Below are 57,671 nucleotides of genomic sequence, written 5' to 3' on the forward strand. Positions count from 1 at the left end.
CTGCCGCAAAAAGCCATAGCTGGTCAACACATCACAGCATCGGTACTGGACGCGAACCGTACTGGTGAAAGCGGCATAGAGCTTGGTTTTAACGGCGTCAGACTGTCCACTGATGCGTCCGGGAAGGTAACATTTATGGTGCCGGAGGATGCTGTGCCTGGCAATTCTCTCTCAGTGGCTATGGTGGGCAATTCACAAGCGCGACCGGTGCAAGTAGAGGTGCTGCAGCCGTTGTCCACTTCCTCGCAACAAGAACCTCCAAGCATCGAACGAGCATCGAATATGGTATCAAGCAATGGAACCGTTGTTCTCGACGGCCATAACTTTGACGGTATCGCAGACCACAATCAGGTCATGATTGATGAGACCACCGAATGCAAAGTAACTGCCGCTTCTCCAGTGCAGTTGAAGGCAACAGTTCCTACAACAGTAGCGCCAGGTATCCACTTCGCGACAGTCCACTTGAGAGGAACGAAAAGCAATCCGGGGCGTTTCGATCTCGTCACCGCAGAGGTCCGTCCCGACAAGAAGGAAGCCGACAAGGAGCAAGAGACCACCCTGACCGTAAAAGTGTTAGGCACCACTAATCAAGTTCAGGTACGCCTGACCAATCAGACTCCGGATGTAATTAAGATTTCCAAAGGAAACGACCTGCATTTGACCACCTCCGGCGGCGATGACAACTCCGCAAATGTGGAGGTGCAGCGTCTGCGCAAAGGTTCGTATCGTGTGGACGCAGTTATAGAGCAGTAGGACACTGTTTGTAGTACGATCCCTGGCAGCCAAAAATGGCTTGAGCTGGGTAATAACTGCCGTGACCAAACCATCCAAAACAGAATCAACGCCGACCGACACAGCAAGCGGCAAGTCAAAAGCAGCGAAGACGAAAGAAACGATTTCATTTTTGTCTACCGCCGTACCTTTACTTGGATTGATAGGGACAGCGTTTGTGTGGGCGGCGGCGAATTTTTACGTCGGAACGGTCGATGTCAAACCAGCCGATGATTACCAGGAAATCACGATACAGGTTTTCGATCAGAAAGGAGGCGAGAAAGAGTTCCACACGCCGCACTTCTTGATCGAACCAGGCAAATATCACATGTCCATCAATCTGGACAAGAAAGGGGCACAGCACGTCGACGCGGAAGTGAAGCTCGGCGCGACTTCTGTGATACGAGTAGCAGCCGCTCCTAAACCCGCCGAAAGCGACAAAGACACAGACAAGGATGGCCGCAAACACTGGTGGCAAATTTGGAAGAAATCGAACGACAAAACTGAAGCGTCAAAGGAGCCGAGCGCAACGGTTGAAAAGCCTGGCGCAAGCAACTCTGATTCGAACCAACAAACCCAAAACACAGAGAAGTAATAATGACTGCCAGCGCTAGAAACAGCGACAAAACACTGCTCACCACAAAGTCTGAAGAATTCTCTCGAGAGATCGCAGCAGTGATTCCTGGAGGTAATGACAGTCCCTTCAGAGGGTTCGAAGAAGTGGGCGGGCACACCATTTTCTTCAACCGAGCCCTGGGTTCGAAACTTTACGACATCGACGGCAACACATACTTCGATTACCTGGGAGCCTGGGGTCCGGCAATACTCGGACACTGCGTTCCAGAGGTTGTAGCGGCCTGTCAGTCGGCGATCGCACATGGCGCCGTATTTGGTGCGCCACACGAATTAGAACTGGAGATGGCGAAACTGGTCATCGATACCATTCCATCAATCGAAAAAGTCCGATTTGTCAATTCCGGAACCGAAGCGGTAATGAGTGCGGTTCGCCTTGCCAGAGGCTTCACAAAGAAAGACAAAATCGTCATGTTCGAGGGCGGATATCACGGACATAGCGACGCAACTCTGTGCTCTCAAGGTCACCAGTCTAGTGCTGGAGTGCCGTCATCAACTGCACAGGAAACACTGCTGGCTACATTCAATGATTTTGAATCGGTGCGGCAGGTGTTCGCAAAGCATCGCGGTGAGCTCGCAGCCTTAGTTGTAGAACCTGTATGCGGCTCAATGGGTGTGATTCCCCCAAACCCGGGCTTCCTCGAAAAAGTTGATCGATTATGCAAGCAAGAAGGCATACTCTTCATTTGCGATGAGGTTCTAACCGGTCTGCGCGTAGCCCGCGGCGGAGCGCAGTCGCTTTACGAAATCAAACCGGATCTCACCTGCCTTGGAAAAGCTCTGGGCGGCGGAATGCCCATTGGCGCCTACGGCGGCTCCGCAGAGATAATGGAGCAGTTGCTTCCAAATGGCGATGTCTACCAGGCTGGTACGTTTTCGGGCAATCCTGTCACCATGGCCGGTGGCATAGCAACTTTAAAATTACTGGCTGATCCTCTCGTGTATAAAACCCTGGAATCACGCACGGCACAACTTTTCGAAGGATTACAGAATCACATAAACAGGAAGTCGCTACCGATACAGTTGCAACGGGTCGGCTCGATGTTCGGCATCATATTCGCAGCAAAACCAGTGAGAAATTGGCAAGATCACCTGAGCATAGACGCCAGGGCGTTCGCTCAGTTCTTTCACAAAGTGTTATCACAAGGGGTGTATCTGCCCCCATCATCAGTAGACGCAGCATGCGTCTCTGCCGCACACTCGGAAGATGACATCGAAGAAACCGTTCGAATAATGTGCGCGCAACTGTAAGGATTGCATGCCCGCGGTCGGTTAGGAGTGCGGTGCCCGCGAGACGCGGGCGCTCCATCAGGACTACGATGCCCGCGAGACGCGGGCGCTCCATCAGGACTACGATGCCCGCGAGACGCGGGCGCTCCATTAGGACTACGGTGCCCGCGGGACGCGGGCGCTCCATTAGGACAAGGATGGGGCTAGCGGATTGGCAGGAATCGTCCGATTGCGGACATCAGTTTCGCAACGGCGCCCTGGTCTACTGTCTCGCCGGCGACACGAAGCCTTTCATACTTGTCGACGAGCTTGCGAAATTCGGCATCACGCTTGCTGAACTGCGCATTCAGTTCATGGTAGCTGAGACTGATTGCCACATATTCCTCATGACGCTTGGTGTAAAGTCGGTCGAACGAGTTCATCAAATGAGCCAACGCCTCAGCGTCCAGCAGTCCTTTGTTGGTGTAGGTCTGCAGCATCTGTTCTGCTTGAGTGAACAAGCCTTCTTCGGTTAGCAATTCGCCCATTATAGTTGCCCCACTGTTACTTCAGTCCGTAATGCATCATGCTCCAGGTCTTGATAGTAGCTCATCACATTTGCAAGACCACGTTTCAAACGTGCGTCGTCAGCAGAGAGTCGTTGCAAGTCTCGGCTGAGTCGCACTCTAGCCACAGCCAATTCTTGAACACGCACTTTCTGCAATGACAAAATCTGAGGTAAATACTGTTTGTACAAATTGAGATTGCGCTGAACCAGAGCCGAGTAGCGATCTTCAAGAACGGAAGGTTCTGCGCTGGCGGAGTTCTCTCTGCGGAAATAAAGCGGCTGCTTGATCTGCTTGAAGTTGAAACCCTTTTGCAGCGCATCCAACAAGAATTGACGCTCCTGGTCGCTGTCCAGATTTTCGCGATAACCCTCTACAGCATCAAACACGCTTCTCTTATAGATGAAGGTATTACATACGGTGCTGCGGCTGAGAATTTGAGGGATCTCGAGTTCCGGATAAACAATGGCATCGGCGCCGCCAAAAATGCGAATTGCGGTGCAAACTCCGTCATCATTGCTGTCGAGCAGATACTTGACTGTCTCGCTCACATACTGTGGCGCCAGGAGGTCTGCCGCATCAAGGGTCAAAATATACTCACCAGACGAGCGTACGATACCCGCATTACGGGCAACAGAACTGCCCTTTCTCGACTCCAATTTGAAAACGAGCAACTTCGGATGACGAAGCCCTCGCAACAACTGAATGGCGCTCACCCCGGGCGAACAATCATCAACAACAATGATCTCGACATTCGCGTAAGTCTGCGCGATCACGCTTTCAACAGCGTCGCGCAAAAACTCCGGCTGATCAAAGTAAGGAATAACAACCGAAACAGTAGGTTGTGCAGTCATGTGTCACCTCAATCTAAAACGTCGAACGCATTTTGAAGAGATCTGAGAACGTTTCCCAAATCACGGAGAACTTGCCTCCAGATGCGCCTTGCGATAATCGTGGAAGATGGTCTATCGGAATCTCAACTACCTTAAAGCCGGCCCGCTCCGCTCGAATGCAGAGTTCAGCATCAACAAAAGGTGTGTGTGATCTCAGAATGACTTTGTCCAAAATCGATCTACGAAACAGCTTTATTGAATTCACATCAGTATGACGGTGACCGTAGAGAAAGCGCAAGAGAGTGTTGTAGATATGCGATTGGAATTTACGACGAGCCGGGTCGTTTCTTTTTACTCTTAAACCGATTACAAAATCATTTTTCTCAAGCCCTTTGGCCATTGCAAGGAGCTCTTTAGGAGCGTACTGATAGTCACCGGGCAGGGAAAAGATCAGATCTTTGCTGCCGGAGAGATATAGCTCTCGAATAGTCGCTCCGAAGCCTTTATTGACTTTATGATTAAGCACTTTTATACGACGGTTTCTGCTGGCAGCACCGTCGACAATAGCCTGTGTGTTATCTGTACTGCCGTCGTTGATGACAATAATTTCGTAATCGCGACAGACCTCGCGCAGTAAAGCGTCGGAATCTTCAATCAGGCGCCCAATCGTAGTTTCATCGTTGTATGCAGGTATCACCAGTGATACCGAAGTAAGCAGCCGGGCAACCGAAGATGAATATTTGAGCAAAGCAGATCTTGCCATGGTTTTTTCCGTTTGTCTCTGCTAGCAGCGCGGTCGGAACCGTTCCACTATCTCGCTTGTGTGGCTCGCTCTAACTGAACGCCAGCGGCAGCAGTTGAGGGTTGAGCGCAAAAATCACGAATGCCCTTGATCACTTCATCAATTTGTTCGTCGGTCAGTTCGGGGAACATCGGCAAGCTCAGAATTCTCTTCGCCAACCGTTCGGTAACAGGAAGGTCACCAGGTTTATAACCTAAATAGCTGTAGGCTTTCTGCGTATGTGCAGGAATCGGATAGTGAATCAGACACTGGATGCCACGATCCAGCAGATAAGATTGCAAGTCGTCTCGATGAGGCGTCTGAATAACGTACAAATGATATACGTGTGTGCTGTCGCTGTTTTCAGCAGGGGTCACAACCACGTCTTTCAGGGCGTCTGTGTACCGTTTTGCGATTTCACGACGACGATCATTCCATTCCAGAACAAATGGTATTTGTGCTGAAAGAATGGCAGCTTGCATCTCGTCAAGACGGCTGTTGATACCGACTATGTCGTGATGGTAGCGCTTCGACTGTCCGTAATTTCGCAACATGACGAGTCGATCGAAGTTTTCGCGCGATTTCGTCGAGACAGCGCCGCCGTCGCCGAACGCACCGAGATTTTTGCTGGGATAGAAGCTGAAAGCTCCAAAATCGCCTATTGTGCCGGCGATCTTACCTTTGTAGGTGGCACCTGTAGCCTGCGCCACATCTTCGACGACGACTAGCTTGTGCTTGGCAGCAATCGTCATGATGGCGTCCATATCGACGACCTGACCATAGAGATGCACAGGAATAATCGCTTTCGTTTTAGCGGTTATCTTGGATTCAGCGTCAGCGACGTCCATAACATAGGAAGCTGGGTCCAGATCAACGAACACGGGCGTTGCACCTGTCATCGAAATCGCGGATATCGTTGGTACAGCAGTGTGGGCGACTACGAGTACCTCATCACCAGGGCCCACGTCGCATGCGGCCAACGCAAGATAAATCGCCTCAGTACCCGACGCGCAGCCTGCCACGTAGCCGCTGCCTAAGAATTCTTCAAAGTCTTTCTCAAAACGCTCCAGCTCAGGTCCGAGAATATAGTGACCACTCTCCAGAACGCGCTGAACTGCCTTATCAATCTGGGGCCTGTACGCCTGATAGTGGGTCTTCAAATCACCGAAAGGGACTTTCACTGGCACCTCGCCTTTACATTAACAATCCAGAACATACTAGAAGAAAAGAGCTGACTGCGGATTAAGAGCGCTTTAGCATCCAGGCAGGCGCCCAACCAGTTCGGTTTCAAGCTCGTTAGATTTCTCAATAGCACGCCAAGAGCCATGGTAAGATTTGGCTTCTTCTCGTCGGGAATCAGCCAGGCGACTATGTTTTTGACGTCCCCAGGTAAGCACAATTTAATTTAGACAATGATCAATCAAGCGTTCAACGGAAAATCGGTTCTCATTACAGGTGGAATGGGCTTCATTGGCTCGAACCTGGCCATCCGCCTGGCCGAAGCAGGGGCGAAAGTAACCGTACTAGACGCAATGATCCCGGATTACGGCGGCAATGAATTCAACATTGCACCGGTGAAGGATCTCATCACTGTTAACTATTGCGATATCAGAGACGATTCTGCAGTTTCATATCTGGTCAAAAACAAAGACTACATTTTCCATCTGGCCGGGCAAGTCTGCCACCTCATGAGCCTCTCCAATCCGTTTCCAGATATCGACATGAATATCACCGGCACGGCTGTGGTCATGGAAGCTTGCCGAAAAAACAATCCCGATGCCATCGTCGTCTATACAGGCACTCGCGGTCAGTACGGTCCATCTGTGTCACTGCCTGTGAACGAAGAAGCACCGACAAATCCAAAAGGCATCTACGAAATCTCGAATTTGACTGCAGAAAAAATCATTCACGTTTATCACGATGTACACGGCATTCGTTCTGTTTTACTGCGTCTGAGCAACATCTACGGACCGCGCTCACAAATGAAACACTCGCGCTTCGGCGTCTGTAACTGGTTTGTACGTTTGGCTATGGATGAATCTCCAATTCAAGTCTTCGGCGACGGCAGTATCTTGCGCGATTTCTGCTATGTGGATGACTGCGTTGATGCAATCTTGCGTGCGGCCATTACAGAAAGTGCCTTTGGCGAAATTTTCAATGTCGGCTCAGATATTCCAGTCAGCTTCCTTGAACTGGTGAAGACAATTGTCGAGGTAGGGCAGCAGGGTTCATGGGAGTTTGCTGAGTTCTCAGCTGAAAGAAAAGCTCAAGAGCCAGGCGATTTCTATTCAGATGTAAGCAAGATAGCGAAATTCACAGGTTGGAAGCCAACCACAGATTTGAAAACAGGTCTGGCTCAGACATTCGACTACTACCGCAAATATCGCGAACACTACTGGACACCAACTGCAAAGACTTCAGTCACCACCAAACCGCAGCCGGCAACAGCCAAACTCTGATTTTGTGACAGTCAGATCACAGGAGCGCCGTTGCGGAATCGCTTGCGGTTGCAATCTGTTAGCATAGCGGGAAGATCGCCCGAGGCCTCATGATGACTACGAAAGTCGGTTCTAAGCAGGAAACCCGCACGGCCCTGATTGAAAAAGGTTTGGATATTATGCTCGTGAAGGGCTACACCAACACCGGCATTCAAGAGATTCTCAGCGCTCTGTCTATTCCAAAAGGTTCTTTCTATCACCACTTCGAAAGCAAAGAAAACTTTGCAGTTGAAATCATTCGCTATTACGACCATTTTCAGACGGCTGCTCTAAGCGCGATTCTAGGTGACTCCAGCCGCTCGCCCCTGGAAAGACTGCGTTTCTACTGCCAAACGTATCGCTCAAAATTGAATGCGCAGGAATGCAAAAGAGGCTGCTTGATTGGAAACCTCAGTCAGGAAATGTCTGATCAAAGCGAGATCTTGCGCCATGAATTGAGCACAGTAATGCGCAGATGGCGCGATCGATTTGCAGAATGCATTGCAGAAGGTCAGGGCACAGGTGAGATAAGCAGCCTGCGCTCTGCTGATTCACTGGCTGAGATTTTTCAATCTGCCTGGTCTGGTGCGGTTATGCGAGCAAAGGTATTGCGAGATCCGGAATCCATCGACAATTTTATGGATATCGTATTTGACGACATTTTGAAGGCGAAAGCCAGCGCCTGAGCCAAAGCCAAGACGAGAGCCGGAGCCAATAACGGAGCCATCGCCCACGCCTGAGACAAAGCCAGAGCCTGACCAGAGGACGCTTACTCAGAATCCACCGGCGCGAAAGTTGTCTGCAAATTGTTTGACGTTATCCAGCACAGTATCTATGTTGGCTCGTTCCATCACTGACTTGCGCTCGGGGTCCGAAACCTGTCCGTGACCGGTTTGCCTGAGCACTTCCTGAATGCACCAGGTGCCATACTCTTCTACGGAGTCTGCATATTTCAATTCATCATCGGTGATACCAATTGCACAAAATAAACCAAACCCACCTGAGGGAAGTTGATACCAACAATCCGGTGCTTCATCGGCGTACCACATGCAGACATTGCGGAGCTTAGACTCTGTATTGACGGCTATCGGTGCGTTCAAGGCGATGCGCACGCCGGGGCTGATCGTGCCGGCATGATTGAAGATGTAAAACGCCATACTTCTCAAAATCTGGGCCGGCCATTTAGCATCAACAGGCGATTTGATCATCAGCTCACAACCAAAAGCGGAAACTTCCTCGGGCTGCTGCTGAATCCAGGGCGTAGAAAGACCTGCGGTCACGTAAGTCCAGTAAGGGCGGAGCGGGTCCGGTCCATAAGCGAGCACCGCCAGATGGTGCTCCTCTGCTTCAGGATCTCCCGGGTCACCAGTATCGGTGCTGTTGTATTTGCTGGATTTTTTCTTCTTAGGTTTCTTGAGCTCTAATTTCGGAGGCGCATAACTTTCAGGAGTGACGTATGAAAAGTCACCGAACAACTGCTTGTACAGCTCGTCCCGAGCCTTCCAGGCGCTTACTAAGAGCTTCCGCTGAGCTTGAGCTGCTTCGCGTTCATCTTCCGGATTATCTCCGCCGGCGCTTCTCAATACAAAATCATCGTCGCTCAATTACGCTCCACCTGGGTCTCTGCGCACCAACCAGATCAATCTTCAAGCTTCAACAGAGCCATGAACGCTTCTTGTGGAATGTCGACTTTACCAACCGACTTCATGCGCTTCTTTCCTTCTTTTTGCTTTTCCAGAAGCTTGCGTTTACGACTGATGTCACCGCCATAACATTTTGAAAGGACATTTTTGCGCTGGGCAGAAATCGTCTCGCGCGCTACGATCTTGCCGCCGATAGCCGCTTGAATAGGCACTTCGAACATCTGTCGTGGTATCAACTTCCGCAACTTTTCAGCTAACTGCCTGCCGGCAGATTGAGCACGCTCATAGTGAACGATTGCAGAAAGAGCGTCACAAGGCTCGCCACCGATAAGGATATCGAGCTTAACAAGACGCGATTCACGATATTCGTGGAAATGGTAGTCGAGACTGGCATATCCTTTCGAACGTGATTTCAACTGGTCGAAGAAGTCAGTGATGATTTCAGCCAATGGCAAGTGATAGTGAAGCATGGCTCTGCGCGTGTCGACGTATTTCATGTCGACAAACACGCCCCGTCGACCCTGAGCCAGTTCCATCAAAGGTCCGACGAACTCGTTGGGAACAAGAATGCTGGCGGCGACAAACGGCTCTTCGATTTTTTCACGATAGTTTGGATCTGGCAGCTTGGCTGGGTTCTCAACCATGATCACGGTGCCGTCCGTCTTCGTCACACGGTACACCACGGATGGTGCAGTCGTGATTAGATTGAGATTGTACTCACGCTCCAGACGTTCCTGAATAATCTCCATGTGCAATAAGCCCAGGAATCCGCATCGAAAGCCAAATCCCAGAGCATCGGAAGTTTCAGGCTCGAAAAACAAGGAAGCATCATTCAATTTCAATTTTTCCAGAGCATCACGGAGCTCCGGATATTGATCGTTATTAACTGGATAGATACCTGCATACACCATCGGTTTGGCAGGGCGATAACCTGGCAAAGGCTCCGCCGCCGGTCGCTCATGGTGAGTTATGGTGTCACCGACCAGGGTCGAGACGTCCTTAATCGACGCAGCTAAGTAACCGACTTCGCCAGGTCCAAGCCGGTCGACACGCACTTGTTGCGGACGCAAAATGCCTAGCTCGATAACCTCGAAAGACTTCTGGTTAGCCATGAATTTGATGCGGTCGCCGACTCGAATTTCGCCGTCTTTGACACGGAAGTAAACGATGATACCTCTATAGCTTTCAAAATAACTGTCGAAAATCAGCGCTCTCAGTGGCTCATTGACTGTATTTGCAGGCGGTGGAATGAAGTGAACGATGGCTTCGAGCACATCTTCTATACCAATGTTGTTTTTGGCGCTGGACAAAACAGCATGACTGGCGTCGAGACCTATAACTTCCTCGATTTCCTGCCGAATTCTCTCGGGCTCTGCGCTGGGCAGATCGATTTTGTTGATTACAGGCACGATCTCGAGATTATTCTCAACTGCCAGATGCACATTCGCGAGAGTCTGCGCTTCGACGCCCTGAGTCGAATCCACAACCAGGAGTGCGCCTTCACAGGCCGCAAGACTGCGTGAAACCTCGTAACCGAAGTCGACGTGACCAGGCGTATCGATAAGATTGAGAATATAGACCTTGCCATCCTTGGCAGGGTATTCCATACGAGCAGGCTGCGCTTTGATTGTGATACCGCGCTCACGCTCGATGTCCATCGTGTCGAGCACTTGTTCTTGCATTAACCGCTTGGCGATCGTTGCTGTATTCTCCAACAGACGGTCGGCAAGCGTAGATTTACCGTGATCGATGTGAGCGATGATTGAGAAATTGCGGATTAAGGTTACGTCTGTTGTCACGGCGGAATGAACTGTCTCTTATTAATGACACCTGTAGCCCGCTCAAAATCTGGCGACCACCGGGGACTGCCAGCTTCAGTGCTGCTCGACTGATTTTAGCAGGCCTCACGGCTAGTTTACTGTCGGCGCAGTTTGGAAACGTAACGATAATCGAACTGGCATGAAAAGCACGTAGGGTCTCGGATCCGTTGCTCCGCGCCGCACCAGCGGGTAAATCGACGCAACTGGCATGTTAAAATTGGCTGCTAGTCTCAATTGGGATGAGGCGAAGATAAAGGAACAGGTATGACTCACCCTTTCTTACAAGCGCTCAAAGAGCGACCACTGCTTGTTGACGGCGCCACCGGAACACTCTTGTACTCAAGAGGAGCTTCAACAGAAGCAAGCTTCGAGCATCTCAATCTGACCAGACAAGATCTCGTGCAGCAGGCGCACATCGACTATATAAATGCCGGCGCCGACGTCATAGAAACTAATTCATTTTCAGGAAACAGATTGCGACTGGCCAACTTCGGTCTGGAGGAGCAAGTCTGGAAGCTTAACGTATGGGCTGCCAAAGTAGCTCGCAACGCCCGTGAAGTCGCAGGGCAGCCGGTTTTCGTAGCAGGCTCGGTAGGACCTACGGGTAAGTTGCTCAGCCCGCTTGGCGATGTAACAGAAGAAGAAATTGCTAATGCCTATCAAGAGCAAATGGAAGCTTTGCTGGCAGGTGGCGTCGACCTGTTCATGATTGAAACGATGTCCTCACTGGAAGAAACCGCCATTGCCGTTCGCATGGCCAGGAAAGTTTCACAACTGCCGGTGGTGGCACAACTGAGTTTCTCGGTGGAAGGGCATACTTTCCTCGGCGTCACACCCGAAGATGCAGTTCGACTGCTTCTGGAATTGGGCGATGACCTGCCGGACGTCTTTGGTATCAATTGCGGTGCTGGCCCGGGTCCCGTATTCGACAGCTTGATTCGTTTGTCGGCAGCAGTAAGAGCAAAAGGCTACGGCGAAGACAAGATCACCTTCTCCTGCTTGCCCAACGCCGGGCAGCCCAGCTTGAGCGGTGGTCGCTATACCTTTATGAGCAGACCGAACTACTGCGCATCTTATGTAGAGCCGATGGTCCGCAGCGGCGCTCGCCTGATTGGCGGATGCTGCGGCACTACGCCCGAACACATTAAAGCGATGCGTGCAGCGCTCGACCGTTACATTCAATCATCGAAACAAGCCAGCTCTGCCACTCTTACAGATCTTCCGGCAGTGGAAGTACCACCTGCCGTGTCGATTATTGCTAAATCTGGCAAGTCAGACTCTTCGCATTCAAATAATCTCAAAGATGGTAAAGAAGGCAAAGCCAAAGGCGAACTGCCTGATCTGGCGATGCGCCTGAAAGAAGCGAAAGAAAAAGACAACGGCGACTTTTATATCAGTGTCGAGCTAGACCCGCCTAAAGGCGCCGTCTCGAAAAAACTATTGCAAGCGGCGCAGCTTATTTATGAGGCAGGCGCAGATGCCATCAATGTTGGTGACAGCCCGATGGCTAGAGTTCGTATGTCGTCGCTAGCGACATGCCAGCTAATCAGCCAGAAAGTCGGCATCGATACAATCATCCACTTCACGACACGCGACAGAAACTTGATGGGAATCCAGGCTGACTTGCTTGGCTGTCAGGCTTTAGGCATCAAAAATGTAATCGCTCTGACCGGTGACCCGCCCGCCCTCGGCAACTATGTGCATGCTACAGCTGTGTATGACGTCGATTCAGTCGGGCTGATCAAAATCATCTCGCAACTCAATCAGGGTCAGGACATTGCAGGCAATTCAATCGGCTCTCCTACGACTCTGTCGATCGCCTGTGCACTGAACCCGACTCACGAGAATCGGCAGCAAGAGCTGGAGCGCTTGAGAAAGAAAATAGATGCGGGTGCGCATTTCATCATGACTCAACCGATCTATCAAGTCACCGATTTAACAGATTTCCTCGATCAATTCGGGCCGCTGCCGATTCCAATACTGGTAGGTATCATGCCCCTGCACAGTTTCAAACACGCTGAATACCTGCATAACGAAGTTCCAGGCATAAGCATCCCACAAGAGATCAGAGATGCCATGGAGAAAGCTGGCGACGAAGGTTCACAAGTCGGTTTAGAACTGGCGGAAAAGTTGCTGGATGAGGTCAAGTCTCTGTGCCAGGGCACTTATCTGGTGCCCTCATTTGGCCGCTATGAAGAGATGGCGACGCTGGTGCGCCGCCTGAAAGCAAAATCCAAATCGAAAAGCGCTGCTCCCGCCTGATCACGTACTGTGATTATGGCTAACCATAAAGCAGCGCGCCGACTTGATTGTCGGCGCGTACTTTCCGCTTTAGCTCAGGCTCAGAGCAAAATTACCGGTTGCCGGGTCCGTTAGAAAGACTCGTATTGCGAGAATTTCCGGCATCACCTACATGCTGCGCTCGAATTGCATTTACATGCTGGTCGAGCGTCTCAGCCAGATAGGCGCGATTAGTCTTGCGCAAGAGCAAAGCGTACTGCTCCTCGATGTCGGCAACGCGAGGATGCATTCGCCCGTACGCCTTCTCTCTAATCGCCAGGGCTCTCTTTAAAAGTGGCTCAGCAAGAGCAAAGCGTTCTTGCACAAGGTACAAACGAGCTAAATTTTTCAGTTCTGTCGAGACGCTTGGATGATTAGAACCGCAAGCGGACTCTCTGATTTTTAGCGCATCGACAAGCACAGGTTCCATTTTTGAATACATTCGCAAGCGGCAATACAAATCAGCAAGCCTGGTCAAGAGATCAGCAACTGAAGTGTGCTCGGCACCGACCATCTGCTTCAAAAGTTCGAGTTCCAGCTCAGTTTCTTTGATAGCGTCTTCGATGGTTTTAGTATTCGAGAAGGTTGGACGTGGACTCGACATTTCCGGTATAGCACCAAATCTAGTACCAGACGTGCCGGGACGAAGTGATTTTTGAGGAGGTTGTGCGGCTGCCGCCGAAACGGGCGGGACTGCGCTTTTTGCAGTTGCGTGTGAACTGGACATTCCTGAAGGAACTGTGGATTTGACTGTTTGCACAGGCTTGCCGCCCAGTCGCAACTGCTTGAGCTGTTCCAGACTCTCTCGAGTTTTCTCCACGTCATCGTGGTGAAATCCAACCAGGTTCAGTCGGATATTGAGAGCTCGTTTCAACAGGCGCTCAGCTTCATCAAAGCGCTCTGCACCAGCATATAGCTGGGCAAGCTTAGAAGCAGTGGTAGCTACTTCAGCAGATGATTCTCCCAGAGCTTGCTCTTGAATCTTCAAGAACTTCTCGAGATCAGGAATCGTGTCACATTTCATATCGCACCATTGTTCCAGGCAAACCAGAAAAAGAAGACCGCAGCATAGTATAGACTGCAAATGTTCAAAGAACACCTCAGTCTGAAGCATTCGGTGCTTCTTGTGAATCACCGGAGCTTCAAATCAATGCAGTTGTCGGACCGAACGCATGAGCTGATTCCCGCGTCAGAGGAAATTGGGCTCTATGGTAAAAGGGAGCATCTTTTGTGTGCACAAGCAAAAACGCTGAATGCACATTTCTATTTTTACTCGTTTCAAAAAAACAGGTATTGGTTTTTCTATATAACTTTGTACGGGAAAAATATACTGCAGTCGAAATTACTGCTTGAAAATACCATTGCTGAGCTTCCGGAACTATGATTTCTGGGCGATTCTAGCTGTCTCAGACAAACGCTTGATAGATTGCAAACGCGCTTTCATATCCTTATGTGCAGCAGCAGCACCAATTTCATTGGCAAATGGAATCTTCACCCCACTGTCGACTTGAGTACTCAACTCGAGGGTGACAGAATCTGCTCCGTTCGGCACGATCACGTAGCTGCCGGACCCCGAAACGAACTTGTCGGACTTCATCATCGTATAGTCGATACGCTGATAGGGCACTTCCTTCTCGACCCAGGTGCAATGAACATTGCCAAGTACGGGTACTCCCTCCAGCTGCTCTTCGACAACGGCGCTCTTGCCGTCATAGGAGACGAGCTTGCGTCGATAAGCGCTCGAGTTGCGATACCCCTGCAACGCCTGAAAAACGGACTCAGGACTGGCATCGATCTTTACTGTTTCTGTAACCGCTCTGCATTTAGCCAACCCAGGAGAAGCGAGAGTCAAAACGATCAGGGCTGATAACGCAGTTCTTAGAGCAGCTACTTTCAACATCACAAAAGCTCACGAAAAAACTCTCTGGCTGGTAGCCAAAGGGATGGGATCTAAACGCACACGAAAACAATCGAGGATAAAAGCGCTTCAGTCGGCGCTGCCTAACCTCTCCTGATAATATCTTGCCCGAAAAATGCTATTTATATCGGCAACTCTGCACTTTTTTGTCTATCTTGCAGGGATTTTACAGACAACCTGCGTGTTACATTCTTCGCACCACTTTTGGAGCCAGCGCATGAAACTACAAACCAAAGATCTTGACGCGATCATCGAAAAATTCATCGCCCAGGGCGGCAAGAAGATTTCGCTCAAGAAAGACTTTGCAACTGAAGTCAAATTTGAAGACACCTCGAAGGAAGAACTGACGGCAGCGCTGGAAGCAGGCAAGGTGCTGCTTGCTGAAGAGCAAGACAAACTTTATGCTGCCCGCTCCCATGGGCTTCTCGTAGTCATTCAGGCGATGGATGCAGCCGGAAAAGATAGCACCATCAAGCACGTCATGAGTGGTGTCAATCCACAAGGATGCCAGGTGCACAGCTTCAAAGCTCCTTCGGCGGAAGAACTGAATCACGACTATCTCTGGCGCTGTGCCAAAGCTGCACCACAACGTGGTTTTATCGGTATTTTCAATCGTTCCTATTATGAAGAAGTCTTGATTACGAAAGTACATCCGGAAATTCTGATCAAGCAGAATTTGCCTCCGGAATTACGCGACAAGAATATATACAAACGGCGCTACGAAGAAATCAGTTCATACGAAAAATATCTCGTCAACAACAGCATCTGCGTAATCAAATTCTTTTTGCACGTCTCAAAAGAGCAACAAAGAAAAAGATTTCTGGAACGAATCGAACTGAAAGAGAAAAATTGGAAGTTCTCAGCGCAGGATGCTTTCGAAAGAGCACGGTGGGATGACTACCAGGAGGCTTACGAACAGTGCATAGAGAATACAAGCACGAAGCATGCCCCCTGGTACATCGTGCCCGCCGATTACAAACCGCTGACTAGATTGTTTGTCGCGCACGTCATACAAAAGACGCTGAAAGATCTGAAACTAAAATATCCGGCTGTCAGCCCGGAAGAAGAGAAGGCGTTGATCGAAGCAAAAGCGATGCTCACAAAGTAGTCGAAATCGGCCTGCACAAAGCTGCATATAAATATAGAACGAAAATTGCGATCGCTGAAAAGCCGACAGGCTGGAACATACGCGGATTCGTGTATTTGAAAACCAGCATGAATATATATACTCCGGTATACCACGCATAGCCGCCGTTCCAGTACATTTGGAGTAGTTGGGTTCTCTGGAAGGTTTCCACTAATAGACGGGTTTTTGAGCCAGTCTTTGCCCCGCTTGGTCGCAAGCCAAACGGAAAGCGAAGCTGGTCTATCGATCAACCAAGGATAGTCGGCGTCCCATGTTCAAGAAACGCTTACTTCGAATTCTGCGTAAGTTCTGGAAGCCAGAACAACCGCTTGCCGCGCCTGAACCCGTAGAGGATCTGCAAACCCGATTGCAGCATTTAAGTGAGCGCTACCCCTCGGCTGAACCGCCTGCTGATGCCGTACACGTGCAAATGCACGAAATCGAGCTATGCGAAGTCGACCTGGCCACCGAGCAAGGGCTGACACGCGGCATTGAAACGACTGGCCTGAACAACTGGGCGAACAACCGCAGAAAAACCACCTCAAACGACAATTTATCGGTTCCCAAAAGCCCCTTTGCTTACGACATCGATCCCGGTCGAGCGCCAGCTAAGCGGTCGGAAGAGATTCGGATTTCCAACCTGCATACTAAAGCGGACTCACACGCTAAACTCGATTCGCACACGAAAGCCGATTCGCACACCAAAGCCGGCTCGCATGCTAAAGCCGACTCGCTCTCTAAAGCCGACTTCAACAATAAAGTCGACCTTATAAATCATTCGCTCGACCAGATCTCAAAGAAAGTAGCGTCGCACGCCCATGAGCAACGCCAACCGGTAGCCAGACAGCAGATCTCAGAAGCAGCCTTGCGAGAAATCACTCGACGTGAGGCAATTAACCGCAGTCAGATCTCGCGTTCGCTTGCCGGTTTCACCGACGAAGAGCATCGAGATACAGCGCTTGCCGACAAGTGGGACTGTTGCTCATACAACTCATTGTTTGTCTTGCCCGATCAGTCGACCGGCACGACCACAGAGTACGAGGAAGACTACGAGGAGGACTTGCTGCCCTACTTCACCGAAACCTTGCTTTTACAAGAAGACGAGCTGGAGGATCCATTCTACTTATCGGATGGCAAGGCGCCTCCTTCATCTATAACGGAAAGTGAGAGTGCAAATCGGACGGATGATTCCGAGCAACTCTCGATCAATCAGTCGATTCACAACTCGAGTCAGGCAAGCCCTGAAAAGATCAATCCTCAGCCATCGCCTGCACCAAAAATGGTGCCCACACCCAGATCAAAAGCAGCCAAAGCTGATTCGACCGGCTCTGCAGCATCCGGACCTACAGACAGCTCCACAGCACTGCAACCATATAAGAATCTGTCAGACAACGCCCTCAAACTTATTGCCCAGAAGCCGGAGACTCCGGCAGCAACACTCAAGTGGTTGGCCTCGCACACAAACCCGCACATTCGCGCTGCCGTTGCGAAAAACCCGAGCACGCCTGGCGATACGATCACCGTTCTGGCCAAAGACCACGAAGCAGGAATTCGCCATTCCATTGCAGAAAACCCACTCAGCTCAATGGATGCTCTCAATCTGCTCATCAAGGACAGAAACCCGCTCATCGCCTGGCGCGCACAAAACACGGTTTCCCAGATCCGCGAGAATCAGCGAGCCGCTCAGCAAACCAAAGAGGCTGCATTGCTGGAATCACAAAAGGAAAAAGAAGTGGCTCACCAGATCAAGGAAGCAAAAATCGCAACGACAGAAGAGACAATTGCCTTCCTGCAAGTGATTGCCCGCAAAACAAACACACCGGTGCGCAGGCTGGAAGAATTGGCCAGGCATGCCGATCCTCGTGTACGCGGTGCAGTCGCTGAAAATGCCAATGCGCCCGCTGAAATATTGTGGCAACTTTCAAAAGATCCAGAATCACTGGTGAAAACGAAAGTGACCGACAATTATAATTGCCCGATCGAAATTTTGGAAGCGATGAAAGATGACGAAGACGCTTATGTTGCGTATCAGGCTCACAGCGTGCTGAATCGAGTGCTCGGCGCCAGTTACGACCATCATATCCGCACGGCGACCTGGCCTTAATTGCAAATTGCTCAGCCAGCTGAGGAGACTAAGCCCTTCAAAAACGGGGTATAGCAACGTAGCCACCAGCTAAGCGGGCGAGGATCAGTGATGTCGCAGCGTTTTTACTTAGCAAATCACAGCCCCAGAATAGTGCTCACTTTAATAGTACTGACTGTCCTTGTGTTCGGACCAATTTCCTATGTCAATAGTGAACTCAGTCGTGGAGGCTTCACCGCGGCAGGCATAGCGTGCATTTGCCTGGCGATAATCTGTGGACTTGTGCTCGTCAGTCTGGTGGCATTGATTGTGGTAGACCTGCTTCGAAAGCCGTATATCGAGTTGCATGAGGACAAATTGGTGTTGCATGGAACATTCAACGATCAGCAAATCTACTTCGTTAAAGTGGCTAAAATACTATTGTCTGACAATGGTGAATTGATGGTCAACGAATATGCTGGCATTGACAGTGATGCAAAATATTCGTCATCACCATTAATCGTAAGCGAAGCCCAGGTCGGTCGAGAGAAGTTTCAGCAACTGCTCTCGCATCTAAAACTCAAATCAGGAAAAGAGCCTGCTCTGGTACCGAAACTGAACTCAGTTTTCGTTCGACGAGAGCTGAGCGAATAAGGTCGATCCTGAAACAAACAGTTGAGCGACGCTTCGGCTCAGTCTTCCTGTACGGCACCAACAGGCGTGCGCGAGATGTTGAAATACTTAGCTTCAGGATGCGGCACAACTATTGCCGAGGTGCTCTGCTCAGGAACGAGCATAAACTCTTCTGAAAGTGACATGCCGATGCGTTCGGGTTGCAGCAGTTCAAAGAGCTGTTTTTGATCTTCCAGGTTCGGGCAAGCTGGATAACCAAAACTATATCTGGTGCCGCGATAACCCTGCTGGAACATTTTCTGCCGCTCGGCAGCATCTTCTGCTGCGAAGCCAAGTTCAGCCCGAATGCGCTTATGTATCACCTCAGCCAGACCTTCAGCCGATTCGACAGACAAACCATGGAAATATAGATACTCAGTGTACTTACCTTCCTTGAACAACTCCTGAGCGTATTCACTGGCAACATCACCCATGGTGACTACTTGAAGCGGCAATACATCCATTCTCTTCTCATCGACGGCACTGAAAAAGTCTGAAATACACAGATATCTGCCGTGGTCTTGCCTTGGGAATCTGAACCGAACCCACTCAGTCTTTCGGTCTTCGCGATAGACGATCAAATCGTCACCGGAAGATTGACAGGGGAAATAGCCATAAATAGCTTTAGGCGCAAGCAGCTTTTCTTTGATGCATCTACTTTTCAGTTCAATGAGAGCAGGCATGACCTTGTCGGCGACCATAGCCTTGTACTCAGCCTCCGGCATCTGACCCTGCCTGACTCTGAACTGTCCACGAATCAGCACATTCTCGTTGACGTGGTCGAATACTTCGCTCAGCGGCACGTCTTCAATTATCTTCGAGCCCCAAAACGGTGGCACTGCAATTTCCACATTGCGCGTCACATCAGAACGCTCCGGCTTCTTCTGACCGTTGTTGGAAACTGGGTCTCCGCCGTTGCCGTTCTTCGGCTCGACGACCTGGACGACCGGGCGCTCACCTGGCGCTGACATGAACGGCGTCAGGTCACGATTCTTGGCGATTGCTTCCATAATGCGCAAATCATCGAATGCATCACCGGCATAGAACAACTTACCGTTGTACACGCGACGGCAGTCCTCTTCTACATACCGGCGAGTCAGAGCAGCGCCGCCCAGAATGACAGGTATGCCGATATCGCGCTGATTGAGAATGTCGAGATTCTCTTTCATTATCACAGTCGATTTGACGAGCAAACCACTCATCCCGATACAATCTGCTTTGTGCTCAACGGCGGCAGAGATGATGTTTTCGATGGGCTGCTTGATACCGAGATTGATCACTTTGTAGCCGTTATTAGTGAGAATGATATCGACAAGATTTTTGCCGATATCGTGCACATCGCCTTTGACAGTAGCCAGTACCATCGTCGCCAGCGATGAGCCTTCCACACGGTCCATGTATGGTTCAAGAAATGCCACTGCCGCCTTCATTGTTTCGGCTGATTGCAAAACGAAGGGCAATTGCATTTTGCCCGAGCCGAACAATTCGCCGACAACCTTCATACCTTCCAGGAGGATGTCATTGATTATGGCAAGGGGAGCATACTTCTCCATCGCAATTTTCAAGTCTTTCTCGAGATTGACCCTATTACCGTCTATGACGCGCTTCTTGAGCACATCTTCGATTTCAGCGGGGCCGCTCTCTACTTCAGCGGCAGACGATTTACCGCCGCGTTCCTTGTAGAACTCAAGCAATTTGAAAAGAGGGTCATAATCATCGCTGCGCTCGTCAAAAATCAGCTTGCGGTGATATTCACGTTCCTCTTCATTGATTTTGTACAGAGGCAAAATTTTCTGGGCATTGACGATAGCCATATCCAGCCCGTACTCAACAGCATAGTGCAAGAAGACAGAGTTGAGAATTTGCCGAATCGCCGGGTCGAATCCAAAAGAGATGTTGCTCACACCAAGAATAGTGTGCACACCCGGCAGATTCTCCTTAATCAGCTTGATGCCTTTAAGTGTCTCGAGACCAAGCTTGCGGTCATCTTCGTTGCCGGTTGAGAGCGTGAATGTGAGAGCGTCGAAGATCAAGTCCGAAGGAGCGATACCAGCCGCGGTGGCGATATCGTAAATGCGTCTGGCAATTTCCAGTTTCTTTTCAGCGGGCCGAGCCATGCCCACTTCATCGATGGTCAAAGCCACGGCGGCAGCGCCATACCTGGTGATCAGCTCGATTTTGCGAAGCATTTTTTCTTCGCCGTCTTCCAAATTTATAGAATTAACAATCGGCTTACCGGCAACCAGCTGCAACGAATCCTCGAGCACATTGAACTCGGTGGTATCGATGACCAGCGGAATCTGCATCTCTGTGTTCAGCCGCTTGATGAGCGTATTCATGTCGCGCACTTCATCGCGTCCGACATAGGCTGTGCAAACGTCTAAAACATGCGCTCCCTCTCGCTCCTGGTCGCGCGCCATGGCGACCATAGAGTCCCAATCTTCCTTCTGCAAAAGCTGTTTGAACTTACGACTGCCGTTTGTGTTGGTGCGCTCACCGACAATCAGCGGCGCCGGGTCGACATGCATTGCAACGGATGTGTAGATGCTCGATACGGAAGGAGTGAAATCAATCAGACGCTGCTTGGGCTTGATATTGCCCACGACCTCGCAAACGCGCTTCAGATGCTCAGGCGTAGTACCGCAGCAACCACCGATGATGTTCACGCCGAGATCTCGAGCGAAGTGATTGAGCGAATCAGCCAGTTCCTGCGGCGTCAGCTTGTAGACTGTTTCGCCGTTCACATTTTCAGGCAAACCGGCGTTGGGCAAAACGGAGACGTACTTAGGACTGTTGTGACAGAGATAGCTGACAGGATCGAGCATCTCGCGAGGACCGGTAGCGCAGTTCAAACCAATCACATCAATTGGAAAAGCATTGAGAGTGGTCAGGGCACAGGAAATATCAGAGCCTACGAGCATCGTGCCCAGAGGTGGTGCCTCAATGGTGACTTGAGTGATAATTGGTACGCGTTTACCGACTTTCTTCAAATAGTCGAGAATGGCAACAATAGCTGCTTTAGCCTGCAAAAGATCTTGCCCGGTCTCAAACTGCAGCGCATCTACGCCACCATCTACAAGCCCGGCCACTTGCACGTAATATGCATCTTTCATCTCGGCGAAGGAAATGTGACCGAGTGAAGGCAGTTTAGTAGTCGGTCCTATAGAACCGGAAACAAAACGTTTCTGCCCGTTCTGCGAATAACTGTGCGCGACATCTCGAGCCAGTTCGGCGGCCTTTTTATTTAGCTCGTAAGCCCGTTCAGCCAATCCGAATTCAGCCAATACTATCGGCGAGCCGCCAAACGAGTCGGTTTCGACAACATCACAGCCGACTTCCAGAAAGGAAGCGTGGATCTCTTTCAACACATGAGGTTGGCTTTCGACCAGGATTTCGGGACAATTTTCATAGCCGAGATAGTCATCGATGGAAAGGTCATACTTATGAATCGATGTGCCCATGGCTCCATCGAATATGAGGACCTTTTCCTTCAGTGCTTCCAGGAAATCCATCGAAAGGCTAATCTCGCGCCGCTACCGAGACAGTTATATCCCAAAGAGCTTGTCAAAATCAAAATAAGGTTAAGCGGCTGCGGGTTTGACGGGCTTCCAAGTAATAGCACAGACACCGTTGCGGCAGATTTCGCCGGTGCGCTTAATATCCCGGGAATCGGAGTCTGCTTCGACAGCAGATTGAGCGGAACTTTCAGTCTCATCGACTTTGCGGAGCTCGGACGTAATTCTTCCGTTCATGGCTGTTCTCCTGCCTCTATACATGCCTGACGGAAAAGAGAAAAAATTTAGGACCATTCGGCTCGATTTAATCGACTTTGCTTAACTAATATCGATCGACAGGCGCATAACCGGCGGCACGCACCTGCTTTTGCGCTTCCGAGCTGAGACAGTAATCGACAAACTTGCGCACAGATGGCTTGGGATCTTCATCCATAAAGAATATGAGCGGGCGACTGAGTGGATAATTATCGATGGTTGATAGTTCCGTCGGCTTCACGGGAGCGGAATCGGCAGACAATTTCAGTCCCAGTATTTTGACTTTGTCTCCGGCTTCTGCCGCCGTTCCCATACCGACATAGCCAATCGCTGCTTTATTCTTCTCCACCGCCGCCAACAAATCACTGCCAGAAAGCACTGTTTGTGAGCCTTTAGCATAATCAATACTCTGCAAAAGATGACTTTTGACGAAATTGTATGTGCCTGATTTTTCTTCCCGTGTAAATACCTGAATAGGAATTTTTGCTCCGCCGACCGCGCTCCAATCTTTGATGGAACCGGCAAAAATCTCTTTCACTTGAGCTAGAGTGAGGGCCGAAACAGGATTAGCAGAGTTGACGACAATAGCGACAGAGTCTCTGGCAACTGTAACTTTCTTCAGTTTTACAGACTTTTTGTGCAGCTCAATCGACTCGGCCGAGTTTAGATCTCGCGAGGCAGCAGCCAGATCAGTGGTGCGGTTCAGAAGCGCTTCGATGCCTGAACCGGAATCGCCCGAGTTGACGGAGATAGGTACATTCGGCTCCTTCTGCATGAAGTTACTGGCCCAGGTACGGACCAGTGCAGTCATTGTGTCTGAGCCCTCGATTGAGACGAGTGCGGTCAGCTGCCGAGCATCTCGTTTCACTCTTCTGGTACAAGCGCACAGCGAAAAGCACAGTCCAACAATCAGTGAAACTATTATTAGATGGCGCACCGCTGTCTTGCCTCGAAAATAATTGCTGCCAGCTCGTGCCTATGATACCTCAGCATTTAAGTCCTGACTGTCATGGCTTCAGATAACGAAACATGACGGCACATTAGCTTCTCAACGAACAACTATGATCGATCAGTTCGACGAGAGAGACTGTTAATTAGACGCCACCATATTTAGTGCCGAAAAAGAAAAAGGCCTGCTCTCGCAGGCCTCCAAAAGACTTAGAGTCGAATCGATCTATTCTTCGAAATCTTCGTCCAAATCATCTTCTTCATCGCCGTCTTCTGCGATCATTTCGCAAGCAGCGAGAAAGAATTGGCTTGTGATTGTCGCTGCAGTGTCAGGTGAAACACCTACTGCGGTCAGACTTTTGATCCAGTGTACGACTTCGTCCAAAACTGAAGTGTCAACAATTGCTTGTGTTTGAGGCATATGTAATATCCTGAGCGGTAAGCTATCAGCCATGATCCTATCCCGCTTCTGGTGCCGGTTTCAAGTTATAAGATCGGTTCGTAAAAAATCCCAAACAAGCCTTAAACCTCAGCAAAAAGCCCAGATTGGCAGCTTTCAGAGTTGCCAATCGATTTGCAACCGCAGCAAAGACCCAGGCCGGCAGCAACATAAATTCTATTTACCGAGCCGATCTAAGGCTTCATCGATTCATAAGCTCTGAACATAGCCTGGGTGCCCTGACGAAATCCCTGCTCGCTATCCAGCCGACCGGCCTGTTCAAACAGGTTTCGAGCCAGCTCCACCCCTGGAAGATTGCAGTCCTCGACGTTTTCATCGATCAGACGCAGATCTTTGAGCATATGTTCGAGGGTGAAACCCGGCTTAAAATCGCCGTTCGTTATGCGCGCACCGAGATTCGTCAATGCCCATGATGCTCCAGCACCGTTACCAAGAGAATCCAGAAGCAACTTCTTATCGATATGCATCTGATCAGCTAGAGAAAATGTCTCACTGACAGCAATCATATTGATCGCACACAAAACCTGATTGCACAGCTTCATAGCCTGACCGCTGCCCGAAGCTCCGCAGTAGATGATGTTTTTACCGATAGCCTGGAAGAGCGGCAGAGTTTCATCAAAGACAGCCTTTTCACCGCCTGCCAGGATTGTCAAAGTCCCCTCTCTGGCTCCGACATCTCCACCTGTGACCGGAGCATCAAGAAATCGCAAACCGGCTGAGCCCAATCCATCGTAGAGTTTTACCGCCGCCGCCTTTCCAATGGTCGTCATATCAACAACAATCGCATTGGCGGGCGCATACTTTTTGACATCGCCGAGCAGCACTTGCTCAACATCAGGCACATCGCCCAGGCAGGAGAAAATGTAACCAGCATTGGAGACGGCAGCTTGTACAGACTCAGCGACTTGAATACCAGCGTCCTTCACCGCCTGAACGCCGGGACGAGCCAGAGTACGATTCCAACCGACTACGTCGAATCCGTGCTTACGGAAATTGAGCGCCATAGAAGAGCCCATGATGCCCAGACCCAGATAAGCAATTTTTTGCGGCTTTTGATTCGACATAACACCTCCGAAACAAGTACGTGCTTCAATGACTTGCACATCCGAAAAATCCACGGATTCGGCGCCCAGCCGCAATTGCTCGAACGACAAGCCCTGTGAAGCCCTAAATTATCGGACAAGTGCAGATGGAGATGGTTTTGATAAACACACATCAGTGAGAAATCTTCATATGGCAGCGGCAATCGTGGTTTAACTTGCATTTGCCAGGGAATTTCGGTATACAACAATCAGAGGTCTTGACATTGGACTTGGTCGCCCCGCCATCTATAAACAAAGTAATCGCGGCACTCGCGTGCTTGCCGATCTTTTGCTTGAGCGCCGAAGCAGCTGAGCGAAAAGCGGTAGTGCGAGTGACGACCGGCTCAGTGCAGATAAACAACTGGCAGCATCATCTGGTCAAGAACAACCCAAATCTCGGGCACTGGCACTGGAATCCGATTTATGCCAACGTGCAAGGGTTGAAGACGGTGCGGGCAAACTCGGGACCCGATCGCTTCCACCGCCGCTCGGGTCCGGCACAGCTGCATCCAAACGTTACTGTGACTCAGATCGTGCCGCGGTCGAAATCCGTTTATCAGCGCCCCAATCACATTCCATTCAATCTGACCCGACCACCGCAAACAAATGTCGCCGCTAATCTGAGAGCTCCTGACGTCAGCGCCAGACTGGCTAATCGTGATGTCAGCGCCAGACTCGGTAATCGTGATGTCAGCGCCACCTTACGAAACAACCAGGTGAACGGGCAACTGGCGAATCGCGATGTCAGCGCCACCCTGACACAAAATAGAACCAATGCCAGTCTCGCCAATCGCAATGTCAGCGGCGAACTCCTGCCGGCACCACCACAACCAGTCGCACCGGCACCACCGCGTGTGGCGACTTATGGACAGACATACGGCGGCGACGACTTCGCACGCATATCAGGAAGCGGCAATCGCGTCGAGAAAAGTTCGGTCTATGGCAGAATCGCCATGCCCAAGAAGAGCAAGGGTAAGAAAACGACCGCGTCGAGCAGCATCAATTATTAGCTGATTAGACCTTCGAAAGCACTTGCACTTTTGACAGAGCGGTCTCGATGTCCTTAATCAAGTCATCTTGATCTTCGATGCCCACTGACAAACGAACCAATCCATCAACGATGCCGCGGGCCTCCCGCACATCTTTAGGAATTGAAGCGTGAGTCATGGTAGCTGGATGACCGATCAAACTTTCCACACCGCCCAGACTCTCAGCCAGCGAAAAGAGCTTCGTTCCATCGAGGAATGTTTTGGCATTTTGCAAGCCGCCTTTAACGACGACTGACACCATGCCGCCAAAACCACGCATCTGCTTTTTAGCAAGTTCGTGTTGAGGATGCGAAGTCAGCCCTGGATAAATGACCTTTTCGATAGCCGGGTGTTTCTCGAGGAATTTGGCAATCGCCATGGCATTGCTTTCATGTGCTTTCATGCGTACTGCAAGCGTCTTCAAGCCACGCAAGACGAGCCAGCAATCAAAAGGACCAGGAGTAGCGCCGACTGCATTTTGATGAAATCGCAGCGTCTCATGATACTTATCATTATTCGTGATCGCGCATCCACCCACCACATCACTGTGCCCACCCAGATACTTCGTAGTACTGTGCACGACGATATCAGCGCCCAGACTGAGCGGGTTTTGCAGATATGGACTGGCAAAAGTGTTATCAACCACGGCGATGATATCCGCACCGTTTTTGGTGGCTCTAATAGCTTTCACCAGAGCCTGGATATCGATCAACTGCAGCATTGGATTCGTAGGAGTTTCCAGCCACAACATCTTAGTGTTCGGCTTCACGGCGGCTTCTACATTCTTGACGTCACGTCCGTCGACGAAGTCGAAACTCAACCCATAACGTCTGAAGACTTTGTCGAACAAACGATAGGTGCCGCCATAGACATCGTCGCAGACCACGACATGGTCGCCTGCGGATAGCAGTGTCATGACGGTAGCTGTGGCAGCCAATCCTGAGCCGAAACAGAGACCGTGCTTTCCGTCTTCCAACGAGGCGAGACACTCTTCCAGCGAACTGCGCGTAGGATTTTGAGTGCGTGCATACTCAAAACCCTTATGCTTGCCCAACTCATCCTGCACATATGTGGAGGTCTGAAAAATGGGCGTGATGATCGCTCCAGTACTTGGGTCCGGTGCTTGACCAACGTGAATCGCCTTCGTTGAGAACTTCATTTTATGCTCCTAAATGGGCTTTTTCAGCCTTATGTTTTCTCTCTTCTTTTGTTGCCAGATTGTCGCCCGACCCAATCTTTTCACGTAAGTGAGACATGATGTCGAACTTAGTCAGCACGCCTTTGGCTTTGTTATCTTTGGTGATCACCACCATAGCATTGCCCAATCTAAATGACTTATAGATCTGATCGATTTCGGAGTTAACATCAAATTGAGGGAAGGGTCGTCCCATTACAGATCCGACTGTTGTTTTAGCCGGGTCTTTTCGTTCGTAGACAACCTGCATGGCGATGACATCGTTGATATGTCCGACGTTGCGACCATCTTCAGTAACGACCGGCAGCTGGTCGATACCATGTTGCTCCATGGCATTGATAGTCTGCTGAATCGTATCTTCAGGATGAACGACGATAAGCGGGGAGATCTTGCCGCGCCCTTTCTTTCGTTCAAGCAAGTCTGATGCCAGATAGCTGTACTCAGGCGCAGGCAAGAAGCCATTTTCGCGCATCCACTCGTCTGAATACATTTTGCTCAGGTAACCGCGTCCGCCATCGGGCAAAAGCACGACGACAACATCTTTCTCTGTCAAATCTTGAGAAATTTTCAAAGCAGCAAAAACGGCGGTTCCACATGAGCCACCGGCAAGAATGCCTTCTTCGCGAGCTAGTCTGCGACCCATAGTGAACGAGTCTTTGTCGCTAACTCGAACGAATTCGTCGATAATCTTAAGCTCCGCATTACGTGGAATAAAGTCTTCGCCGATGCCTTCTACTTTATACGAGCCGGCCAGATCGCCCGAATAAATCGAGCCTTCCGGGTCAACACCGATAATGCGAATATTCGGATTCTTTTCTCTCAGGTAGCGAGCAGTACCAGATATGGTGCCGCCCGTACCCATAGAAGCGACGAAATGAGTGATCTTTCCATCCGTTTGCTCCCAGATCTCAGGACCGGTAGAGAGATAGTGGGCCATCGGATTATTGGGATTGGCGAATTGATTTGGTTGAAACGCCCCGGGGATTTCAGCAGTCAGCTTATTGGCGACCGAGTAGTAGCTCTCGTGCGAGCTGGCTGAAACGCTGGTCGGTACAACAACAACCTCTGCGCCATAAGCGCGCAATAAGTTGATTTTCTCTTGCGCCACTTTGTCTGGAACGACAAGAATGCATCGATAACCTTTCACAGCAGCAATCTGTGCCAGTCCAGTGCCTGTGTTCCCTGATGTCGGTTCGATGATGGTGCCGCCCGGTTTGAGCAAACCGTGTTTCTCGGCTTCCTCGACCATCCTGATAGATGGCCTGTCTTTTACAGAACCACCCGGGTTGAATACTTCTACCTTGGCCAGAATCAAAGGCTTCAGACCTGCGGTGATTTTATTCAACTTCACAAGAGGTGTAGAGCCGACGGTTTCGAGAATGGTGTTGTAATACTTCACCAGAAGCGGACCTCCATTACAATATAGGAGCAAAGCAGATGCAATTATACGGCGGAAGTGCGTGTAACATCTATCCGATCGCCCTTCATTTGTGCGCATTAACTATCAAAAAAGGTTCTACCTAAATGACAGAAGACAAGTATTTATGGAAGCCCGAAGATCTATCCGGCTTTGATGGTCAGACAAAGCTGGGCAATCCCGGCGAATATCCTTACACGCGCGGCATTTACGCCGATATGTATCGCTCTCGCTACTGGACAATGCGTCAATATGCCGGTTTCGGCAACGCACGCGAGACGAACAAGCGCTTCCGTTATCTTCTTCAAAACGGGCAAACCGGCTTGTCGACAGCATTCGACCTGCCTACTCAGATGGGTTATGACAGCGATGACCCAATGGCTCTGGGCGAAGTAGGCAGAACCGGAGTGGCCATCGATAGTCTGAAAGACATGGAAACGCTGTTTGACGGCATTGACCTGAGCAAAGTCTCTACGTCCATGACGATCAACGCCACAAGCGCAATCTTACTGGCGATGTATCGCGCCGTTGGCATCAAGCAGGGAGTCGATGCCAAGCTGTTGCAGGGCACGATTCAGAACGACATTTTAAAAGAGTATGAGGCCCGCAATACATACATTTTTCCGCCGGCAGGCTCGATGCGGCTGATCACCGACATATTCGAATACTGCTCAAGCGAGATGCCTCGCTGGAATACGATTTCCATCAGCGGCTATCACATCCGCGAAGCGGGAGCCACAGCCGTTCAAGAGCTGGCTTTCACCTTCGCAAACGCCATCCAATATGTCAGAGCCGCTATCTCACGCGGTCTCGATATCGACTCATTCGCGCCTCAATTGAGCTTTTTCTTCGTCGCGCAAATGGACCTGTTTGAAGAAGTGGCAAAATTCCGAGCCGCTCGCAGACTCTGGGCGCGCATAATGAAGGATCAGTTCCATGCCAAGAATCCTAAGTCACTGATGCTGCGCTTCCACGTGCAAACAGCGGGGTCAAGCCTGACGCAACAGCAACCCGACAATAACATCGTGCGAACCACTGTAGAAGCAATGGCAGCCGTATTGGGCGGCGCACAATCGTTGCACACAAACTCAAAAGACGAAGCTCTGTCGCTGCCCAGCGAGGCCGCCGCATTGACGGCATTGCGCACGCAGCAAATCATCGCCAGCGAAACTGGTGTCGGAAACGTCGTCGACCCGTTTGGCGGCTCTTATTTCGTGGAGCAGCTGACGGACAAAATCGAGAAAGATGTCGAGCTTTATCTGGAAAAGATTGAGGAGCTGGGCGGTGCCATAAGCGCCGTAGAACAGGGATACATTCAGAAGGAAATCCAGGAGTCTGCCTATCAATATCATTGCAGCGTCGAAGATAAACGACGCATCATCGTCGGAGTGAATAGATTTATCGACAAAGAGTCCGAAAAGATCGAAATACATCGAGTCGATCCAAAATTGGAAACAGAACAAGTTGCCGATCTGAAGCGAGTCAAAGCAGAGCGTGATCAAGAAAAGGTGGATCACTCGCTTGGGAAATTGGCGGAAGTGGCTCAAGGCACAGGTAACCTGATTCCACACATCTGCGCAGCAGTGGATTGCTACGCTACTGTGGGCGAAATCAGCAACACTCTGCGTAAGGCATTCGGCAAATTCAGACCGGTCGCGACTTTGTAAAGAGCTGATTGCAGTCTGAAAGCTGCCCGCAGCCCTCGAATTCCGCTTCTCTCATGATCAGCTGAGCCATTTGTGAGAAGACGAGAATAAGTCTGGCTCTTGAATATGTTTCAATTTACCGCATGCCAACTCCGCGCGTTTCGATAGTCATCGTCAATTGGAAGACGCCCAAGCTCCTCGCTAAGTGTCTTGCCACGATCAACGATGATCCGGCTTGCGACCGATTCGAGATATTTGTCATCGACAACAACTCAGGCGATGAATCAGTTGACATGCTGCAAAAGGACTTTCCTTATGTCAACCTGATCGCCAACAGCGACAACCTGGGTTTTTCCAAAGCTTGTAATCAAGCGATTCCAAAAGCAAAGGGGCAGTACGTGTTTTTGCTCAACCCCGACACTGAAGTGCCGGACAGAGCAATCTCCAGGCTGGCCGATTTTATGGACGCTAACCCTGACTGCGGCGCCGCCGGTCCCAAAGTGCTCAATCCGGACGGCTCATTGCAACTAGCTTGCAGAAGAGCTTTCCCATCGCCCACAGCCGCTTTTTACAGAATCACTTACTTAAGTCGAATTTTTCCGAATAATCCGACGTTTTCACAATATAATTTTTCCTCTGCGGATCCAGGGCAGCAGCTGGAAGTAGATGCTCTTGCCGGGGCGGCCATGATGGTGCGACGTCAAGCGATCGACGAAGTCGGTCTACTCGATGAAGACATATTCATGTATGGCGAAGATATTGATTGGTGCTGGCGCATCAAACAAGCCAAGTGGAAAGTATGGTATGTCCCCGAATCAGTCATCTATCACGCACATGGAGCATCAAGCCGGTTAAGACCAGTAGGAGCGACGATAAACCTGCATAAAGGGATGCACGTCTTCTACAAAAAACACTTAGCGCAAAGGTACTGGGCCCCATTCAACTCACTGGTGTATGCTGCAATTTGGTCGAGAGCCGCGCTCTTCATCCTGATCAATTTAGGACGCGGGCTTTTGCGTAACGGAAACCTATCAGCAAGGTCAGGCAGCTAACACATGGTCCCAAATGGCGTTCGAAAGAGGGTACTAGTCACCGGTGCTTCCGGACTAATAGGAAGAGCGGTCACAGAGCGACTGCTGGCAGAAAACGCACATGACATAAAGGTGCAGGTGCGCAGTGCCATGAACGCCCGCAACGACGTGGGCTCAATCATCGACTTTACCCGTGTGCAGCTCGAAGAAGCCGACTTTACGAGAGTCGGCGACCGTGAAATGCGCCTGATGACAAAGGGCTGCGACATCATCGTGCATGCAGCCGGGCTCGTGCATCAGCCGGACGCACCATATCAAGAGTACGAAGTTATCAATGTGCGGGCAACTCAGCTGCTCGCTGAAGCGGCGGCCCAGAACAATGTCAAAACGCTGATCTTCTTGAGTTCATCGGCCATCTATGGACCGGGACCCTTCGACCGTATTGCCGAAGCGGGACCGCTCAAAGCCGTAACACCATATGCAGTGTCAAAGATGACTTCAGAAAACTGGCTGCAACAATTCAAAGGCATTCCCAAAGTCGTTATCTTGCGTCCTTCTCTGGTATTCGGCGAAGGCGACCGCGGCAACTTGTTGAGCTTGATGCGAAACATCAAACAAAACAAGTACAAACACATCGGCAGCGCCGACACGGCAAAGAGCATGATCTATTCCAAAGATCTGGCTCGCGCGATAAGCCTGTGCATAAACAATTTGCCCGACGGCGTGCACATCTTCAACGTTGCCAATCCTGAGCCTGTGCCGGTAAAGACTCTTGCCGACACAATTGCGCGTGTGATGGCCGCAGCCGGTCACCCCAGCGTCAAGAAAATCAGTTCAGTGCCTGAAGGCGTTTTTCGAATCGGCGTTAAAGCCGCTGAGCTTTTCATGCAAGACAAATCGCCCATCACTATGGATCAGGTCAACAAACTGACGACCACCACCACAACATCTATCAATAAACTGGTCAACGCCACAGGCTTTCAACCCAAGACTTCACTAGACGACGCCATTCTTGCTGAAATCAAATGGGCAGACAGTCACGATCTGCTCTAATGCTTATCTGTCACGGCGGGAGCTCAGCTAACTTGAGAGCGGCTTTGACTGCAGCGCAAACTGAGATACCCGTCGTTTTTGCGGCGATGTAAGCCGATGAGTCTCGACAGTTTTTTCAAAATTCAAGAACGCGGATCAACTGTCAAAACCGAATTGCTCGGCGGTGCGACAACATTTTTGACGATGGCATACATAATCGTCGTCAACCCGGCGATTCTTAGTTTTGCGCATATTCCTCAAGGACCAAGCACAGTCGCCACTATTTTGACTGCCGTATTCGGTTGCCTGGCCATGGCTTTCTACGCCAATCGCCCTCTGGCCGTAGCACCATATATGGGAGAGAATGCCTTCATTGCCTTCGGTCTGGGCGCACTGGGAATCAGTTGGCAGCTGCGCCTCGGAGCAGTATTTGTCAGCGGCATAATTTTTGCAATTTTCGCATTGCTGAAAATTCGCCCATGGCTAGCAAACTCGATTTCGACCAGCATGAAACACAGCTTCGGAGCCGGAATCGGCATGTTCCTGATGCTGATCGGGCTCTACGAAACAGGAATAGTGACAAGCGGCGCAACGGGATTACCAGCCGCAGCCCTGCTCACGGCAGAAGGAATGCTGCGAGCGCCGGACGTGCCCCTGAAGCTTGGTAATTTGCACAGCCCTACTGTTTTACTTTCGATATTTGGATTTATTCTGATAGTAACTTTGATGCAGCGCAAGATCAAAGGCGCCATGCTGATTGGCATAGGTACAACAGCATTGATAGGGACACTGCTCGGCTACGGCTCTGCACCACGGGCAGTGATGGCTATACCCTTCTTGCCACCATATGATCTGGCGCCAATCTTCCTTCAGCTGGATATCAAAGGCGTTTTCCAGCTGTCATTCCTGCCCATTCTGCTGACGCTCTTTCTGATGAGTTTTCTCGACACGCTGGGCACCCTGGTTGGCGTGGGCTCAATCGGTGGAATGCTGGATGAAAACGGAAACTTCAAAGACATCGAAAAACCAATGATTGTCGATGCCTCTTCGTGCATCTTCAGCGCGCTGGTTGGATCGTCTACCAGCGGAGCTTTCATAGAATCAGCTGCAGGCATCAAAGAAGGCGCGCGCACGGGTCTGGCGGCACTGGTGGTGGCGCTGCTGTTTGGCGTCTGCATCTTCTTTATACCTTTGATAGAACCGCTGCAAAAGCTCACCTATGCCTATGCGCCTGCATTAATGGCAGTTGGGCTGCTGACGATAAATTCGATCAAACAGATAGATATGGATGACATCACCGAAGCTGCACCATCACTAGCCACAATTGCCATGATGGTATTTTCGTACAACATCGCGAACGGACTCACTGCAGGGCTAGTCTTGTATTCAGTAATCAAAATTTGTTCAGGCAGATTCCGAGAACTAAACTCAGGCAGCCTGCTTCTCTCTGGGCTGTGCCTGATTTATTTCCTTTTCGGTCTGCAACATTGATCAGCGCCTGAGCAGTCAACCATGCGGTTTTCAGCGCTGAGAGAACTGGGCATAGCGTGTAAACCGCTTCAAGATAGTCAATGCCAGAGGTGTGTTGGATTCAATTTGGGTGGCGCGTGTAGCCGCTTCACGAGCCGATCGCATATCACCATTTTGCTCATACAGTCGGGCAATTTGAGCCAGTGATTCGGCATCCTGGTTCGGGCAATCCAGAGCTGTTTTGAGCTGATCAAGCTTGAGAAATTTGGTTCGCATTATATAAACCCAGGGATCGGACGGATTCAGCTTCTGTGCTGCATCCAGCGTAATGGCGGCACCAGCGTCATCACGCAAGGCCAATTGCACCCGTGCTTTTTCAATCAGCAACTCTTCAATGTGAGGAGACCTTCTAATAGCGCTCTCGATGGCAATCTTAGCCTCCTGCGGCTTGTTGAGGGCGCGATTCAGTTCGGAGGTGACCAGCAGCTGAAGAGTGACATTACGTCCATCACGTACCGAGGGGTCATCTACGGTGGCATACTCCGCCAGTATCTTCTGAGCCTCGTCTGGATGTTTTTGCCTCAGTCGCCCCTGCGCGAGCAGGCAAGCCGCCGTGAAGCGCATGTCACCGGTGCGCCTGGGATCGTCGGAGACAACTTCTCTGGCATCACTGACGGCATCATGAACGCGACCAATGTGCATGGCGTAATCAGCGCGAGTGACAATTGCCGCGGGGTTGGACGGCGCCAGATTGAGGGCGCTGTCGATATAATCGCGGGCAACGTCGAAATCTCTTTTACGAATTGCGATATTGGCCAGAGAAATTTTTGCTTCAACAAAGTCAGGCTTGTAGAAAAGAGCGCGCTGCCAGTGCTTCTCGGCACCCGCGTAATCACCGAGAAGAAACTCGGAATTGCCCAGATTGTTCCACGCTGCAGCGAAGGTTGGATCGACCGTTGATGCCGTCTGGTAGCGTTCTCTGGCAGCCGCAAAATCTTTCAGACGCATCGCTTTGTTGCCGGCATTATATTGATAATTAACAACAGCCTTGCGACCGAGCACCGTGGTCAAGCCAAATGCAATCAATATTGAAAGCAGCACTCGCTGCCAGCCAAGCATTTTATAAACCGAGCGCAACTGCGTAAAACTCGATGCCGGCGCCACGACCACATCGGGCGCAGACGGCTCGAATCCGAATTTTTCTCGGCTCATGTCAGCCAGCAAACGTTCGAAATCAGACGGGGCAAACAGAAAGGAAGGAATGTGGTGTGGCACCAGATGCGGTCCAGCGCCTTTCCGCCATGAACTCTTCCGCTCAAAGATGGTCAATTTTTTCGCCACCGGAGTCAACGAAAAAACCTTCGAAAAGAGGTACTGCGGCTCCATCGCGATAGCGTCGATATGCTGCCAGCGAATCGGGCGAGCCAGACGCCACAGCCGTACTCCTTCTTGATTGACCTCAACTCCTCGTATAAGCAGGGCGACACAGTGAAGAATGCCCAGAAACCCAACAAACCAGAGAACCGCAGCAGACAACCAGACGCCTATTACTTTGAGAATCCAGCTGACCAGGTCGGTAGACTGAGGAATGAGCGCAATGCCGTCTGGTATGGCAAGCAGGGAGGCAATAGCGACGCACGTACCATGCGCGAGCTGAGTCATCGCTCTCGATTGAAGCGGGTAAATTCGCAACTGGCTGTCTGTCCCCGCGGCCGCGGGCGCGACGGAGACTATTTCTGAAGACAAATTATTCGGTTCCGCTGGTAAAACAGGTAACTCCTATTTGATAGACGAATTTGCAACCCGAAACCATGGGGAAAAGGATGTCATATCCCCGACTAGTAAAAGAATAGTTCGTAGACGACATTTTTTCTCATGGCAACCAGATTTTTTCCCAGTCGGCAAACAGATATAGATTTGATTAAGAGCGCCTCGGGTATTTTCAGAGAACAAAGCGGCAAATTTGATGGCGTTGCCAAAGGGCGCGAAAGCCGAAATGCCCGATGGATAAACGATTTCCATGCAGATGTAACAAAATCAAACCGTTAGACAAAAAGATTAGAACGTGCCATATTGAACGGAGGTTAATATTAACTGTGGCAATTGGAAGTGAGGTGGCTTGCTTGAAAATCCTGATTATCGAAGACGATGTCAACATCGCTCGCCTAATCGAACTAGAGCTTGGTTACGAAGGCTATCAGGTCTTTGTAGCTCATGACGGCAACCAGGGCTTGGATCTGTTCAAGAAAGACCAGCCAGATTTGGTTTTGCTCGACGTTATGCTCCCAGGGCTGGACGGCGTGGAAGTCTGTAAACGCCTGCGAACGATATCGAAAGTTCCGGTAATCATGCTTACGGCCAAAGACGGCGTGGGCGACAGAGTCACTGGTCTCGATGGCGGTGCCGACGATTACTTGACCAAACCGTTCGCGACTGAAGAATTATTGGCTAGAATCCGTGCCGTAATGCGCCGCAAGCCGCAGGAAGGCATTTTGACCTACGCCGACTTGTGGATGGACCAGCTCAATCGTGTCGTCAAACGTGGCGAACGACAGCTCGATTTGAGAGCGAAAGAATTCGACCTTCTGCGCCTCTTTATGCAGTATCCGGAGCAGGTGCTCTCACGCGAATTTATTTTCGACAAAGTCTGGGGCTATGACTTCATCGGCGAATCAAACGTCATCGAAGTCTATATACGGTACCTGCGCTCCAAGCTGGAAGACGGAAACTCGAAGCGCCTTATCCAGACCGTTCGCGGCGAAGGTTACGTGCTCAGAGAAGAAGAGCCACAGCGCTAATCTAAAAACAAGCTCTTATGGAAAGGCAGCGCCCTCAGCGTTGCCTTTTTCGTTGCCGTCCTGCCCCAACATGGAACGCACGCGTCCCGCGTGCTTGATTGGCTGCGCTGCCCTCACATGGAAGGGCCTCACATGGAACGCACGCGTCCCGCGTGCTTGTTTGTCCTGCCGAAACCGATTGCATACACCTAAGAACTACTTCACAAAGACAAAAGATCTGCTGACAAATATCGATCAGGGCGACCATAAATAGCGATCAGCAATACCCACACAAGCCAACAGGAAGCTGCTTTACAGAATTTCAAATGGGAAAAACCCCATTGAGATCGACGAATTTGGCAGGTTCTTTCGTAAGGTTGCCCTTTACTTTGCCGATCGTGTAAAGTTATGATACGGCAAGATAAGACGTTGTTCAGGTAAACGCGCATGTAAAGCGGGTTCCGAACATACAAATGCCGGTCCGAGGTAACCTAACATGCCACTAGTAAAAGACAGAGTCGGGAAAATCCGTCAACATGACGAGAGATTCTATTTAAGCATCCTCTCGGAAAGCGAGACAGGAAGCTGGGTTTTAACGCTGCCACCTCTACTATCGGCTCACCAAGCCGAGCTGGAGCAAATGCTAGGCAGAGTCTTTTCTGGTCGTCCAAGCTCAAAAGAAAATTTTGCGCTTGCACAACAAATGTCCATGAACTGGTGCTTCTCCAAGTGCAAGCAATTCGGCAAGCAACTGGAAGAGTGCTGGAGCGAAGCAGTCTGAGCCCATCATAAAATCGAACCCAATCATGCGATCTTCAGCGCATGAAGACCACCTGCTAAGAGCAAGCTGACCAATCCGTTCCCTGGTCCAGCTGATGCGCTATCGGGCAGATGAACCTAGGCTTCCGCCGAAGGCTCGCTATCATCCGACAAGCTTTCTGCGTCAGGCTCAACAAGCGGTGTGACAGAAACGACCTGGTCGTCTTCGCCCAGCTGCTGGATGCGTACGCCTGTCGCCATGCGTCCTTGCGAACTGATGTCGTCTGTCAATTGACGGACCACGATACCGTTCATGGTGGCAATCATGACCTCATCCTTCTCTTTGACGACGCGCAGCGCAGCCAATCTCGAAGCAGCATTCTTGAACTTGGTACCAATCAGACCGATACCGCCGCGACCTTGTTGACGGAACTCGTCAAGTTTGACGCGCTTACCGAAACCGTCAGTGGTGACGACAAGCACGTGAGACTCGCCTTCTGTGCCGGGTTCTATGACATCAAATCCAACGATCTTGTCGCCTTCGCGCAGAGTAATGGCACGTACACCACGAGCTGAACGTCCCATCGGACGCAACTCTTCTTCGCTGTAGCGAATACACATACCGTCGCCTGTGCCGATCAGCACATCCGCCTTTCCACTGGAAGGGCGAACCCAACCCAGCTCATCGCCTTCATTGAGCGTGATGGCGATAATACCGCTCTTGCGAATGCTGGCAAAGTCAGACATCTGCACCTTCTTGATGAATGCCTTGTGCGTGAGCATGATCAAGTAGCTGTCTTCAGAGAAAGTAGAGACTGGAATAACAGTCGTCACACTTTCGTCTTGCCCGATCGGCAGCAGATTGACGAGAGCCAGTCCGCGTGCAGTTCTTCCGCCTTCAGGCAGATCCATTACTTCAAGCGAGTAGACAGTTCCCTTGGTTGTGAAGACAAGCAAGCGATCGTGCATCTTGGCTGTGAAGAAGTGCTGGAGATCATCTTCCTCTCTTGTTTTCACGCCCGTTACGCCACGAGTATTACGACGCTGCTTCTTGAACGTATCAAGCGGCATACGCTTGATATAGTCCTGCTTGGTGATGAAAATCGCCATGGCATCGTTAGGCGTCAGGTCTTTGGACGAGAGCTGCTCATAAGAACCTTCAATCTTTGTGCGACGAGGATCTTTCTTTTCGCCGCCATATTTTTCGCGAATGGCGAGCAATTCTTCTTTGATGATATTCAACACGAGTTGACGATCAGCAAGAATCTTCTTGTACTCGGCAATCTTGAGCAGAATCTCGTCATATTCAGCCTGCGTCTTGCCACGTTCTAATCCTGTCAGGCGGCGCAGTTGCATTTCGAGAATCGCATTCGCTTGCGCTTCATCCAACTTGAAGGCGGTGATGAGAGCCTGACGTGCTTCGTCTGTGCTGTCTGCCTTGCGAATAGTGGCGATGACCTTATCGATATTTTCCAGCGCCTTGAGATAGCCTTCCAGGATGTGGGCTCTCTGCTCGGCTTTTTCAAGTAAATAACGAGTGCGGCGTGTAACTACTTCAATGCGGTGATCGATGAATTCTTGCAGCATGTCGGACAGGCCAAGAGTTCTTGGCTCGAACGAATAGCCGCCCTTCGAGTTCATCTTTCGTACAAGCGCAAGAGTGTTGACAGGGAACGACTGCTGCAACTGCGAATGTTTGTAGAGGTTGTTGAGAACAATTTCCGGATGCGCGTCGCGCTTTAACTCGAGCACAACACGAATACCATTGCGATCGGTTTCGTCTGTCAGGTCTGAGATGCCACCCAACTTGTCTTCTCGAACGAGATCTGCGACACGCTTTGTGAAAGCCTCTGGACCGATCATATATGGAAGAGACGTGACAACAATTGCCATACGCGTCTGACGACCGCCACGACCTTCGATCTGCTCGATTGTGGCCACACCTCGAACTGGTATCGAGCCGCGTCCGGTTGTGTAGGCTTCAACAATGCCGTCAGTTCCCATAATTACGCCGCCCATTGGGAAATCCGGGCCTTTGATCCACTCCATCAATTCGACGGATGACAACTCATGGTTATCAATCTTGGCGATTGTGCCATCAATGATTTCAGTCAAGTTGTGCGGAGGAATGTTAGTGGCCATTCCAACTGCGATTCCGGCAGAACCATTGAGCAAAAGAGCTGGAATGCGCGCCGGCAGAACACTTGGCTCCATACGGCTTTCGTCGAAATTGCCGCGCATGTCGACAGTTTCGCTCTCGATATCGCGCAGCATTTCTTCTGCCATCGGCGCCAATCGGCATTCCGTATAACGCATGGCAGCCGGTGGATTATCAAGGTCACCGAAGTTTCCATGCCCGTCCACGAGCACATAGCGGCTGGCACTCGGTTGAGCAAGACGCACCAGAGCTTCGTAAATAGCGGAGTCGCCATGCGGGTGGAAGTTACCCATGACTTCACCGACCACCTTGGCAGACTTTCTGTATTTAGCACCAGGATTCAGGTTGAGCTCGTACATACCGTAGATGATGCGGCGATGCACCGGCTTCAAACCGTCACGAACGTCTGGAATGGCGCGGCTAATGATGACTGACATTGCGTAGTCGATGAACGACCGGCGCATTTCATCTCTCACTTCGATGGTGACGATACGCTCGCCGCCGGCTCCTCCGCCCGGTGTGGAAGGTGGTTGGCTGCTCACTAATGATGCTCCTCAGGTTGCGACAAACGGATAACCGATGGATATACGACACATCCTACGGTCAATCGGAAAGGCTGAATTTTACTGGCTTTCAATCAAGCTCAGGCGACAAAACCCAACCAAGGTAAATTATAACACGCAGAGCTGATCAGCTTGTGAAGCGGGTTTCAGCCAAAATTTGCTTGTCAAAAGATGGGCGATTGCGCCAGTGCATAAGATGCTTCTAAGCCTGTCATGAGGCTCTCATTCAAGTCGTGCCAGATTGTCACAAGAGAGCCCTGATTGCTTGGAGGCGCCACTTTCATCACGTAATATAGATGGGGCACAGCGGTGTGCGCTCCAGGAGGTTTGTGTAAGTCATTATGGAATTTGACGGCGATTCACGATTGCGTGCAGAAAGGCTCAGAAAGCTGCGAGAACTTCGCGAGCAAGGCGTCAATCCATACCCATACAAGTATTCGCGCACACACCGCAACCAGGAGCTGCAGGAAAAATACAAAGACCTGCCTAACGATACCGAAACAGAAGATGTTGTCAGCGTTTGCGGTCGCATCATGAATGAACGCAATACCTGGATGTTTGTCGACGTTTTTGATGAATCCGGGAAAATTCAGCTCTTTTGCCACAAACAAAATCTTCCTGAAGCTGAGTTGAAGCGCCTGCGCCTCCTTGACAAAGGAGATTTCATCGGCGCCACCGGCACTATTCGCCGCACAAAACAGGGCGAAATCTCAGTCAAAGTGACTAAATACGAAGTGCTGGCAAAATCGCTTCAGCCACTTCCTGACAGCTGGGACGGCTTCAAAGATGTCGAGCAGCGATATCGTCAGCGCTATGTGGACATGATCATGCACCCGTCGGTGCGTGAAAATTTCCGCACGAGAGCGCTGGCAATCAGATACATTCGCAATTTCCTGGACGAGCGTGGTTGCCTGGAAATCGAGACACCTGTTTTGCAGGTGGAAGCAGGCGGTGCGGACGCACGTCCATTCATCACGCACCATAACGCCCTGGACCTCGAACTCTACTTGCGCATCGCCACCGAGCTACACCTGAAAAGGTTGATTATCGGCGGTTTTGAGCGAGTCTACGAAATCGGCAGAATCTTCCGCAATGAAGGATTGAGCACACGGCACAATCCTGAATTCACCATGATGGAGATGTACTGGGCTTACGGCGATTACAACGAACTCATGGATCTGACCGAGGAGATGGTTCGCGGATTGGCGATGCATCTGACCGGTTCCACAAAAATCAAATATCAAAATACAACTATCGACTTCGGGCAAAAATGGCGCCGTCTCTCTATGACACAAGCGATCAAAGACGCCACCGGACTCGATGTCAAAGCGATCAAAGATTATGACGAGATGCGCGATACCGCCATCAAAATGGGCATCGAACTCAAGCACGAAGACTCTCGCGGCGCCATCATCAACGCTATCTTCGAAGCGAAGTGCGAAGCAGCGCTCATACAACCGACATTCTTGATCGACTACCCGGTCGAAATCTCACCTCTGACAAAAGCGCATCGCCGCAACCGTGACGAGGTAGAACGATTCGAAGTATTCGTCTTCGGACGAGAACTGGCAAACGGATACAGTGAGCTGACAGATCCCGAAGATCAGCGCTCGCGCCTGGAACTTCAAGCTCTTAAAAAAGCCGCCGGCAATGAGGAAGCGATGCCGCTCGACCTCGATTTCATTACCGCCATGGAATATGGAATGCCGCCCACGATGGGAATCGGAATCGGTATAGACAGGCTCGTCATGCTGCTTACTGACTCCGCATCGATTAGAGACGTGATTGCGTTTCCTACCATGAAACCGCTCCACAAAGAGAAGGATGACGACGAGCGCACGCAGAAATCATGAGTCTGATTCGTCTCTACGTTCGCCACGAACGCTTGATTTTGCCTACCGTTGCTGAGACGGAAGCTGGTTTTTACGTCGACATGGAACCAATCGACGTGTTCGAAATTCACGACATCGAACAGTGGCGCAACGAGCTCTATCTGCGACTGGTGCACGGCAACCCGCTTGTGCCAACACCTGAGCGCTCCGACGACCCGGGCTCGGCCATACTAGAGAAGCTGAACATTGCGAAGTGGTCGACGTTCGAAACAAGCGCGATCATGTACACCATCCACATCGGCGGCAGATACATTTCAGTCTACAGAACCGGCAAAGGCGCTGACGGTATGTGGACGCAAGACAACACGGACTTGCGCCAATTCGCCAGTCGCACGCCTTTGAGCTGGATTGCCCTCGCTGTGGCAGAGGACGTCATAAAACAGCCAGAGGCCAACCGCCCTAAAACGAGTTTGATGCTGGCACCACCGGCGAAACCAGAAGCAAAATCATAAGCTCATCGCTTCGATAGCCAGATCACCGGCTAGAACGAAAGGATCATCAGCGGCAAGATAGTTTTGAGACTTGATATGCCAGAGAATTCGCTGTAGTTGAATGGGCAGAAGCTCGTTTTGCTGAAAAGAAAAAATCGATGCACCAATAAGCACTCGCGCTTCGGTTTCTGTGAGCGGTTCGAAGAGCAATTGAATGTCTTCAGGCGGCACTTCGCCTGTCGTTAGAAGCGCTCGACAGGCACGCCCCAACTCAGGTGAAAGTGCAGATTCCTGACCGGGAATGGAAGCAGCAATGCGCAAAAGGTGAATAAGGTCGCTCAGGTCGCCCGTCTCCCGAGCCCGCTTGACCAGCTCGATAATTTGCCAGGCCTTGATTTTGAACTGCTCCTCTAAAGCAGCGGCAACGGACTGGTCGATATTCGAGGCGTTGGTCAATTCACCTATGCGCGCGCAGTAATAAGAAAGAATGCCATCCTCGCTCAAATCTGCACCAAGCGGCAGCAACTCCAGAAAGAGCGCCTCAGCTCCTTCATACTGGTTGAGCAATAAAGCCGACTGCTGTTCAGTTAGCGCCATTTGGTAATCAGATGCCTCGCCTACACTCCTATTTTAGATCGCGCCGGAGTTACCGGTGCAGCAAGCAAGCAAATGCGTTCAGCGTTCGCTGAATCTGTCATGGCAGTATGCTTTAGCGCCTTACGCCGCTCTGCATGAAAGAGCGATTATGTGTCGTTTGATGAAGTTGCATGCTACCATCATCGGGAAATGCCTGCTGGTGACAGGTTCCGTCTATCAAAGAGGACGTTTGTCAATGAGTGTCTACCTGGACAATAGTGCGACCACACGTGTCAGAGATGAAGTGCTTGAGGCGATGCAGCCTTACCTGACCGACAAATGGGGCAACCCTTCCTCCATTCATCGACTCGGTCGACAGGCCAGAGCAGCCATTGAAGCAGCAAGGCAACAAATAGCCGACTTGATAGGCGCCCAACCGGCCGAGATTCACTTCACACCGGCCGGCACATACAGCAACAATGTCGCCCTGCTCGGTCGAGCCAGATTTGTCGAAGAGAACAAGCTGGGTCGGCACTTGATTACGTCATGCATCGAACACTCATCAGGACTTGGTCCCTCCAAGCATCTGGCAGCACGCGGCTGGAAGGTCACTTACCTGCACGTAGACAAAGAAGGCTTCGTTGATCTCGATGAACTGCGCGCCTCTCTCTCAGACGAAACCAGCATGATCTCGCTCATGTACGCCAACAACGAAGTCGGCACGGTGCAACCAATCGAGGAAATCGCGAGAATTGCTCAAGAACGGAATATCTTTTATCACACTGACGCAGTGCAAGCGGCAGGAAAGATCAAACTAGACGTGACAAAGTTGCCCGTTCAAACCATGAGTTTGTCGGGTCACAAATTCCACGCCCCTAAAGGAATAGGCATTCTCTACATTCGAAAAGATGCACCGATTCTGCCAATTATTTTTGGCGGTGGTCAGGAGAAAGGAGTTTTCCCCGGCACAGAAAATCTGGCCAGCATTGTCGGCATCGGGAAAGCGGCCGAGCTGGCCGCCCAAAATCTGGAAGAGAATTCAAAAAAACTACGTGCCATTCAAGAAGTCATGATTGCTCGATTGACCCGCGAAGAGTGTGTCAAATTGACGGGCGCAAAAAATTTAGATAAGCGAATTCCCGGACACGTCAGCGTCATCGTGCACGGCACAGTCGGCGAACAACTGGTGAACGATGCCGACTTCAAGGGCATCTGCATATCAAGCGTTTCAGCATGTTCTTCAAGTGGAGTTGATCCATCGCACGTCCTCAGCTGCATTGGTTTCCCCAGAGAAGAAGTAATGGGCTCGGCGCGCATCACAGCAGGTTGCTTCAATACCCTGGAAGAATGCGAAAAGGCAGCTGATGTCCTGGCGCAATTGTTTGTCAAACGTGCTGCAAAAAATACTGTAGCGGCTGTCTGATCCAAACACTAAAGAGATCACCGTTTGCGACTGGCACAACTAAAACCTGCAAATCTGACTATTGGTCAAAAAGGTTGGATTCTGATTGCCATTCCGCTCGGTTTCGAGATTCTCATTGCCGCATCATTGTGGTTTATGTTCCTGCAAGCTGAACATAAGGCAGTGCAGTTGTCGCATTCACGTGACATCATTTTGAAGCTGGGGCACCTTTCTTCGTCGCTTCTTGAAGCAAGCGGCAACATGCTCACGTTCGCTTACTCGGGTCGCCCAGGGCTGGTGGAAGCCAGTCGCAAAGCCGAAGATACCTGCCTGCGAAATATGGCCACGCTTATGCAATTTGCTCGCGATGACAATCGCGACATCAACGAATATGCGCGCCTGGAAAAATCTCTAAACGGTGCCATTCAACTGCTGCGTAGCTACGAGCATCGTGACGAAAGCGTTGGCATGCTTGCAAACGTGGGAGAACTGCGCAAACAGCTCGAATCGGTGCATCGCGAATTCAAAGGCATCGTTCAGCATATAAGCGACATAGAAAAGCAAATCGAACTGCAAGAGAATGATGCAGACCAACAGTTAAAAGCAAATATTCAATATCTGCTCATCTCTTTTATCGCCGCAAGCGTAGTTATTTCCGCACTGCTAGCCAGATTCTTCTTTTCAAATATCGCCGATAGATTAAACAAAATCGAGGAGAATTCACGTCGCATCGGTCATCGCGTCGAGCTACAACCGGCACTGACGGGAGATGATGAACTGGCAAAACTTGATCGCAGTCTTCACAAAGCGGCTGAAGATCTGGCTGCGGCCGAATCAAAAAAGCAACTGATGGTAGCGATGATCAGCCATGATCTTCGCTCGCCCTTACTGTCACTGCAGGGGACGCTGGCATTACTCCTGGCGGGCACATGCGGTACCATCCCCGAAAAAGCTCAAGCCCGGGTACAAAAGGCTGAACGCAGCCTGGAGAGATTGATCTCGATGATCTCAGACTTTCTTGATCTGGAAAAATTCAGCGCATCAGATGCTGTAATGAGTTTGCAGATGAGGAGAGTGAAGATGCAGAAGGTGTTCGAAGAAGCGAAGATGGCGGTAGAGAACCTTGCCACGGAGCGCTCCATAGACATCGTCTGCACCGGCGAAGAGACTGAGTTGAGCGTGGATTTGAACTTGATGATTCGATTGCTGACGAACTTATTGTCGAACGCAATCAAATTTTCACCACCAAATTCAAAGATCGAAGTAGCCGCTGGTCTGGAAACCACCGACGCTTTTATCACAGTCACCGACCATGGCACCGGCATCGAGGCGAAATCTCTGGACACGCTCTTTGAACCATTTGTTCAGACGCAAGAAGGTGCTGAAAAGGACAACAGTTCAGGACTTGGACTCGCAGTCTGCCGTGAGATTGCAAGAAAACACCAGGGCGAAATCTCCGTGCGAAGTAAACTTGGCGTCGGCACGGTTTTCAGAGTGACGATTCCGCAACTAAAAGGAGATGAGCAATGTCGATCATAAAAACTATAAAAGCGTTGATACCAGCAGTGATCGGCGAAGCGTCGGATATCGGTATAGCATCGGTTATTGGTGCAGCGTCGTTTCTCGGCTCAGCAATACTAATGCCGAATCCGGCTTATGCTCAGCAGCCGGCTGTTGTGGAAGGCACCTATAAAGTCAACGCCACTAGCGGTGCCACCGCATTATTCACGAAGACACAAGGAGTCGACAAAATTTACAGCATCGGCAAAACAAAGATGAAAGCCTTGCTGATCAATCCTGGTGGACAGGGACAGTTGGCCGCAGCCGATTTGAATTTCGTACTGATAGGAAATCCCAACAGACCAACCGACGGGCTATTTAGCCGTTTCGAATTTCCAATTTCCCAGAACTCGACAACAGCTGTAGATGGAGTGATGACAGAACTCTACTTTCGAGATGCCGATAATCCCAACGTGCCGATTTATCGAAAGTACGACAGTTTCTCCGACTTTCCCAAGTATCCGCTTAACTTGTTGCCGGACGGAAATGCATTACTCGGATATTTCTACCTGCACCCCTCAGACCTGGGTTTTGCTGACCCCAGCAAAATAAGCTTGAAGGAAGTCAAATTCACGCTCCAAAAACCAGGACAATTGTCAATTTTGGACAGCAGTTTCCAGGTCGCCGGCGAAACAACAATTACGAAAAACAGAATCGATCTCTCCAACTAACCCGAACAATCCATTCAAGCCTAGCTATCGAATCACCGAAATCGAGCCGGAATCGAACCGGCAATTCAGATTTAGAGCAACAACCAAAATCGAGTTGTCGCTATCTCAATAGTCCCAATCATCTGTAAAGATCAGATTCCGGCGCCGTGCAAGAAGATGTCTACAGCATCAGAAGCAGCGGTCACTGCAGCAGTGTTTCCAGTATTGCCCGGATAAACTGCGGTATTGTCTGTAAACGCAGCGCTGCGTGATGGACGTCGAACGCCGGTCAGAGTCGGTTCGAAGATCGGTATCTGCTGAACGCGCTCGATCTGTTTTTCGAGAGATGCAAGCTTGTCTCGCAGACACTTGATCGCTTCAGCTTCGATATCCGGCACAGGGTCGCTGACACGCACACCCTGCCTGAAAATCACGCGACCTGGCACGCCCACTACAATACAATCGTCGGGCACTTCTTTGAGCAGAATCGAGCCGGATGCCACTTGCACGTTGTTTCCAACCGCGAAACCACCGAGGATTTGCGCCCCGCTGCCGACCACTACTGAATTGCCCAGAGTTGGATGACGTTTGGTATCACGAGACAGAGCACCCATTCTTGCCGCTGCTTGCGCACCGAGAGTGACACCCTGATAGAGCACACAATCGTCGCCAACCTCTGCAGTCTCACCTATCACAACACCCAGACCATGATCGATAAAGAGTCGTCGACCGATTTTTGCCCCCGGGTGAATTTCAATGCCTGTGAGGAATCTTCCGAGTTGAGAGATGCTGCGAGCGACAACACGCAGTACTTTGTCATTTGTCGTCCAGAACCGGTGAGCGATTCTGTAAATCAGAACGGCGTGAAAGCCCGGGTAACAGAGGAAAACTTCTGCGCGGCTGCGAGCAGCCGGATCTTTCATCAGAATATTTTCTATCTCTTCCCTCAAGCTCATACTTTTGCCCTCGGCTTGTGCTCTTACCCTTTCAGTCTAACCTTGCTAGATTCAGCTTAAATGCAGTCTTTCCTAATTATTTAACTCCGACCTACTTAGTTCCGGCCGCGACAGGTTCACCAGCATTGCTGGATGCACCATCGGCGACGATATCGTTGAACAAAGCAGTAGACAGGTAGCGCTCGCCCGTGCTCGGCAAAATGATGACTACAGTCTTGCCTTTGTTTTCAGGGCGCTTAGCCACCTGCACAGCGGCATATGCGGCGGCACCACTGCTGATACCACAAAACAAACCTTCTTCAGCAGCCAACCGTCGTCCCCATTCGAGAGCCTGATCGTTGGTGACCTGAAATACCTCGTCAATTACCGAAAGGTCCAGCACTCCGGGCACAAACCCTGCACCTATGCCTTGAATTTTGTGAGGGCCCGGTTTCAACGGTTCGCCTTTCAAAGTCTGAGTGAGAACTGGACTGTCTGCTGGTTCAACAGCGATGATTTGAACACCAGGTTTTCTTTCTTTCAAAACTTGTCCGACACCAGTAATGGTGCCGCCGGTGCCGACCCCGGCAATAAAAATGTCTACTTTGCCCTCGGTATCACGCCATATCTCTTCCGCTGTAGTCTCACGGTGGATCTTAGGGTTGGCAGGGTTATCGAACTGCTGTGGCATGAAGGCATTTGGTGTAGTCTTTGCCAGCTCAGTAGCTCTATTGATGGCTCCGCGCATGCCTTCTGTACCCGGAGTGAGGACAAGCTGAGCCCCCAGCGCAGCCAGCAGTTTGCGACGCTCGAGCGACATGGTGTCGGGCATGGTCAAAATCAATTTGTATTTTCTAGCAGCGGCAACGAAAGCCAGCGCGATGCCCGTGTTTCCAGACGTTGGCTCAATCAGAGTGGTCTTTCCTCGGGTAATCAAACCGGCTTTCTCTGCTTCATTAATCATCGAGACCCCGATTCTGTCTTTGACAGACCCGAGTGGACTTCGCGACTCCAGCTTCGCAGCGATAACTGTATCGGGCGACAGCTCGCTCGTCAGACGGTTCAACCTGACCAGCGGAGTGTTGCCGATCACTTCAGTAACGTCATTTGCAATAGCCATAATTTTGCTCCAGTCTCGAAACGCTCACAATTATCCGTTTTTCCGCTCAAACTTGTAAGCGAATTTTTTCAAATCTAAGGATACGCACTAATTAGCGTGACTGACTCAAGCATCGGTCTAGTTCAGCGCGCAGCACTTCTTTCTCATTCAATGGAACACCCACATGAGCCCATGCGACATTGCCATTCTTATCAACGATGACGGTCTCAGGAAGGGCTTCGACCATAAAATCCCTGTTCAGCTCGGGCGTGCCTTTTATGCCGACCAGGTCAACTTTCGCAGCTTTCAAATATGACTTAGCCGTGTGCCAGTCATCATCATTGCTGACAGCGAGCACAACCACATTTCTATCTTTATACTCTCTTGCCACTTCGGCCAGGGTCGGCAGACTGCTTCGACATGGCGAGCACCAGGTTGCCCAGAAGTCCAGAACCACAACCGACTTACCTTTAAGATCCGAAAGCTGAAACGACTCACCCTCAAACGGCGAAAGCAGAGCCTGTGGGGCAGATTGATGCACCAGCTTCTCCGCCGGATAATGCTTTTGCATCGCTTTCATCAAACCAAAAGTTGACACACCAGCAAGCATGGCGGTCAATGCCACCATTATTGACTGCAACGTGATAGCTCGTGCAAGTGGAAATCCATGGGCCATTCTCAAGCCAACTACAGCCAGGCAAAATGACCAGATCAACCCCATCAAAGCAGTTGGTGGAGCAGCAAACAGGATGGCGGGCAAGAGCGAATATGCGGCAACCAGAAACAACCTTCTGATCGTGCCCTTGCCGCCTAACTTCTTTCCCAGGGGAAATGCAACCAGTGCATAGAGAGCGCAGTATCCCCACGCTACAGTTGTTACTGCGATGACGAACTGCCCCAGGGTCTTGGCAGTTGAGGGCAATCCCAGTGCACCATCAAGAGCGGCACGGGTCAAGCAAAACAAACTGGAGAGAATGAAAAGAAAAAAGAGAGCCCAGCCTACTTTCTGCTCCAGCAATATGGAAGCAAAAAATCTGCTCGGCTTGGTAATTAGCAGTAGATATTTTTCGGCCGTCTTCAAATCAAATGCCACCGCTCAATCACAATTGCTCGATCACAATTAGTATCACCGGCGATGGCATGAACGAAGACCGAATCACATCAATCGAAGTCAGTTGGTCCACTCAAACGTTGCAGTAAGAGTTAGTCTTCGCCTGCGTGCTCGGCTTCGCTTTGACGAGCCAGTTCTTCAACGTGAGCAACGACACGTTCGAATTCATCGTCGCTTTCGATGGTTTGAAAAATCGATTGGTCTTCGCGTTGAATCAGACGCATGATTACAAGCGAACCTTCTTCTTCTTCGGCACTGTCGCTCTTAGCGTCACCCATTTTGAGAAGCAGAGCATATTCCTGATTCTCAAACTCGAAAATGTCAAGGATCTGACACGAATAAGAATGACCGTCTTCTCCTTCGAGCGTGATCATCGCTTCATTTTCTTGGGTCTGTGCTTCGTTGTTCATTACAATTCCTCGAGTTTTTGCTTACGGGCCAGGGCGGCAAGGGTTTTTAGCTCTTGTTCAGTTCCCAAGGCTATCAGTTCATCACCGTCGTGGAAAATCAGATCGGGAGACGGATTGGTCATCAGCTTACCACTTTGATTCACCGCGAGGATCATAGCGCCTGATGTTTGTTTTATATTGGCGTCCTTTAACGTCAGTCCGACAAGCTTGGAATGGTCGTCGAGCGTGATTTGCTCCATGCGCAGGTCGTAGGCGGAGCTATGCATGACCACATCGAGAAATTCCGTCACAAGCGGGTGAGTGACAGCAGTAGCCATTCGCCGACCGCAGATGACATAGGGAGAGATCACCATACTGGCACCGGCTCGGCGCAACTTGGCTTCAGAACCTGGATTACCGGCTCTTGAGACGATCGTAATGTTTTCGTTCAAGCCCTTGGCTGACAACGCAATAAAAGTATTGGCCGTGTCGTCAGGCAAGCAACAGACGATGCCATTCGCCTTGTCAATTTGAGCTTCAAGCAAAACCTCATCGTTGGAGGCGTCACCGAGCAGCACGAGCAAGCCTTCGCCCTCTGCCTTTCTGACTCGGTCTGGATCCATTTCCAAAATTACAAAAGGAATTTTGTTTTGGCGAAAATGTTTCGTTACTTCTTGCCCGGTTCTACCGTAACCGCATACGATCTGGTGCCCCGTCAGCTTGACAATTCTGTGTTTCATGCGCCTGCTAGTGAAGTTAAGCTCTAGAAAGATTTCGACCATGTCGGACAGGACATACAAAACTATACCTGCACCAACGAGAATCAAGACGACTGTATAGATTTTTCCCGACTCTGAGAGGGCATGGGTTTCGCCATAACCGACGGTTGTAACGGTGATCACCGTCATATAAAGAGCATCGATGAATTTCCAATGCTCGACCAGCATGAAGCCAATAGTTCCAACCAGGATCAAGACCCAGAGCCGAACTATGTCGTTAACGAAACGTTGTAAAAGAGAATCTTTCAAGAATCCAGAAAGCCAGTCGCTATGCGCATACGAAAAGTATCATAAACGACGGGGATAAAGCAGCCCGAAGCATCTATCCTATAGCTGTTAAGATCTAAACTCGTTGTCGGACCTTACCGACTCAGTCAGATCGCGCCAGCACTTTGCTGCATGCAAGTGTCCACAGCTATGGAGTTTCAATGAGCACAGTACTTACAGCCAAAGAAGGACGTGTCGTCCAGGTTATCGGGCCCGTAATCGACGTTGAGTTTCCAGACGGCCGTTTGCCGGAAATTTACAACGCTCTTGAGATCATCGGTAAAAACCCATCATCCGGTGAAGATATCAAGATCATCTGCGAAGTGCAGCAAATGCTTGGTGATAACCGCGTCAGAACAGTAGCGATGAGCTCCACTGACGGTCTCACCCGTGGCGTTAAAGGTATCGACACAGGCAGCCCGATCACAGTGCCGGTCGGTCAGGGAACACTCGGACGAATCATCAATGTACTCGGCGAAGCTGTAGATGAAGCTGGTCCAATGACCACAACTGAACGCTGGCCGATTCACAGACCATGCCCAACTCTGAAAGACCTGCAAACAGAAACAGTTGTGTTTGAAACTGGTATCAAAGTAGTCGACTTGCTGGCTCCATATATCAAAGGTGGAAAGGTCGGTCTGTTCGGCGGAGCCGGCGTAGGCAAGACAGTTATCATCATGGAATTGATTCACAACATCGCCTCGCAGCACGGTGGATTCTCCGTGTTCGGTGGAGTGGGTGAACGCACTCGTGAAGGAAACGACCTCTGGCACGAAATGAAAGACTCCGGCGTTATCGACAAAGTAGCGCTGGTCTATGGACAGATGAACGAGCCACCAGGCGCCAGAATGCGCGTCGGCTTGTCAGCTCTGACAGTAGCCGAATACTTCCGTGACGTCGCTCACCAGGACGTGCTGCTCTTCGTTGACAACATCTTCCGTTTCGTACAAGCCGGTTCAGAAGTATCCGCGCTGCTGGGACGTATGCCTTCAGCCGTAGGTTATCAGCCGACTCTGGCTAACGAAATGGGCGAATTGCAAGAGCGCATTACATCAACCAAGAACGGTTCGATTACATCTGTACAAGCTGTATACGTACCTGCAGACGACTTGACCGACCCAGCTCCAGCAACAACATTCGGTCACCTAGATGCAACAACAGTATTGAGCCGTCAGATTGCAGAATTGGGTATTTACCCTGCTGTTGACCCGCTCGCCTCGACATCTACAGCCTTGAAGCCGGAAGTTGTCGGACAAGATCACTACGAAGTAGCTCGCGGTGTTCAACAGACCCTGCAGAGATACAAAGACTTGCAAGACATCATCGCCATCTTGGGTATGGACGAACTGTCAGCAGAAGACAAAATCATCGTTACTCGCGCAAGAAAGATTCAGAAGTTCTTGAGCCAGCCGTTCTTCGTTGCTGAAGTATTCACAGGCCTGAAAGGTAAATACGTACCGGTCAAAGACACTGTTGAAGCGTTCAAACAGATCCTGGCAGGCGATCACGATGATATGCCTGAGCAAGCCTTCTACATGGTCGGCGGCATCGAAGAAGCAAGAGCAAAAGCTAAGGAATTGGCTGAATCCTAAACGCCGGAGCCATGAAAAAGAAAAATCAACCAGCGCCCGCAACACCAGGAATCGAGACTCCAGCCAAAGTAGGCACTCGCGATATCTTTTTGTTCGGGCGTCTGGAGAATGAGATCACATTGCCAGTGATCAAAAAGCTAATCAAGCTAAACAAAGCGAACGCGGCAGAGCCCATCAATTTGTATATCAATTCCGCTGGCGGCAATGGCTACAATGCCGATGCCATCATCGCCGTGATGCACTCTTTGCAAGCACCGGTAAATACAATTTGCCTCGGCCATGCTCTTTCCGGAGCTTGCGAAATTCTCGCTTCCGGCACGGGCACTCGATCTGCTTATGAATTTTCCACTCTCATGTTTCATCAAACATTGTGGGAAGCTGATGGAGACATCACCAATCTGGAGATTCAAGCAGCTCAGGGTAAGCGTTTCAGAGAAGCACAGATCGAATTGCTGCATCGTTGCACCGGACAAGACAAATCTGTTGTCAAACGCGACATCGAAAGAGACCACTACATGTCGGCGCGAGAAGCGCTTGATTACGGCATCATCGACAGCGTTTTGACGCACGACCGCGTCAAGAGCAACAACGGCGGCAATAACAATAGAGCATCAAGTGGTTCTGTTTCGAGTAAGAAACTGAGTGCCAAAGCGGCTCATCTCGGTTCAGGTAAGTCAGGCTCCAAGTCAACAGGCAAAACACCGGGCCGTCCGAAAAACGGCAAGGGCAGATAGGAGAAATAGCAAAAATGCCAGGCGCTCTCAATCTAAAAATCATCACCCCAGAACGTGTTGTGCTGGAACAAGCAGTCGACGAAGTATCAGCCCGCGCTATCGACGGCGAACTTTCGATTTTGCCGAACCACCAACCTTTGATCACAGCGCTTGCTATCGATGTTTTGCGCTACAAAGTGCAGGGTGAAGAAAATATCGCAGCTGTCATTGGCGGCTTGCTTGAAGTTGGCGAAAATCAGGTGACGGTGCTGAGCGACGTTGCCGAACTGGATACAGAAATCGACGAAGCCAGAGCACACGACGCTAAGGCAAGAGCCGAAGCTGAAAAGACGCAGAAGACAGACAAACTCGACGTCTATCTCTCCGAGATGGCTATGTCTCGTGCGGTTGCTCGACTAAAGGCTGCCGAACTGTCCAAGCAACGCCGTCGCAAACACCAGGTCTAATCTGCGAATACGGACAACGTTGACTTAACGAGCGTCTCTGGATCGCGTCCGCACACCATATGGGCGTCAACATCGTCGCCCAATCTGACAGCCATGGTTGTTGACGTGCCACCGTCCAGGTTGAGCGCTTCGGTGCAGCCTAGCTTTACAAGCAATGCCGCCAGCTCGGGCAACGTCAGACCCGATGAGAACTCGTCTTGACGTTTGCTTGCAACACAGATGATGAGCGCATATCGCCTGTCTTTAGTGATACCAATAGCGGTGCGAGCAGCCGGCTTATAGACACCGATCGAATCGACGACTTTCCCATCTGACTCAGTCCGAACGAAGGCTTCTTCTCTTTCCGTCATCCTCGGCAAAAGGCGCGGACCGGCTTGTATCGCATGCAAGATCTTCAGCCCCTGCGGTAGCGGAACAAAGTGCGGCGCGATGCTTAGTTGTACTGCGCCGGACTTGTCTTTGAGCATGCGCAATTCGCTGCGCTTATAAATGGTGTCCAGAAAAGGCTTCAGTTTAGGATTTTCAGTCAGAGCCTTGTTCTTTGTCGGGTCGCAGATCTGCTCGCCGGACACTGTGATGTAGCTCGTGCTCTCACCATTACTCAAATTGAAAAACGCACCGTTGACACCGGCTAAAGCATGAATCCGATTGGTAGTCGCGGTTGTGGCAGCAGTTGGACTATTCACAACAGGTTCAATACGCAGTTTCTTACTGCTCAAATCCACAGCCAACAGGAAAACGTTACTGCCGTTTTTGGTTTTAAATTCGAAATACTTCAAGCCATCTCGCTTACCGAGACGAGGTGACGGTGAGAGATCTTTCCAGCTTGAAATACTTTCCACATTCTTAGTCTCATCAGCCCGAGCAGTAGTTGAGATTGACGCCGCAACGCAAGCGGCTGCGCTTATCACCATGACCATAAATTGTTTTGCTGACTTCATCACTTATCCTGTGCATGCTCAAGCAGCGGATTACTCAACTTAGCACTGTTGCTCTCTTGCTTAGCATTGGCAGGTACCTCGAATTTCAGATCAGAGGGAACAATTGGATCTACATCCTGAGCACGGCGAATATCTTCTTCGGCAGCATCGACCTCTTTGAGCTGATGATAATAGAAAGCGCGAGCCAGAAAGTAGTTTGGATTAGTGCCGTCCAGCTCTATAGCTCTGTTTAAATCTTCGAGCGTTTGCTTCTGGTTGCCCAGCTGTATAGAGGCTCTAGCTCGCTGGAACAACAGAGTCGGATCTTGTGGATGAGCAACTATTTGGGCATCTAAATCTCGAAGGTCGCGCCTGGGGTCTTTCAAAGAAAAGTACCGCGTTCCGTGCTGCACGCTATCTGCCCACTCAGGCTGTCCGTTGAATCCAGACAACGGAATCAATTGTCCGAAAATATTCAGCAAGCCACTATATGTAGTACCAGGACGGAAATAACCACTTTCGTTGTCTATGATGTTACGGGCTGCCGTCTTGTAAGCGTCCACTGCGCGCTCATTCCTTCCCAGGCTGAGCGTCGCCGATTTCGTTTTGATACTGGAATCTGTGGCGGAACTGCTGCTGGTGCGCGCATCAACAGACGCGCCATGTTGAGACGCCATCATGTTATTTACGGCCGCTTGAACAGCGGCAACACGAGCTTCCAAACCACCGGAAGTAGAGGGATCAACAGGAACCGCAGGAGTTACGGCAGCAGCAGGAGTTACGGCACCAGCAGAAGGAGTGACGGCAGCAGCAGCAGCGCTGTTCGACTTATCATTTGGATTCGCAGGCGCGGCCGCCTCGGGCTTCTTGCTGTCGGCGCTTCTGAACGGTTCGACGAGCTTGGGATTGAGGCGCATTGCCTTTTCATAGTTGAACACCGCCTGCTCGACATTGTTCAACTTAGCATTGGCTGTACCTTTCCAGAGATACACGTTGTAGTCGAGCGCACCTTTGGCAAGAGCGCGATCGAAATCCACTATCGCTTCTTTGTAATTGCCCATGCATAGAAAACTCTGCCCGCGCCGGAAGTAAGAGTTGACGTCCTCACCATCTTCCGCTATTGCTTCAGTGAAACTTGAAATAGCGCCGGAGAAATTTTTCTGCATCATGAGCTCGCAGCCACGCGCAAATGGTGACTTGGAGTTGCCGGTCTGAGCCAATGCAGCAGTTTGCGGCATTGCAAACGAGCCAAAAACTCCAACAACCAATAGAGAAATTCCAAATCGATTCAGCTTGCTATTCATCCAAAATCCAACCGAAAGCAGACCAAGTTAAAGTCTAACAGAGCAAAAAACCGCCTGCATAAGCAGACGGTTCTTTGTAATTTTCAGCGAGTCGCTTAAGCCAGGTTTACCCAGACACTCTTGATGTTGGTGTACAACTCAATTGAGTGTTTGCCGAGTTCACGACCGTAGCCGCTCATCTTGTAGCCGCCGAATGGGATGGCTGGATCGAGCATGTTGACGCAGTTTACCCAGACAGTTCCTGCTTTGATTTGAGCAGCGAGCTTGTGGGCTTTCTTGACGTCGCTGGTCCAGACAGCGCCAGACAGACCGTAGGTGATCTTGTTGGCTTGCTCGGCAACTTCTTCCATGGAGTTGAAAGGAATTACAGCCAGAACCGGTCCGAAGACTTCTTCCTGAGCAATGCGCATGTCGTTGTTGACGCCAGTGAAGATGGTCGGCTTGACGAAGTAGCCCTTAGACAGATCGCCTGCTGGAGCGTCGCCGCCACATGCAACCGAAGCGCCTTCTTTCTTGGCGATATCGATGTAGCTCAAGATGCGGTCTTGCTGATCTTTCGATACTTGAGGACCGATCTGAGTTTTCTCGTCCATACCAGGACCTTGCTGCATCTTAGCGACGCGAGCGAGGAGTTTGCTCATGAACTCATCGTGGATTGATTTTTCCAGGAAGAGTCTGGAGCCTGCGCAGCAAACCTGTCCCTGGTTGAAGAAGATACCGGTGATTGCGCCTTTTACAGCAGCGTCGATATCAGCATCAGCAAAAACGATGTTTGGAGCTTTGCCGCCGAGTTCGAGCGAAACTCTCTTCAAGTTGCCGGCTGAAGCTTTGACGATCTCGCGACCGGTTTTGTCTTCACCAGTAAAGGCAACTTTGTCGATGTCCATATGGTTGGAGATGGCAGAACCAGCTGAATCTGCGCCAAAACCGGTGATGATGTTTACAACACCGTCTGGGAATCCAGCTTCTTGAATCAATTCACCGATTCTCAATGCTGTCAAAGGTGTCTGTTCTGCTGGTTTGAGCACTACTGCGTTACCGCAAGCCAGTGCTGGACCGAGCTTCCATGCAGCCATGAGCATCGGGAAGTTCCAGGGGATGATCTGACCAACTACTCCGACTGGCTCACGTAGCGTGTAGGTGAACATGTTCGGATTGGCGTTGATGGTTTCGCCTTCCAGCTTGGTTGCCCAGCCTGCGTAATAGCGGAAAGTCTCAATCGTCTGAGGCACGTCGATGTGCTTCGATTCGTTGATTGGCTTACCGTTGTCCAGAGTTTCCAATTGAGCCAACTGCTCAGAATTCTTTTCGATCAAATCAGCCAGCTTGAGCATAACCTTGGCTCGTTGAGCTGTGCTCATCTTGCGCCATGGGCCTTCTTCTACAGCCTTGCGAGCTGCTTTGACAGCTTTGTCGACATCAGCTTTCGAACCTTCAGCAACCTTTCCGATTACCTG

The 57,671-nt window shown here is 50.6% G+C and carries 49 protein-coding genes (1 of these 49 running past the window's edge); 24 read left to right on the forward strand and 25 right to left on the reverse strand.

Going from position 1 to position 57,671, the window contains the following annotated elements; translation table 11 throughout:
• From EKK48_30720 to EKK48_30730, 3 genes are all read left to right on the forward strand, one after another.
• On the forward strand, positions 1 to 753 hold a 753-nt coding region (locus tag EKK48_30720), incomplete at its 5' end, for a hypothetical protein (protein ID RTL34692.1).
• A 61-nt stretch (positions 754 to 814) separates the two neighbouring features.
• On the forward strand, positions 815 to 1,366 hold the full coding sequence (locus EKK48_30725) for a hypothetical protein (GenBank protein ID RTL34693.1): 552 nt from the start codon (positions 815 to 817) through the stop codon (positions 1,364 to 1,366).
• Between the two features lie 2 nt (positions 1,367 to 1,368).
• Positions 1,369 to 2,655 (forward strand): glutamate-1-semialdehyde 2,1-aminomutase, encoded by a 1,287-nt coding sequence (locus EKK48_30730; protein RTL34694.1) that lies wholly within the window; start codon positions 1,369 to 1,371, stop codon positions 2,653 to 2,655.
• A 182-nt stretch (positions 2,656 to 2,837) separates the two neighbouring features.
• Here EKK48_30730 and EKK48_30735 read toward each other — a convergent pair whose 3' ends face one another.
• Genes EKK48_30735 through EKK48_30750 form a run of 4 tightly spaced genes read right to left on the reverse strand, consistent with a single transcriptional unit; the run spans position 2,838 to position 5,974 of the window.
• A complete protein-coding gene (locus tag EKK48_30735) occupies positions 2,838 to 3,161 on the reverse strand; it encodes a hypothetical protein (GenBank protein RTL34695.1) in 324 nt (107 codons plus the stop codon).
• Positions 3,161 to 4,033 (reverse strand): glycosyltransferase, encoded by an 873-nt coding sequence (locus EKK48_30740; protein RTL34696.1) that lies wholly within the window; start codon positions 4,031 to 4,033, stop codon positions 3,161 to 3,163. Before EKK48_30740 ends, EKK48_30735 begins: the two co-directional genes overlap by 1 nt.
• A gap of 13 nt (positions 4,034 to 4,046) precedes the next feature.
• Entirely contained in the window at positions 4,047 to 4,775 is a 729-nt protein-coding gene (locus EKK48_30745; protein ID RTL34697.1) for a glycosyltransferase family 2 protein, read from the reverse strand.
• 47 nt (positions 4,776 to 4,822) lie between these two features.
• The gene (locus EKK48_30750; protein RTL34698.1) at positions 4,823 to 5,974 is read right to left on the reverse strand and encodes a DegT/DnrJ/EryC1/StrS family aminotransferase; all 1,152 of its coding nucleotides are present in this window, start codon (positions 5,972 to 5,974) and stop codon (positions 4,823 to 4,825) included.
• Positions 5,975 to 6,205: 231 nt separating this feature from the next.
• Here EKK48_30750 and EKK48_30755 point away from each other — a divergent pair, with 231 nt between their 5' ends.
• Together EKK48_30755 and EKK48_30760 are read left to right on the forward strand one after the other, a co-directional pair.
• Positions 6,206 to 7,252, forward strand: coding sequence for an NAD-dependent epimerase/dehydratase family protein (locus tag EKK48_30755; GenBank protein RTL34699.1), 1,047 nt, complete (start codon positions 6,206 to 6,208; stop codon positions 7,250 to 7,252).
• Between the two features lie 89 nt (positions 7,253 to 7,341).
• Positions 7,342 to 7,956, forward strand: a complete 615-nt coding sequence (locus tag EKK48_30760) for a TetR family transcriptional regulator (protein ID RTL34700.1) — start codon at positions 7,342 to 7,344, stop codon at positions 7,954 to 7,956.
• 87 nt (positions 7,957 to 8,043) lie between these two features.
• Here the strand turns inward: EKK48_30760 and EKK48_30765 are convergent, their stop codons facing one another.
• The gene (locus EKK48_30765; protein RTL34701.1) at positions 8,044 to 8,874 is read right to left on the reverse strand and encodes a suppressor of fused domain protein; all 831 of its coding nucleotides are present in this window, start codon (positions 8,872 to 8,874) and stop codon (positions 8,044 to 8,046) included.
• A 35-nt stretch (positions 8,875 to 8,909) separates the two neighbouring features.
• Positions 8,910 to 10,712 carry an elongation factor 4 gene (locus EKK48_30770; GenBank protein ID RTL34702.1) on the reverse strand — a complete coding sequence of 601 codons (1,803 nt, stop codon included), beginning with the start codon at positions 10,710 to 10,712 and terminating at the stop codon, positions 8,910 to 8,912.
• Positions 10,713 to 10,997: 285 nt separating this feature from the next.
• Between EKK48_30770 and EKK48_30775 the strand changes: the two genes are divergently transcribed.
• Complete coding sequence (locus tag EKK48_30775) at positions 10,998 to 12,995, forward strand: bifunctional homocysteine S-methyltransferase/methylenetetrahydrofolate reductase (protein RTL34703.1); 1,998 nt, start codon at positions 10,998 to 11,000, stop codon at positions 12,993 to 12,995.
• 91 nt (positions 12,996 to 13,086) lie between these two features.
• Here the strand turns inward: EKK48_30775 and EKK48_30780 are convergent, their stop codons facing one another.
• Positions 13,087 to 14,127, reverse strand: a complete 1,041-nt coding sequence (locus tag EKK48_30780) for a tetratricopeptide repeat protein (protein RTL34704.1) — start codon at positions 14,125 to 14,127, stop codon at positions 13,087 to 13,089.
• A 264-nt stretch (positions 14,128 to 14,391) separates the two neighbouring features.
• The gene (locus EKK48_30785) at positions 14,392 to 14,913 is read right to left on the reverse strand and encodes an SRPBCC family protein (GenBank protein ID RTL34705.1); all 522 of its coding nucleotides are present in this window, start codon (positions 14,911 to 14,913) and stop codon (positions 14,392 to 14,394) included.
• A 235-nt stretch (positions 14,914 to 15,148) separates the two neighbouring features.
• On the opposite strand from EKK48_30785, the gene EKK48_30790 reads away from it, so the two are divergent.
• From EKK48_30790 to EKK48_30800, 3 genes are all read left to right on the forward strand, one after another.
• The gene (locus EKK48_30790; GenBank protein ID RTL34706.1) at positions 15,149 to 16,039 is read left to right on the forward strand and encodes a polyphosphate kinase 2 family protein; all 891 of its coding nucleotides are present in this window, start codon (positions 15,149 to 15,151) and stop codon (positions 16,037 to 16,039) included.
• Between the two features lie 289 nt (positions 16,040 to 16,328).
• On the forward strand, positions 16,329 to 18,161 hold the full coding sequence (locus EKK48_30795; GenBank protein ID RTL34707.1) for a hypothetical protein: 1,833 nt from the start codon (positions 16,329 to 16,331) through the stop codon (positions 18,159 to 18,161).
• 90 nt (positions 18,162 to 18,251) lie between these two features.
• Positions 18,252 to 18,773 carry a hypothetical protein gene (locus EKK48_30800; GenBank protein ID RTL34708.1) on the forward strand — a complete coding sequence of 174 codons (522 nt, stop codon included), beginning with the start codon at positions 18,252 to 18,254 and terminating at the stop codon, positions 18,771 to 18,773.
• A gap of 38 nt (positions 18,774 to 18,811) precedes the next feature.
• On the opposite strand, the gene metH is transcribed toward EKK48_30800, so the two are convergent.
• The 4 genes from metH to EKK48_30820 all read right to left on the reverse strand — a co-directional run bounded on the left by metH (position 18,812) and on the right by EKK48_30820 (position 25,033).
• Positions 18,812 to 22,303, reverse strand: coding sequence for a methionine synthase (gene metH, locus EKK48_30805; GenBank protein ID RTL34709.1), 3,492 nt, complete (start codon positions 22,301 to 22,303; stop codon positions 18,812 to 18,814).
• Positions 22,304 to 22,628: 325 nt separating this feature from the next.
• Complete coding sequence (locus tag EKK48_30810) at positions 22,629 to 23,372, reverse strand: phosphate ABC transporter substrate-binding protein (protein ID RTL34710.1); 744 nt, start codon at positions 23,370 to 23,372, stop codon at positions 22,629 to 22,631.
• A 363-nt stretch (positions 23,373 to 23,735) separates the two neighbouring features.
• Entirely contained in the window at positions 23,736 to 23,930 is a 195-nt protein-coding gene (locus EKK48_30815) for a hypothetical protein (GenBank protein RTL34711.1), read from the reverse strand.
• 212 nt (positions 23,931 to 24,142) lie between these two features.
• Complete coding sequence (locus EKK48_30820) at positions 24,143 to 25,033, reverse strand: NAD(P)-dependent oxidoreductase (GenBank protein RTL34712.1); 891 nt, start codon at positions 25,031 to 25,033, stop codon at positions 24,143 to 24,145.
• A 242-nt stretch (positions 25,034 to 25,275) separates the two neighbouring features.
• Between EKK48_30820 and EKK48_30825 the strand changes: the two genes are divergently transcribed.
• On the forward strand, positions 25,276 to 26,061 hold the full coding sequence (locus tag EKK48_30825; protein ID RTL34713.1) for a hypothetical protein: 786 nt from the start codon (positions 25,276 to 25,278) through the stop codon (positions 26,059 to 26,061).
• 4 nt (positions 26,062 to 26,065) lie between these two features.
• On the opposite strand, the gene EKK48_30830 is transcribed toward EKK48_30825, so the two are convergent.
• Both EKK48_30830 and EKK48_30835 read right to left on the reverse strand, forming a co-directional pair.
• On the reverse strand, positions 26,066 to 27,238 hold the full coding sequence (locus tag EKK48_30830; GenBank protein RTL34714.1) for a cystathionine gamma-synthase: 1,173 nt from the start codon (positions 27,236 to 27,238) through the stop codon (positions 26,066 to 26,068).
• Between the two features lies 1 nt (position 27,239).
• Positions 27,240 to 28,772, reverse strand: coding sequence for a cystathionine beta-synthase (locus EKK48_30835; GenBank protein RTL34715.1), 1,533 nt, complete (start codon positions 28,770 to 28,772; stop codon positions 27,240 to 27,242).
• A gap of 26 nt (positions 28,773 to 28,798) precedes the next feature.
• On the opposite strand from EKK48_30835, the gene EKK48_30840 reads away from it, so the two are divergent.
• The 4 genes from EKK48_30840 to EKK48_30855 all read left to right on the forward strand — a co-directional run bounded on the left by EKK48_30840 (position 28,799) and on the right by EKK48_30855 (position 33,891).
• Positions 28,799 to 30,358, forward strand: coding sequence for a methylmalonyl-CoA mutase (locus EKK48_30840; GenBank protein ID RTL34716.1), 1,560 nt, complete (start codon positions 28,799 to 28,801; stop codon positions 30,356 to 30,358).
• Between the two features lie 122 nt (positions 30,359 to 30,480).
• On the forward strand, positions 30,481 to 31,389 hold the full coding sequence (locus tag EKK48_30845) for a glycosyltransferase family 2 protein (protein ID RTL34717.1): 909 nt from the start codon (positions 30,481 to 30,483) through the stop codon (positions 31,387 to 31,389).
• Between the two features lie 3 nt (positions 31,390 to 31,392).
• On the forward strand, positions 31,393 to 32,421 hold the full coding sequence (locus EKK48_30850) for an NAD(P)-dependent oxidoreductase (GenBank protein ID RTL34718.1): 1,029 nt from the start codon (positions 31,393 to 31,395) through the stop codon (positions 32,419 to 32,421).
• Between the two features lie 96 nt (positions 32,422 to 32,517).
• Complete coding sequence (locus EKK48_30855; protein RTL34719.1) at positions 32,518 to 33,891, forward strand: NCS2 family permease; 1,374 nt, start codon at positions 32,518 to 32,520, stop codon at positions 33,889 to 33,891.
• 30 nt (positions 33,892 to 33,921) lie between these two features.
• Here EKK48_30855 and EKK48_30860 read toward each other — a convergent pair whose 3' ends face one another.
• Positions 33,922 to 35,532 (reverse strand): tetratricopeptide repeat protein, encoded by a 1,611-nt coding sequence (locus EKK48_30860; protein ID RTL34720.1) that lies wholly within the window; start codon positions 35,530 to 35,532, stop codon positions 33,922 to 33,924.
• Between the two features lie 341 nt (positions 35,533 to 35,873).
• Between EKK48_30860 and EKK48_30865 the strand changes: the two genes are divergently transcribed.
• Together EKK48_30865 and EKK48_30870 are read left to right on the forward strand one after the other, a co-directional pair.
• Complete coding sequence (locus EKK48_30865; protein ID RTL34721.1) at positions 35,874 to 36,668, forward strand: response regulator transcription factor; 795 nt, start codon at positions 35,874 to 35,876, stop codon at positions 36,666 to 36,668.
• A 475-nt stretch (positions 36,669 to 37,143) separates the two neighbouring features.
• Entirely contained in the window at positions 37,144 to 37,428 is a 285-nt protein-coding gene (locus EKK48_30870; GenBank protein RTL34722.1) for a hypothetical protein, read from the forward strand.
• 116 nt (positions 37,429 to 37,544) lie between these two features.
• Here the strand turns inward: EKK48_30870 and gyrA are convergent, their stop codons facing one another.
• Positions 37,545 to 40,028 (reverse strand): DNA gyrase subunit A, encoded by a 2,484-nt coding sequence (gene gyrA, locus EKK48_30875; GenBank protein RTL34750.1) that lies wholly within the window; start codon positions 40,026 to 40,028, stop codon positions 37,545 to 37,547.
• A gap of 440 nt (positions 40,029 to 40,468) precedes the next feature.
• Here gyrA and lysS point away from each other — a divergent pair, with 440 nt between their 5' ends.
• Positions 40,469 to 41,980: a lysine--tRNA ligase gene (gene lysS, locus EKK48_30880; protein ID RTL34723.1), complete on the forward strand. Its 1,512-nt coding sequence runs from the start codon at positions 40,469 to 40,471 to the stop codon at positions 41,978 to 41,980.
• The gene (locus EKK48_30885) at positions 41,977 to 42,471 is read left to right on the forward strand and encodes a hypothetical protein (protein ID RTL34724.1); all 495 of its coding nucleotides are present in this window, start codon (positions 41,977 to 41,979) and stop codon (positions 42,469 to 42,471) included. The genes lysS and EKK48_30885 overlap by 4 nt, the downstream gene beginning before the upstream one ends.
• Here the strand turns inward: EKK48_30885 and EKK48_30890 are convergent.
• Complete coding sequence (locus EKK48_30890) at positions 42,466 to 43,047, reverse strand: hypothetical protein (GenBank protein RTL34725.1); 582 nt, start codon at positions 43,045 to 43,047, stop codon at positions 42,466 to 42,468. The genes EKK48_30885 and EKK48_30890 overlap by 6 nt on opposite strands.
• 55 nt (positions 43,048 to 43,102) lie before the next feature.
• Between EKK48_30890 and EKK48_30895 the strand changes: the two genes are divergently transcribed.
• Genes EKK48_30895 through EKK48_30905 form a run of 3 tightly spaced genes read left to right on the forward strand, consistent with a single transcriptional unit; the run spans position 43,103 to position 46,659 of the window.
• Complete coding sequence (locus EKK48_30895; protein ID RTL34726.1) at positions 43,103 to 44,449, forward strand: cysteine desulfurase; 1,347 nt, start codon at positions 43,103 to 43,105, stop codon at positions 44,447 to 44,449.
• Positions 44,450 to 44,473: 24 nt separating this feature from the next.
• A complete protein-coding gene (locus EKK48_30900; GenBank protein ID RTL34727.1) occupies positions 44,474 to 45,967 on the forward strand; it encodes a HAMP domain-containing histidine kinase in 1,494 nt (497 codons plus the stop codon).
• Positions 45,955 to 46,659: a PE-PPE domain-containing protein gene (locus EKK48_30905; protein ID RTL34728.1), complete on the forward strand. Its 705-nt coding sequence runs from the start codon at positions 45,955 to 45,957 to the stop codon at positions 46,657 to 46,659. The genes EKK48_30900 and EKK48_30905 overlap by 13 nt, the downstream gene beginning before the upstream one ends.
• 131 nt (positions 46,660 to 46,790) lie before the next feature.
• On the opposite strand, the gene EKK48_30910 is transcribed toward EKK48_30905, so the two are convergent.
• From EKK48_30910 to EKK48_30930, 5 genes are all read right to left on the reverse strand, one after another.
• Complete coding sequence (locus tag EKK48_30910; GenBank protein ID RTL34729.1) at positions 46,791 to 47,594, reverse strand: serine O-acetyltransferase; 804 nt, start codon at positions 47,592 to 47,594, stop codon at positions 46,791 to 46,793.
• Positions 47,595 to 47,685: 91 nt separating this feature from the next.
• Positions 47,686 to 48,693, reverse strand: a complete 1,008-nt coding sequence (gene cysK / locus EKK48_30915) for a cysteine synthase A (GenBank protein ID RTL34730.1) — start codon at positions 48,691 to 48,693, stop codon at positions 47,686 to 47,688.
• Between the two features lie 91 nt (positions 48,694 to 48,784).
• Positions 48,785 to 49,765: a redoxin domain-containing protein gene (locus EKK48_30920; GenBank protein ID RTL34731.1), complete on the reverse strand. Its 981-nt coding sequence runs from the start codon at positions 49,763 to 49,765 to the stop codon at positions 48,785 to 48,787.
• A 110-nt stretch (positions 49,766 to 49,875) separates the two neighbouring features.
• Positions 49,876 to 50,193 (reverse strand): DUF1292 domain-containing protein, encoded by a 318-nt coding sequence (locus EKK48_30925; protein ID RTL34732.1) that lies wholly within the window; start codon positions 50,191 to 50,193, stop codon positions 49,876 to 49,878.
• On the reverse strand, positions 50,193 to 51,200 hold the full coding sequence (locus tag EKK48_30930) for a potassium channel protein (protein ID RTL34733.1): 1,008 nt from the start codon (positions 51,198 to 51,200) through the stop codon (positions 50,193 to 50,195). Before EKK48_30930 ends, EKK48_30925 begins: the two co-directional genes overlap by 1 nt.
• Before the next feature lie 179 nt (positions 51,201 to 51,379).
• Here EKK48_30930 and atpD point away from each other — a divergent pair, with 179 nt between their 5' ends.
• The 3 genes from atpD to EKK48_30945 are packed head-to-tail and all read left to right on the forward strand — an operon-like array spanning position 51,380 to position 53,990.
• Positions 51,380 to 52,810, forward strand: a complete 1,431-nt coding sequence (gene atpD / locus EKK48_30935; protein ID RTL34734.1) for a F0F1 ATP synthase subunit beta — start codon at positions 51,380 to 51,382, stop codon at positions 52,808 to 52,810.
• 11 nt (positions 52,811 to 52,821) lie between these two features.
• Complete coding sequence (locus EKK48_30940; protein RTL34735.1) at positions 52,822 to 53,544, forward strand: ATP-dependent Clp protease proteolytic subunit; 723 nt, start codon at positions 52,822 to 52,824, stop codon at positions 53,542 to 53,544.
• A 14-nt stretch (positions 53,545 to 53,558) separates the two neighbouring features.
• Positions 53,559 to 53,990 carry a F0F1 ATP synthase subunit epsilon gene (locus EKK48_30945; GenBank protein RTL34736.1) on the forward strand — a complete coding sequence of 144 codons (432 nt, stop codon included), beginning with the start codon at positions 53,559 to 53,561 and terminating at the stop codon, positions 53,988 to 53,990.
• Here the strand turns inward: EKK48_30945 and EKK48_30950 are convergent.
• The 3 genes from EKK48_30950 to EKK48_30960 form a co-directional block, all read right to left on the reverse strand.
• Positions 53,987 to 54,931, reverse strand: a complete 945-nt coding sequence (locus EKK48_30950; protein ID RTL34737.1) for a phosphodiester glycosidase family protein — start codon at positions 54,929 to 54,931, stop codon at positions 53,987 to 53,989. The two genes, EKK48_30945 and EKK48_30950, sit on opposite strands and share 4 nt — an antisense overlap.
• Entirely contained in the window at positions 54,931 to 56,214 is a 1,284-nt protein-coding gene (locus EKK48_30955; GenBank protein RTL34738.1) for a tetratricopeptide repeat protein, read from the reverse strand. Before EKK48_30955 ends, EKK48_30950 begins: the two co-directional genes overlap by 1 nt.
• Before the next feature lie 95 nt (positions 56,215 to 56,309).
• Positions 56,310 to 57,671, reverse strand: the 3' portion of a protein-coding gene (locus EKK48_30960; protein ID RTL34751.1) for an aldehyde dehydrogenase family protein. 72 nt of this gene lie beyond the right edge of the window; only the last 1,362 of its 1,434 coding nucleotides appear in the window; its start codon lies off the right edge, out of view — the gene reads right to left on this strand; its stop codon occupies positions 56,310 to 56,312.

This window comes from Candidatus Melainabacteria bacterium (genome assembly GCA_003963305.1).
GTDB lineage: Bacteria > Cyanobacteriota > Vampirovibrionia > Obscuribacterales > Obscuribacteraceae > PALSA-1081.

Excerpts from the sequence above, each read along its gene's own strand:
- EKK48_30730 (RTL34694.1), top strand. The coding sequence starts at position 1,369 with ATGACTGCCAGCGCTAGAAACAGCGACAAAACACTGCTCACCACAAAG.
- EKK48_30735 (RTL34695.1), bottom strand. The coding sequence starts at position 3,161 with ATGGGCGAATTGCTAACCGAAGAAGGCTTGTTCACTCAAGCAGAACAG.
- EKK48_30740 (RTL34696.1), bottom strand. The coding sequence starts at position 4,033 with ATGACTGCACAACCTACTGTTTCGGTTGTTATTCCTTACTTTGATCAG.
- EKK48_30745 (RTL34697.1), bottom strand. The coding sequence starts at position 4,775 with ATGGCAAGATCTGCTTTGCTCAAATATTCATCTTCGGTTGCCCGGCTG.
- EKK48_30755 (RTL34699.1), top strand. The coding sequence starts at position 6,206 with ATGATCAATCAAGCGTTCAACGGAAAATCGGTTCTCATTACAGGTGGA.
- EKK48_30760 (RTL34700.1), top strand. The coding sequence starts at position 7,342 with ATGATGACTACGAAAGTCGGTTCTAAGCAGGAAACCCGCACGGCCCTG.
- EKK48_30775 (RTL34703.1), top strand. The coding sequence starts at position 10,998 with ATGACTCACCCTTTCTTACAAGCGCTCAAAGAGCGACCACTGCTTGTT.
- EKK48_30780 (RTL34704.1), bottom strand. The coding sequence starts at position 14,127 with ATGCTTCAGACTGAGGTGTTCTTTGAACATTTGCAGTCTATACTATGC.
- EKK48_30785 (RTL34705.1), bottom strand. The coding sequence starts at position 14,913 with ATGTTGAAAGTAGCTGCTCTAAGAACTGCGTTATCAGCCCTGATCGTT.
- EKK48_30790 (RTL34706.1), top strand. The coding sequence starts at position 15,149 with ATGAAACTACAAACCAAAGATCTTGACGCGATCATCGAAAAATTCATC.
- EKK48_30795 (RTL34707.1), top strand. The coding sequence starts at position 16,329 with ATGTTCAAGAAACGCTTACTTCGAATTCTGCGTAAGTTCTGGAAGCCA.
- EKK48_30800 (RTL34708.1), top strand. The coding sequence starts at position 18,252 with ATGTCGCAGCGTTTTTACTTAGCAAATCACAGCCCCAGAATAGTGCTC.
- metH (RTL34709.1), bottom strand. The coding sequence starts at position 22,303 with ATGGATTTCCTGGAAGCACTGAAGGAAAAGGTCCTCATATTCGATGGA.
- EKK48_30810 (RTL34710.1), bottom strand. The coding sequence starts at position 23,372 with ATGACTGCACTGGTCCGTACCTGGGCCAGTAACTTCATGCAGAAGGAG.
- EKK48_30815 (RTL34711.1), bottom strand. The coding sequence starts at position 23,930 with ATGCCTCAAACACAAGCAATTGTTGACACTTCAGTTTTGGACGAAGTC.
- EKK48_30820 (RTL34712.1), bottom strand. The coding sequence starts at position 25,033 with ATGTCGAATCAAAAGCCGCAAAAAATTGCTTATCTGGGTCTGGGCATC.
- EKK48_30830 (RTL34714.1), bottom strand. The coding sequence starts at position 27,238 with ATGAAGTTCTCAACGAAGGCGATTCACGTTGGTCAAGCACCGGACCCA.
- EKK48_30835 (RTL34715.1), bottom strand. The coding sequence starts at position 28,772 with ATGCGCACAAATGAAGGGCGATCGGATAGATGTTACACGCACTTCCGC.
- EKK48_30840 (RTL34716.1), top strand. The coding sequence starts at position 28,799 with ATGACAGAAGACAAGTATTTATGGAAGCCCGAAGATCTATCCGGCTTT.
- EKK48_30845 (RTL34717.1), top strand. The coding sequence starts at position 30,481 with ATGCCAACTCCGCGCGTTTCGATAGTCATCGTCAATTGGAAGACGCCC.
- EKK48_30850 (RTL34718.1), top strand. The coding sequence starts at position 31,393 with ATGGTCCCAAATGGCGTTCGAAAGAGGGTACTAGTCACCGGTGCTTCC.
- EKK48_30855 (RTL34719.1), top strand. The coding sequence starts at position 32,518 with ATGAGTCTCGACAGTTTTTTCAAAATTCAAGAACGCGGATCAACTGTC.
- EKK48_30860 (RTL34720.1), bottom strand. The coding sequence starts at position 35,532 with ATGACTCAGCTCGCGCATGGTACGTGCGTCGCTATTGCCTCCCTGCTT.
- EKK48_30865 (RTL34721.1), top strand. The coding sequence starts at position 35,874 with ATGGATAAACGATTTCCATGCAGATGTAACAAAATCAAACCGTTAGAC.
- EKK48_30870 (RTL34722.1), top strand. The coding sequence starts at position 37,144 with ATGCCACTAGTAAAAGACAGAGTCGGGAAAATCCGTCAACATGACGAG.
- gyrA (RTL34750.1), bottom strand. The coding sequence starts at position 40,028 with ATGCGCCGGTCGTTCATCGACTACGCAATGTCAGTCATCATTAGCCGC.
- lysS (RTL34723.1), top strand. The coding sequence starts at position 40,469 with ATGGAATTTGACGGCGATTCACGATTGCGTGCAGAAAGGCTCAGAAAG.
- EKK48_30885 (RTL34724.1), top strand. The coding sequence starts at position 41,977 with ATGAGTCTGATTCGTCTCTACGTTCGCCACGAACGCTTGATTTTGCCT.
- EKK48_30890 (RTL34725.1), bottom strand. The coding sequence starts at position 43,047 with ATGGCGCTAACTGAACAGCAGTCGGCTTTATTGCTCAACCAGTATGAA.
- EKK48_30905 (RTL34728.1), top strand. The coding sequence starts at position 45,955 with ATGTCGATCATAAAAACTATAAAAGCGTTGATACCAGCAGTGATCGGC.
- EKK48_30910 (RTL34729.1), bottom strand. The coding sequence starts at position 47,594 with ATGAGCTTGAGGGAAGAGATAGAAAATATTCTGATGAAAGATCCGGCT.
- cysK (RTL34730.1), bottom strand. The coding sequence starts at position 48,693 with ATGGCTATTGCAAATGACGTTACTGAAGTGATCGGCAACACTCCGCTG.
- EKK48_30925 (RTL34732.1), bottom strand. The coding sequence starts at position 50,193 with ATGAACAACGAAGCACAGACCCAAGAAAATGAAGCGATGATCACGCTC.
- atpD (RTL34734.1), top strand. The coding sequence starts at position 51,380 with ATGAGCACAGTACTTACAGCCAAAGAAGGACGTGTCGTCCAGGTTATC.
- EKK48_30940 (RTL34735.1), top strand. The coding sequence starts at position 52,822 with ATGAAAAAGAAAAATCAACCAGCGCCCGCAACACCAGGAATCGAGACT.
- EKK48_30945 (RTL34736.1), top strand. The coding sequence starts at position 53,559 with ATGCCAGGCGCTCTCAATCTAAAAATCATCACCCCAGAACGTGTTGTG.
- EKK48_30950 (RTL34737.1), bottom strand. The coding sequence starts at position 54,931 with ATGAAGTCAGCAAAACAATTTATGGTCATGGTGATAAGCGCAGCCGCT.
- EKK48_30955 (RTL34738.1), bottom strand. The coding sequence starts at position 56,214 with ATGAATAGCAAGCTGAATCGATTTGGAATTTCTCTATTGGTTGTTGGA.